Source organism: Methylocella sp., assembly GCF_044226135.1.
Classification (GTDB): domain Bacteria; phylum Pseudomonadota; class Alphaproteobacteria; order Rhizobiales; family Beijerinckiaceae; genus Methylocapsa.
Window position 1 is genome coordinate 1 of sequence record NZ_JBGAHM010000017.1, and the last position, 57170, is coordinate 57170.

Sequence of the window (57170 nt, forward strand, 5' to 3'; positions counted from 1 at the left end):
GAACGCTATCTGTCGACCGCCCTCTTCGAGGGGCTGTGACCGCGGCGCCGGACAGGCGGAACTCCGGCGTTTCAGGACGAGTTTAGACGTCAGTGCGCCGCGGCGGCCGCGGCGCGTTTCCGGAACAGGACCCGCGAATGCGCAATTTGGCCTTTCTTCTCGCCGCTCTGGTCGGGGTCAAGCTCGTGTCCAACCTCATCTACAATCATCGTTTCATGGCGCAGCCCGAGTCGGTGCGGAAGCTGACGCGCCGCTATCTGTGACATTCGGGCCACTGCCAGACGCAATCCCGGCTGACATCTGACAAAAAGAAATAAATTTTCGGGCCTCCACACATGTTTTATGTGCGGCGCGACAGGAGACAAGACGCACGCCCGCTGACGGCGTGCTGTTCGCAACCCTTTAATAGCGCAGGCGGAAACGCCTGCGCTATTTTATTGCGCGCATGACGAGCCCTTGATTTTTGCGGCGCGCCTTTTGCGGCGCAACAGCCAGAAGCGAGTCAACGCACGGAAATTCATGAGAAAATTGCTTGCGAGGCCGAACCAAGCGGCTTTATTTTTGGTTCCGTTGAAAGCGGTCGGCCGTCAGTCGTCACGAGGGGTCGCACAAGCGTGACGCAAGACGCATTTGGGATCATTGATCGTGGGGCTGGGTAAACTTGCTGTCAAAATAGGCTTTTGAATCTCGTCTATTTGAAGCAGATTGCAAGTGAAACGGGCAAAGCCAAAAACGGGCGATCAACGATAAAAAGACTCGCCGGGAGGCATCGAATGTTCAATCTGATGATGGTCGGTTTGCTGTTGGGCATGGCGCTGGGCCGCTTTTTCAGGGTTTATGTTCTCATTCCCGGTTGCGCCCTCGCGGTCGTGCTCGCCATGTCCGGCCCGCAGGCGTTCGACTCCTCCATCCTCTCGGCGCTGATCGAAGTGGCGGTCGCCGTGGCGGCGCTCCAGGCGGGCTATGTCGCCGCTCTGGTCTTCGCCCAGGTTCCGCTGGCTCTCCCCCGCCTGCGCCGGCTGTCGGCCCCTCAGGCCTGACGTCCTCCTTGGGGTTTCGCGCGTCCCGAAGACGCGACGGCCGCGCCGGCAGGCGCGGCTTTTCACATCCCGAGGCGCCGACCGGTTTCGGCCTCGACAGGGCGACGCGCGCCGCTATGATCGCGCGCCGCCTGGACCGCGCGACGCCATGATCGCGCGACGTCCGGCGAGCTCGAATTTTCGGGAGGCTATATGAAGCGGTTAATCCTGACGGCCCTCGCCTTCGGCGTGCTCTGCGCCGGGCCGGCCAGCGCCGATCCGACGGGCGAATGGCGCGTCGCCGACGGGAGCGCCACGGTGCGCATCAGGAAATGCGGCGCGGCCCTTTGCGGCTCCATCGCCTCGACCCGCGGCGCGCCCGGCAAGGACGACCGCAATCCCGATCCGGCCAAGCGCAACCGGTCGGTGCTTGGCATCGACGTTCTCCTTGGCATGCGCCCGACCGGCGCGAACGCCTGGAGCGGCACGACCTACAACGCCGAGGACGGGCTTCTCTACAACGCCACCATGACCATGCAGGGCGACCGCAGCCTCGTCATCAAGGGCTGCGGGCCGAATGGCGGCATCTGCGGCTCGGAGACCTGGAGCCGCGTGAAGTAGGAGGCGGGGCGGCCTCCGGCGCGCCCACGCGCGGCGGCGCGAAAGCCGCGTCGAAAGCGCGGCGCGGCCATTGCCACCCATAGGCGGAAGCAGTTAAACACGCGGCGTCGCGGGGAACGTCGGTCGAAGGATCGAGGCGGAATCCGATCTTTCGACGCGGTCAGCTCGTGGCTCCCGGCATGTCTTGGCCGGCGCGGACCGCGCGGCGTGCGGGGCGTTAAAAAATGAAGATCCTGGCGGGCAACTCCAACCGGCCTCTCACCGAAGCCATCGCCGCCTATCTCGGCCTGCCAATGACGAAATGCCAGGTGCGCCGCTTCGCGGACATGGAGATTTTCGTCGAGATCCAGGAAAACGTGCGCGGCGCTGACGCCTTCATCGTCCAGTCGACCTCCTATCCGACCAACGACCACATGATGGAGATGCTCATCATGACCGACGCGCTGCGGCGCGCCTCGGCGCGGCGCATCACCACGGTCATTCCCTATTTCGGCTATGCGCGGCAGGACCGCAAACCCGGCCCGCGCACGCCCATCTCGGCGAAGCTCGTCGCCAATCTCATCACCCGGGCCGGGGCGGACCGCGTGCTGACCGTCGATCTGCACGCAGGCCAGATTCAGGGCTTTTTCGACATCCCGACCGACAATCTCTTCGCCGCGCCCGTGCTGGTGCGCGACATTCAGCAGCGCCTGCCGCTCGACAATGTGATGGTGGTCTCGCCCGACGTCGGCGGCGTCGTGCGCGCCCGCGCGCTGGCGAAGCGCATCGACGCCCCCCTCGCCATCGTCGACAAGCGTCGCGAGCGCGCCGGCGAGTCCGAGGTCATGAACATCATCGGCGAAGTTTCAGGCAAGATCTGCATCCTGATCGACGACATCGTCGATTCCGGAGGCACGCTCTGCAACGCCGCCGACGCCCTGCGCGCGCAGGGCGCCAAGGACGTCTACGCCTATATCACCCATGGCGTCCTGTCCGGGGGGGCCGCGGCGCGCGTCGCCGCCTCGAGCCTCAAGGAGCTCGTCCTCACCGACACGATCCAGACCACCGAAGCCATCCGCGTTTCGAAGAACATCAGGGTCGTCTCCATCGCCCCGCTGATCGCGGAAGCGATCGCGCGCATCGCCAAGGAAGAAAGCGTTTCGAGCCTTTTTGACTGACACGCGCCGGCGTTTTTGAGCGCGCCGCCTCTTGCGGACGCGACGTCCAGCCCCGGAATTCTCAATTCTTCTTCTTATCTCGGATCGAAACGGCGGCTTTCCGGATCGAAACCGCGCCTCGCGCGTTGAAGCAAGGCTGCCGCGACGCGCGTTGGCGCACGGCCCGCGCAAGCCTGGCGTGGCAAACATGCGGCGCTCCCGGCCTGTGTGTCGTCGAGCGCGCGCCGCGACGAAAAAGCGGCCGGAAGTCCGAGCTTTGATCCGGGATAAGTCATATTGTCGCAGGCATGTTACATTCATCTTTTCTAAGCGGCGCCATGCATAGGCGACGCTGGAATGCGTCTTGCCTGAGAGTGTGGACCCGCAAGATTTTAGATATTAGTCTATAAATTTAATGGGCTATTCTCGGTCGAGCGGATGAGAAAGAAAGCCATGACCAACGCCTATGTGATCCAGATCAGCGGACGCACCGCGGGAATCGTCGCGCGGGACGGAAGCGATCGGGCTTTTAATTTCTTTGCGGCCTCGCCTCATTTCCACGCCATGGAAGGCCGCAGCTTCGCCGATCCGGCCGAAGCCGAAAAAATGGCCCGTCATCTCGCGCGCCATGGCGGGCTTCCGCGCCAGCCCGAAGGAGAGTGCGCCATCGCGCCGCGGAAAAAGCCGCTGAACGCCGCCTGAAGCGCGTCCGGCGTTCTGCGCCCAATCCGCGCCCGGGCTCCTGTCCGACGGACAAACCCGCTGGAGACGCATTGTCCGGTCTGAAGCCGGGGCGCGTTTCCAGCGCGATTCCATGTCTGGAGCCGGGCGCGTTTCCAGCGCCCCGCATGCCGCCCTCTCCAGGTCGTCGCCGCTTCCTCTCAAGCCGCCGCCTCTCAAGCCGCCGCCTCTCAAGCCGCCGCCTCTCAAGCCGCTTCCTGGGCCGTGTCGGCGGGCGCGGCGACGCGACGCTTTCGGCGTGAGGCCGGCCGGTCCCTCCGCCGCGCGGCCCGCGCGCCGACAAGCACGGCGCCCGCCCCCAGCACGAACCATGCAGGGCGGATCGAATAGGCGAAATTGAGATTGGCGGCGAGAACGAGCGAGGCCGGCGCGCCGGCCGAAAGCGCGAACCAGCCCGCCTCCGCCAGCGCCGTGGCGAACGCGCAGCCAAGCGCCAGCGCCGCCGTCCCCACAAGCGAAGGCTCGCCGTAACGCCGCGTCGCGAGCCGAAAGGCGAAGAGCAGGCCGAAAATGCCGGCCATGGCGATCGGCTCGCTGACGTCGAGCTTTTTCTGCATGAAGAAATGGACGGCCGCGAGACCCGCCGCGGGATAGACGAGCCGGTGCAGGCGCCGCCAGCGCTGCGGGCCGAGCCTTGCGGTCATTCGCGCGCCCGAGGTCGCGCCGAGGACGCAGAGCGCGAGAAAGGCCAGAAAGCCGATCGTGAGATAGGGCCGCCGCACGATCTCGGCCGCCACATGCGGCAGCCGGAAGCTTTGGTCCGCGACATAAAGCGTCACATGGGCCGCGACATAGGCGAGCGCCGCCAGCCCGAAGATGCGGCGTGCGGGAAAAAGCCGCGGATCGCGCAGGGCGATCCGCGCCGGCGTCACGGCGAGCGACAGCGCCAGCATCCGCAGGGCCCAGAGCCCCATCGCATGGATCGCGGCGCTGAGCGGGCGCGGCCCAAGGCCGCCCTGCGCCGCGATCGCCGCGAGCCAGAGCCCCGGCAGGACGGCGGCGGCATAGGCTCCGGCCTTCACGACGTCAAAGCGCGGCCCGGCCGCCCCCACGCGAAACATCCTCGTCCTCCAGCTCATGCGTCTTGACCCTATTCGCGCCGCGCGCCGCTTAGGTTTCATGCGCCGCGTCACAACTTGTTGAGTCGAGGCCGCCCGCGCCCACGCCCCGCCCACGCCCAAGCCTTGCTCGCGCCCAAGCCTTGCTCGCGCCCAAGCCTTGCTCGCGCCACGGTATGTTGCTAACTGCCGGATCGCGTCGAGCCGGAGTTTCGCCCTGAAACCGGGGCGAAGCGCGAATGTCGAAGCCATCGAGGCCGAGTGGGCATTTTGCCGATGAAATGCGCGATTCCGGCCTTGGCCTTCAGCGCCGCCCTCGCCGGATGCGCCGTCGGCCCCGACTATACGCGGCCCGACGCGCCGACGCCCGCCGCTTTCAAGGAGATGAAAGGCTGGAAGCGCGCCACTCCGCTCGACGACATGCCGCGCGGGGACTGGTGGAAGCCGTTCAGGGATCCAAAGCTCGCCTCGCTCATCGGCGAAGTCGCGGTGTCGAACCAGACCGTGATCGGGGCCGAGGCCGGCTATCGCGCCGCGACGGCGCTCGTGCGCGAGGCGCGGGCCGGGCTTCTGCCGACGGTCTCGGTCTCCTATGACGGCGGGGTCGCCCACAGCGGCGCGCGCAGCAGCGGCGCCTCGACGGGCCTTTCGCGCACGCTCTACACCTTCGACGCCGCCTCCGGCCTGGCCTGGACGCCCGACATCTGGGGCAAGGTGCGCCGCCAGGTCGAAAGCAACGTCGCCGGCGCGCAGCTTTCGGCGGCCGACCTCGCCAACGCCACGCTGTCGTCGCAGGCCCTGCTCGCGGTCGCCTATTTCGAGCTGCGCGCGGCCGACGCGCTGAAGGGGCTGCTCGAAACCACCGCGCGCGAGTATCAGCGCACGCTCGATATCACGGAGCGCCAGTACGCCGCGGGCGTCGTCTCGAAGGCCGACGTCGCGACGGCGCGCACGCAGCTGCTCAACACGCAGGCGCAGGCGATCAACGCCGGCATCGCCCGCGCGCAATATGAGCACGCCATCGCCGTGCTGATGGGCCGCCCGCCGGCCGAGCTCGACGTCAGGCCGGCGGCGTTCCCCTCCGCGCCGCCCGCAATTCCCGTCTCGCTGCCTTCGACCCTGCTCGAACGGCGCCCCGACGTCGCCGCCGCCGAGCGCGCCATGCAGCAGCAGAACGCGCTGATCGGCGTCGCCATCGGCGCCTATTTCCCGGACATCAGCCTGTCCGCGGCCTATGGCTTCGCCGGCCGCGGGCCGCTCGCGCTCTCGCTCGCCAACGAGGTCTGGAGCGCGGGCGTCACGGCGTCGCAGGTCGTGTTCGACGGCGGCCTGCGCAGCGGCGCGGTCGAGGCGGCGCGGGCCGTTTACGACCAGTCGGTCGCGGGCTACCGCCAGACCGTGCTTTCAGCCTTTCAGGACGTCGAGGACCAGCTCGTCGCGGCGCGCCTGCTCGCGCAGCAGGCCAAGGTGCAGGACGCGGCGGTGCAGGCGGCGCGGGAGCAGGTCGACGTGCTGCTCAATCAATATTCCGCGGGCACGGTCGCCTTCACGGCGGTGGTGGTCGGCCAGGCGCAGCTTTTGTCCAACCAGATTTCCGCCCTGACGGTCAGGCAGAACCGTTTTCTCGCAGCCGTGCGCCTGATCGAGGCGCTCGGCGGCGGCTGGGACGCGCGCGACCTGCCGGACGCGGCCCGGATCGACGCGCAGACCGCGCTGGCGCCGCGCCTGTGACGCGCGCCGAACGCCTCGAATTGATTCGACGCGGCGGGCGATTATGTTTTGCTGGCAGGGCGCGGCATGCGCCGCCTCGCCCGGCGGGCGGCGGAGGCGGCCTGCGGACCCCGCTTGTGGACGCCCGGCGGCCGCCGCGCCGCGACGCCGCCGGCGTCGGGCATGGACGGGCGGCGCATGGACGGGCGGCGCATGGACGGGCGGCGCATGGACGGCGACACGACGGCGGCACGCGCGAGGCCGCGTCAGGCATGGGATCCTAATGGACGACCGCACCCGACCGCCGGGCGAAGGCCCGCTCGACTCGGTCTATCTGCGCGAAGGCGGAACGCAGGCGCGCGACGCGCGCCCGGCCGACTCACGCCCCTCCGAGGCGCACGACGCCGCGGCGCCGGCGAAATCGCCGCTCAGGACCGCGATCCTCATTCTGCTCGCCGGCGCCGTCGCCTATGGGACATGGCGTTTCATGACGAGCGAGCGCGCCGCGCCGGCGGGCCCGCCCTCGGGCGTCCAGACGACGCAGGCGGTCGGCGCGGCGACCGTAACGCGCGGCGACATGCAGATCCTCGTCTCGGGGCTTGGAACGGTCACGCCGATCGCGACCGTGACGGTGAAGCCGCAGGTCTCCGGCCAGCTGATCGAGGTGGGCTTCAAGGAAGGCCAGAACGTGAAGAAGGGCGATTTTCTCGCCCAGATCGACCCGCGCCCCTTCGCCCTCGCCAAGGCGCAATATGAAGGGCAGCTCGCGCGCGACAAGGGCCTGCTCGACCAGGCCCGCAACAACATGCAGCGCTACCAGACCCTGCTGAAGCAGGACGCCATCGCGCGCCAGCAGGCCGAGGACCAGGTCTATGTCGTCAAGCAGTATGAGGGCGCGATCCGCGCCGACCAGGCGCTGATCGACGCGCAAGAACTCAACCTCACCTATGCGCGGGTGGTCTCGCCGCTCGACGGTCGCGTCGGCCTGCGCCTCGTCGATCCCGGCAATTACGTGCAGACGACCGACGCGGGGCTCGCCGTGATCACCCAGATCGACCCCATTTCGGTGATCTTCACCGTGGCCGAGGACGAGCTTCCCCGCATCCTCGACCGGCTCGGCCGCGGCGCGACGATGGAGGTTTCGATCTTCGACCGGGGCAATGCGCGCAAGCTCGCCTCCGGCATGCTGTCGACGCTCGACAACCGCATCGACGCGACGACCGGCACGGTCAAGCTGCGCGCCCTCTTTCCGAACCCGGACGGCCGCCTGTTTCCGAACCAGTTCGTCAACGCGCAGCTGCTCGTCGACACGCAGAAGGACGCGGTGCTCGCGCCGACGACGGCGATCCAGCGCGGCGCGCCCGGAACCTATGTCTATCTGATCGCCCCCGACGACAAAGTCTCGGTGCGTCCGGTGAAGCTCGGCGCGCAGGCGGACGGCCGCGTCGTCGTGTCCGAAGGGCTCGCGCCCGGGGACCGTGTCGTGGTCGACGGCGTCGACCGGCTGCGCGACGGCGCCGAGGTGGTCCTCGCCGCGATCGACGGCAAGGCGGTCGACGCGCCGGCGAAGGCGCCCCCGGGCCATGGCTCCGGCGAACGAAGAGCGCGCCAGGGCGGCGCGCCGCCGCCGTGACGGCCGCCGCCGATCCTTAAAAGCGCGCCGACGCGCTCCCGCAGGGCCCCAGCGTGAACCCATCCCGCATCTTCATCGAGAGGCCGGTCGCGACCTCTCTCCTCATGCTGGCGATCCTTATCTCCGGCGCGGTCGCCTATCGCTTCCTGCCGGTCGCCGCCCTGCCCCAGGTCGACTATCCGACGATCGAGGTGCGCACCTTCCTGCCCGGCGCGAGCCCCGAGGTGATGACCTCCGCGGTGACGGCGCCGCTCGAACGCCAGCTCGGCCAGATGCCGGGCCTCAACCAGATGACCTCGTCGAGCTCGGCCGGCGCCTCGGTCGTCACGCTCCAGTTCAACCTCGCCCTGCCGCTCGACGTCGCCGAGCAGCAGGTGCAGGCGGCGATCAACGCCGCGAACAACCTGCTGCCGGCCGACCTGCCCGCGCCGCCGATCTACGCCAAGGTCAATCCCGCCGACGCGCCGATCCTGACGCTCGCCGTCAAGTCGAAGACCCTGTCGCTGATCGACCTGCAGGACGTCGCCGAGACGCGCATCGCCCAGAAGATCTCGCAGCAGTCCGGCGTCGGACAGGTGTCGATCAGCGGCGGGCAGCGGCCGGCGATCCGCGTCCAGTTCAACCCGCACGCGCTCGCGGCCTACGGGCTCAACATCGACGATCTGCGCACCATCATCGCCAACGCCAACGTCAACACGCCGAAGGGCGGCTTCGACGGGCCGGCGCAATCCTCGACCATCATCGCCAACGACCAGATCGACACGCTCGACGATTTCCGCAGGATCGTCGTCGCCTATCGCGACGGCGCTCCCGTGCGCATGCGCGACGTCGCGACGGTCGTGCGCGGCGCGCAGAACGACAAGCTGCGCGCCTGGGCCGACGGCGAGCCTGCGATCATCGTCAACATCCGCCGCCAGCCCGGGGCGAACGTCATCGCCGTCGCCGACCGGATTCGCGCGCTCCTGCCGACTCTGCGCGCGAGCCTGCCCGCCTCGGTCGACATCGACATCCTGTCGGACCGCACGACGACGATCCGCGCCTCGGTCGCCGACGTGCAGTTCGAGCTTGCGCTCGCCGTGGCGCTCGTCGTCGCGGTGATCTTCATCTTTCTGCGCAACCTGCCGGCGACGATCATTCCGAGCCTGTCCGTGCCGCTGTCGCTCGTCGGCGCGCTCGCGGCGATGTATCTGCTCGGCTTCAGCCTCGACAATCTGTCGCTGATGGCGCTCGTCATCTCGACCGGCTTCGTCGTCGACGACGCCATCGTCATGATCGAGAACATCGCCCGTCACGTCGAGCACGGCGAGGAGCCGATGGCGGCGGCGCTCCGGGGCTCGGAGCAGATCGGCTTCACCATCATCTCGCTCACGGTCTCGCTGCTCGCCGTGCTGATCCCGCTCCTGTTCATGGGCGACGTGATCGGACGGCTGTTCCATGAATTCGCGGTCACGCTCGCCGTCACCATCGTGATCTCGGCCGTGGTCTCGCTGACGCTGGTGCCGATGATGTGCGCGCGGCTGATCCGGCGCCGGCCGGAGCGCGAGCGCGGCCGGCTCGACCGCTTCGCCGAGCGCGTCTTCGACCGGCTGGTCGAGGCCTATGGCCGTTCGCTGCGTGTGGTGCTGCGCCATCAGCCGCTGACCCTCGCCGTCGCGCTCGGCACGCTGGCGCTGACCGCCGCGCTCTATGCGGCGATCCCGAAAGGCTTCTTCCCGACGCAGGACAGCGGCGTCATCCAGGGCGTGTCGCAGGCGGGACAGGGCGTGTCCTTCGAGGCCATGTCGAAGGTCCAGAGCAAGCTCGCCGACATGATCCTCGCCGACGGGGCGGTCGAGAGCGTCAGCTCGTTCATCGGCGTCGACGGCGACAATCCGACGCTGAACAGCGGCCGCTTCCTCATCAACCTCAAGCCGCGCGAGAGCCGCACGGCGACGACGGCGCAGGTCATCGCCCGGCTGCAGGACGCGGCGCGGCGCCTGCCGGGCGTCGACCTGTTCCTGCAGCCGGTGCAGGACCTGACCGTCGACTCGACCATCGGACGCGCGCAATACAGCTTCATCCTGCAGGACGCGGACCCTGACGCGCTCGCCCAATGGCTGCCGCGGCTCGTCGAGAAGCTCAAGGACAAGCCGGCGCTCGCCGACGTCGCCAGCAACGACCAGGCGCGCGGACGCGCGCTCGACATCTTCGTCGACCGGGCGGGCGCGGCGCGCTTCGGCATCACCCTCGCGAGCGTCAACAACGTCCTTTATGATTCCTACGGCCAGCGCATCGTCTCGACGATCTACACGCAGTCGAACCAGTACCGCGTGATCCTCGAGGTCGACCCGAAGCTCCAGAAGCATGAATCCGACCTCGCGGCGCTGCGCCTGCCGTCATCGGCGGCGAGCGGCGGCCAGACGCCGCTCTCCTCGATCGCCCGCGTGACGGAGACCGAAAAGCCGCTGCTCATCACCCATCTCAACCAGTTTCCGGCCGCCTCGATCTCCTTCAACGTCGCGCCCGGCCATTCGCTCGGCCAGGCGGTCGACGCGATCGAAGCGGCGCAGGAGGAGATCGGCCTGCCGCGCAGCTTCCGCGTCGCGCCGCAGGGAGCGGCGGCGGCCTTCAGCTCCTCGTCGTCGAACGAGCTGTTCCTGATCATCGCCGCCGTCGTCACCATGTATATCGTGCTCGGCGTGCTCTATGAGAGCTTCGTCCATCCGGTCACCATCCTCTCGACGCTGCCGTCGGCCGGCGTCGGCGCGCTCGTCGCGCTGATGCTCGCGGGCTTCGACCTCGACGTGGTGGCGGTGATCGGCGTCATCCTGCTCATCGGCATCGTCAAGAAGAACGCGATCATGATGATCGACTTCGCGCTCGACGCGGAGCGGCGCGGCGGGCTCGAGCCGCAAAGCGCCATCTTCGAGGCCTGCATGCTGCGCTTCAGGCCGATCCTGATGACGACGCTCGCCGCGCTGTTTGGGGCGCTGCCGCTGATGCTCGGGACCGGAGTCGGCTCCGAGCTGCGCCAGCCGCTCGGCGTCGCGATCGTCGGCGGCCTCATCGCCAGCCAGCTCCTGACGCTCTACACGACGCCCGTCATCTACCTCTATTTCGACCGGCTCGCCGCGCGCCTGCGTCCTCGCGCCGCGCCCGACGCGCCCGCCGCGCAGACGCCGTGAACATCTCCGCGCCCTTCGTCAAAAGGCCGGTCGCGACCACGCTGCTCGCGGTCGGGATCGGGCTCGCCGGCGCGCTCGGCTTCGCCAAGCTGCCGGTCGCGCCGCTGCCGCGCGTCGATTTTCCGACCATCATGGTCTCGGCGTCCCTGCCCGGCGCGAATCCCGAAACGATGGCGTCGAGCGTCGCGAGCCCGCTCGAGCGCTCGCTCGGCAATATCGCCTCGGTCTCCGAAATGACCTCGCGCTCGTCGATCGGCCAGGCGTCGGTGACGCTTCAGTTCGGCCTCGACCGCGACATCGACGGCGCGGCGCGCGACGTGCAGGGCGCCATCGCCGCCGCCCGCGCCGACCTGCCGTCGAGCCTGCGCAGCAATCCGACCTATCGCAAGCTGAACCCGGCCGACGCGCCGATCCTGGTTCTGGGGCTCACCTCGAAAACCAGGACGCCGGGCCAGCTCTACGACGTCGCCTCCAACGTCCTGCAGCAGCGGCTGTCGCAGATCGAAGGCGTCGGACAGGTCTTCATCGCGGGCTCGGCCCTGCCCGCCGTGCGCGTCGAGATCAATCCTCAGGCCCTGTCGAAATATGGCGTCGGGCTCGAAAACGTGCGCGCGGCGCTCGCCGCGGCCAACGCCAACAGCCCCAAGGGCGCGCTCGCCGGCCAGGGGCGCACGTATCAGGTCTACACCAACGACCAGGCGAGCACGGCCGCCGAATTCAGATCCGTCATCGTCGCCTGGCGCAACGGCGCGCCGGTGCGCCTGACCGACGTCGCCGAGGTCGTCGATTCGGTCGAGGACCTGCGCAACGAAGGCTTCGTCAACGGCAAGCCCGGCATCCTGGTCCTGTTCAACGCGCAGCCGGGCGCGAACATCATCCGCACCACCGAGCTCGTGAAGGCGGAGCTGCCCTATCTGCGCGAGGCCCTGCCCTCAGACGTCGACATGATCGTCACGGCCGACCGCTCGAACACCATCCGCGCCGCCGTCGCCGACACCGGGCTCACGCTCCTTCTGTCGATCGCGCTCGTCACGCTCATCGTCTTCCTGTTCCTGCGCGACCTGCGCGCTGCGAGCGTGCCGGCGGTGGTCACGCCGCTCTCCATCGTCGGCGCCTTCGGGGCCATGTATCTCGCCGGCTTCAGCCTCAACATCCTGTCGTTGATGGCGCTGACCATCGCCACGGGCTTCGTCGTCGACGACGCCATCGTGGTGCTCGAAAACATCAAGCGCCACGTCGAGGGCGGCGCCTCGCCGCGCCAGGCGGCGCTCGAGGGCGCGCGCGAAGTCGGCTTCACCGTGATCTCGATCAGCGTGTCGCTGGTCGCGGTGTTCATCCCGATCCTGTTCATGGGCGGCATCATCGGCCGCCTGTTCCATGAATTCGCGCTGACGCTGACCTTCGCCATCGCCGTCTCGCTCGTCCTGTCGCTGACGCTGACGCCGATGATGTGCGCGCTCGTGCTCAGGCGCCGGCCCGAGCGCGCGCCGCCGCGCTTCGACCCGTTCGGCGCGCTGACCCGGGCCTATGGGCGCTCGCTCGGCTTCGCGCTTCGCCATGGCGGTTTCGTGATGCTGACGCTGTTTGCGGTCGTCTGCCTCAACGTCTCGCTGTTTGCGATCATCCCCAAGGGCTTCTTCCCGCAGGTCGACGCCGGCCGCATCATGGGCTCGATCCAGGGCGACCAGAGCATCTCGTTTCAGGCCATGCGGGTGAAGGCGAAGCAGCTGCTCGACATCGTGCGCGCGGATCCTGCGGTCGAAAGCGTCGTCGGCTTCACGGGCGGCAACGAGACCAACACGGGGCGCAGCTTCATCACCCTGAAGCCGCTGTCGGAACGCGACGTGAGCGCGCAGCAGGTGATCGACCGCCTGCGCCCGAAAATCAGCGCCGTGCCGGGCGTGACGCTGTTCATGTTCCCGGTGCAGGACCTGCGCATGGGCGGGCGGCCGACCAATTCGCTCTACCAGTACACGCTGCAGGGCGACGACGCCGAGGACATCTATGAATTCACGCCGAAGCTCGTCGCCGAGCTGCGCGGCAATCCCTTCCTCGCCGACGTCAACGCCGACCAGCAGCAGGCCGGGCTCGCGACCAAAATCGTCATCGACCGCGACGCGGCGGCGCGCTTCGGCCTCGACGTCAACGTGATCTCGCAGACCCTCTATGACGCCTTCGGCCAGCGCCAGGTGTCGACGATCTATTCGGCGGTCAACCAGTACAAGGTGGTGATGGAGGTCGCGCCGCAATACTGGCAGGACCCGGCGATCCTGAACGACCTTTACGTCACGCCCGCCGGATCGCGCGCCGGCGGCGCCGCGACGAGCAATCTGCCCTCGGGCGCCGTGCGCGCCGCGAGCGCTGGAGCCTCGGCCGCGCCGGCCGCCTCCGACGCCGCCCGCAACGCGGCGACCAACGCCATCGCCGTCGGCGGCTCGTCCTCGGCCTCGGCGGGCGCGGCGGTCGCGACCGCGAACGCGGCCATGATCCCGCTTTCGGCGATCGCCCGCTTCGAGCCGGCGAAGACCTCGCTCAACGTCAACCATCAGGGGCTGTTCGTCGCCAGCACCATCTCGTTCAACCTGCCGCCCGGCGTCTCGCTCGGCAAGGCGATCCTCGAGATCGACAAGGCGACGGCGCGCATCGGCATGCCCGCGACCATCCGCGGCCTGCCGCAGGGCACGGCGAAGGCGTTCCAGGAGTCCTTCTCCAATCAGGGGCTTTTGCTGGCGGCCGCGCTGTTCGCCGTCTATGTGACGCTCGGCGTGCTCTACGAGAGCCTGATTCATCCGGTCACCATCCTGTCGACGCTGCCGTCGGCGGGGGTCGGCGCGGTCCTCGCGCTGATGGCCTTCAGGCTCGAATTCTCGGTCATCGCCATGATCGGGGTCATTCTGCTGATCGGCATCGTCAAGAAGAACGCGATCATGATGATCGACTTCGCCCTCGCCGCCGAGCGCGAGCGCGGGCTTTCCCCGCGCGCGGCGATCCACGAGGCCTGCCTGCTGCGCTTCCGCCCCATCATGATGACGACCTTCGCCGCCATCCTCGGCGCGATTCCGCTCGCCGTCAGCTACGGCGACGGCGCGGAGCTGCGCCGCCCGCTCGGCGTCGCGATCATCGGCGGCCTCGTCGTCAGCCAGCTCCTGACCCTCTACACGACCCCCGTGCTCTATCTTTACATGGAGCGCCTGCGCCAGCGCTCGAAAGCCCGCTTCGCCCGCCTTTTCCCCCGCCTCGCCGGAGGCGGTCCGGGCCGCTCCGCGGCCTGAACGCGCAAGCGCCGGGCCGATTCTTGACTTCGCGCGACGGAATCGCCAGTTTCCGCGCTTTCCGCACCAGACACGAGCCGATGAACTTTCCCGTTCCCGCATCAGAGGCCGCCGGGCTGCGCTCGCCCGCGACGCGAAGCTATCTCGATTTCGAAAAGCCCGTCGCCGAGCTCGAAGCGAAGGTGCAGGAGCTGCGCTCGCTCGCCGTCAACGGCGACGCGGTGCAGATCAACGAGGAGCTGGCCCGCCTCGAGGGCAAGTCCGAGAAGGCGCTCGTCGATCTCTACGCCACGCTGACGCCCTGGCAGAAGACGCAGGTCGCGCGCCATCCGCAGCGGCCGCATTTCACGGATTACGTCAAGGGGCTCGTCACCGACTTCACGCCGCTGTCGGGCGACCGCCAGTTCGGCGAGGACGCGGCGCTCGTGTGCGGGCTTGGATGGTTCCGCGGCTATTCGGTCTGCGTCATGGGCCAGGAGAAGGGCGCCGACACGGCCTCGCGCATCAAGCATAATTTCGGCATGGCGCGGCCCGAGGGCTATCGCAAGGCGGTGCGCGTGATGCGCCTCGCCGACCGCTTCAACCTGCCGGTGATCTCCTTCGTCGACACGCCCGGCGCCTTTCCGGGCGTCGACGCCGAGGAGCGCGGCCAGGCCGAAGCGATCGCCCGCGCCACCGAAGCCTCGCTCGCGCTCGGCGTGCCCAACATCGCGGCCATCGTCGGCGAGGGCGGCTCGGGCGGCGCGGTGGCCATCGCCACCTGCAACCGCGTGCTCATGCTGGAGCATGCGATCTACACGGTGGCCTCCCCCGAGGCGTCGGCCTCGATCCTGTGGCGCGACGCGGCCAAGGCCGAAGACGCCGCCACCACCATGAAGATCACGGCGCAGGACCTTCTGAAGTTCGGCGTCGTCGACGCGGTGATCCCCGAGCCCGTCGGCGGCGCGCATCGCGATCCCGCCGCCGCGGTGCAGGCGGTCGGCGACGCGGTCGAAAGCGCCCTGCAAAGCCTTCTGCCGCTGTCGCATGTCGAAGTCAGGCAGGCGCGGGCGGACAAGTTTCTGGCGATCGGCCGCAGCCTCTGACCTTGTTTTGCGCAATCTGTTGCCCGCGCGCCACTGGCGCGGGCAAAGTTTGGGCTGGCCCCGCACGCCGCCTCCGCAGCGCGCGGGGCGGCAAGTCTTGCGCAAGCTCCGTCAGATAAAGATCAAGGCGAAATCAAAGCCTTTCCTCGGCGGATCCATCCTCTGGCCATGGGCGCCCGTGGCCGCTTCCGCTCCGGGCGGCGCTTTTCCACAGGCGCTTGCGCGTGGCCCGCGCCTCAATGCGGCCGCCTTGCGGGGCCAGAGTCACGCTTGGCCGGAGACAGACTCGCGCCGGCGATGTTCATGAAACCCGCCGCGTTCAACTTGCGGAGGCCCCGTCTCCGCGACGCGGAGTCTGACCTCGCACCAGGGCGTTGCTGGAAAAATTAAGAATAATTTTACCTTAACTCTTGATAAACCTGTCGATTGACTGTCTTGCCAGAAGATTACCACAGGGTTAGACTATTGAACAAGAACGGCGCCTCCCCTCCTTGGGGCCGCCCGAAGCACGAATGAGAGACGCGCCCATGAGCTTCAGCGCATCCGTCGGACGGATCGGCCTTCTCGGCCTCGCCGTCTCCGCCGCCGTCACGCTCGCCGGCTGCGGCGGCCCCGTCGGCGACGACGTCAGCGCCCGCGCCAACGCGCCCCTCTCAAGAGAGACGCTGACGCTCATGGAGGAGAAGGGCACGACCAAATCGGCGCCCGTGCTCATCCGCACCTACAAAAAGGAAGCCGAGCTCGAAGTCTGGAAGATGAAGGCGGACGGCAAATACGCGCTTCTCAAGAGCTATCCCATCTGCCGCTGGTCGGGGCAGCTCGGCCCGAAATCGCGCGAAGGCGACCGGCAGGTGCCGGAAGGCTTCTATACGGTCACGCCGGCGCAGATGAAGCCGAACTCGGCCTATTATCTCGCCTTCAACGTCGGCTATCCCAACGCCTATGACCGCGCGCTCGGGCATGACGGCGGCTCGATCATGGTGCACGGCGTGTGCTCGTCGCGCGGCTGCTTCTCCATGACCGACGAGCAGATGAAGGAAATCTACGCCGTCGTGCGCGAGAGCTTCGCCGCCGGCCAGCGCGACATGCAGCTCCAGTCCTACCCCTTCCGCATGACCGCCGAGAACATGGCGAAATATCGCGCCGATCCGAACATCGGCTTCTGGCGCCAGCTCAAGGAAGGCTCCGACAATTTCGAGGTGAGCAAGAAGGAAGTCGCCGTCAACGCCTGCGGCGGACGCTATGTCTTCAACGCCACGGCCGCCAACGGGCGCTTCGACGCCTTCAGCCCCTGCCCGCAGATTCGCCAGAACGACCAGATCCGTCCGCTCGTCCTCGCCAAAGAGGCCCAGGACGACGCCAAAATCGCGGAGCTGACGGCCTCGGGCGTCAAGCCGATCCGCACGGTCTATCTCGACGGCGGCCAGCATCCGAAATTCGCCGCCGCCGGCCTCGCCGTCAGCCGTCCCGACGCGCTCGCCGCCGGCCCGACCGATCTCGTCGTCGAGGAGAAGCGCACGAGGCTCGCGCTCGGCGACAAGACGCGCAAGGCGCCGGTCTCCCCGGTCGTCCAGCTGGCCGCGAGCGCCGCGGACCCGGCCGACAAGCCCGCGGAGATCGCCCGCGAGGCGACGAAATCGGCCGGCGATCCCGCGACCCTCGCCAACTGGTTCGGCGGCTCGAAGAGCTTCGGCGAGGCGATCTCGGTCGCCGCCAAGCAGGGCGCGCGCACGCCCTGACCCGCCCGCCGTCCCGAAATCCCTGCGGCCGGCCCCCTGGGCCGGCCGTTTCATTACATCGCCGCCCCTGAAGCGGCCGCCCGCCCTTGCCGCCGGCCGGCGCCTTTCCCATCTCCCCAGTCCATGAGCAAAGCGTTCACCCGCGAAACCGACGCGGAAGAGACCGACGACGAGATCGAGGCGCCGCCGCTGCCCTCCGGCGCGAAGAACTATGTCACGCCCGAAGGCTTTCGGCGGATGCAGGACGAGTTCGACCAGCTGCGCAGGGTCGAACGGCCAAAGATTGTGGAGACGGTCGCCTGGGCCGCCGGCAACGGCGACCGCTCGGAAAACGGCGACTATATCTACGGCAAGAAGCGCCTGCGCGAGATCGACCGGCGGCTGCGTTTCCTGCGCAAGCGCATGGAGATCGCCGAGATCGTCGACCCGAATCGGCAGGCCGGCAAGGACAGGATCTTCTTCGGCGCCACGGTCGACTATGAGACGGGCGACGGCGTCGCGAAGCGACTGCGCATCGTCGGCGTCGACGAAGCGCGCTCCGAGCTTGGCGAAGTAAGCTGGATCTCGCCCATCGCCCGCGCCCTGCTGAAGGCGGAAGAAGGCGATCTCGTCGAGGTGCGCACGCCCAAAGGCGTCGAGCGGATCGAGGTTTTGAAGATCAGCTATTGAAGGCGGCGACCCTGCGCCGCCGCGCTCCAGCTTTTGGTTTCGCGCGCTTTTGTCGTCGCGCGGCTTTCGCCGAAGGGGCGCCCCGGCTCAGCCCAGATTGAGCTCCTTGAAAAAGTCCTCGCCCTTGTCGTCGATGACGATGAAGGCCGGGAAATTCTCGACCTCGATGCGCCAGACCGCCTCCATGCCGAGCTCGGGATATTCCAGCACTTCGACCTTCCTGATGCAGTCCTGCGCCAGCCGCGCCGCCGCGCCGCCGATCGAGCCGAGGTAGAAGCCGCCATATTTGCCGCAGGCCGCGCGCACGGCCGGCGAACGGTTGCCTTTGGCCAGCATGACCATGGAGCCGCCCGCCGCCTGGAACTGCTCGACATAGGAATCCATGCGCCCGGCCGTGGTCGGGCCGAAGGAGCCCGAGGCGAAGCCTTCCGGCGTCTTGGCCGGGCCGGCGTAATAGACCGGATGGTTGCTGAAATAGTCGGGCATGCCCTCGCCGCGCTCGAGCCGCTCGCGGATCTTGGCGTGGGCGAGGTCGCGCGCGACGATCATCGGCCCGCTCAGCGACAGCCGCGTCTTGATCGGATATTTCGACAGGGTCGCCAGAATCTCCGACATCGGCCGCGTCAGGTCGATCTGCACGACCTCGCCGCCGAGCGCGGCGTCGTCGACCGGCGGCAGGAAACGGGCCGGATCATGCTCGAGCTCCTCGAGGAACACGCCGTGGCGGTTGATCTCGCCGAGCGCCTGGCGGTCGGCCGAGCAGGACACGCCAATGCCGATCGGCAGCGAGGCGCCGTGGCGCGGCAGGCGCACCACGCGCACGTCATGGCAGAAATATTTGCCGCCGAACTGCGCGCCGACGCCCGACTGCTGCGTCAGCTTCCAGATCTCGGCCTCCATCTCGAGGTCGCGGAAGGCGTGGCCGTCCGTTCCGCCCGCGGTCGGCAGATTGTCAAGATAACGGGCCGAGGCGAGCTTGACCGTCTTGAGGTTCTGCTCGGCCGAGGTCCCGCCGACGACGATCGCGAGGTGATAGGGCGGGCAGGCCGAGGTGCCGAGGGTGAGAATCTTCTCAGCGACGAAGGAGACCAGCCGGTCATGCGTCAGGAGCGAGGGCGTGCCCTGGAACAGGAAGGTCTTGTTGGCCGAACCGCCGCCCTTGGCCATGAACAGGAATTTGTAGGACTCCTCGCCCTCCGCATAGATTTCGATCTGCGCCGGCAGATTGTCGCGGGTGTTGACCTCCTCGAACATGCTGAGCGGCGCGAGCTGCGAATAGCGCAGGTTCTTCTTGGCGTAGGCGTCGCGCACGCCCTCGGCGAGCGCGCTCGCGTCCTCGCCGTCGGTGAAGACCATGCGGCCCTTCTTGCCCATGATGATGGCGGTGCCCGTGTCCTGGCACATCGGCAGCACGCCGCCCGCGGCGATGTTGGCGTTCTTCAAAAGATCATAGGCGACGAAGCGGTCGTTGGCGCTCGCCTCCGGGTCGTCGAGGATTCTGGCGAGCTGGGCGAGATGGCCCGGCCGCAGCAGATGGTTGACGTCGATCATCGCGGCCTCGGCCAGAGCGCGCATCGCCTCGCGCTCGACCACCAGAAATTCGCGTTCGCCGAATTTTTCGACCCTCGCCCCGCCGCAGTCGAGCTTGCGGAAAGGAGTCTCGTCCTTGCGCAGCGGAAAAGGCGAATGATATTGAAAAGTCATGGCGACGGCCTCGTTTCTGGACTGCGTCACATTCTAGAGCAGCGCGCGTCAAAACGCAGCGCTTTTACGAAAGCCGGCGCTACGCCTCTTTGCGGAGCGCCGGCGCGGCGCAGGCGGCGTCAGCTCTGGAACTCTCGCTCGGCCTGAGCTTTATTGACCCGTCGCGGCGCGCCCGCTCAGGCGAAAGAGGCCTTCTTGCAGTTTCCTTATCCGCTCGTTCTCTGCGACGTCGGCGGCACCAACGCCCGCTTCGCGCTCCAGGCCGCGCCCGACGCGCCGCTGTTGCCCGGCCCGCCGGTCAAGACCGCCGATCACGCGAGTTTTGAAAAGGCGCTGGCCTCGGCCTTCGTCGGCTTCGGGGTCAGGGCGCGCTCGGCGCTGGTCTGCGCGGCGGGACCCGTGCGCGGCCGGACCGTCGAGCTCACCAACGCCGGCTGGCGCATCGACGGCGCCGAGACGGCCGCCGACCTCGGCCTCGACCAGGGGCTGCTGCTCAATGATTTCGAGGCCCAGGCGCTGGCCCTGCCCGCGCTTCAGGACGTCTGGACGACGCCGATCGGCCCCGCCCGTCCGGCCGCGGGCGGAACGCGCCTCGTCATGGGCGTCGGCACGGGGCTCGGCGCGGCCGGGCTCATCGAGGTCGAGGGCCGCCATCTCGCGCTTCCGACCGAGGCCGGGCATCTCGACTTCGCGCCGGTCGGCTCGGTCGAGGCGGCGATCTGGCCGCATATCCCGATTTCGGCGCATGGCCGCATCGGCGTCGAGACCATCCTGTCCGGCGCGGGCCTCGCCCGCCTGCATCGGGCGCGCTGCGCCGCGGAGGGCCTGCCGCCGCCGCAGATCGACGAGATCGGCGTCGTCGCCGAAGCCATGAGCGCGCCCGACGGCGAGGCGGCGCGCACGCTGTCGCTGTTCTGGACGCTCGTCGCGCGCTACGCCGGCGACCTCGCGCTGGCGCTGATGGCGAAGGGCGGCGTCACGCTCGCCGGCGGCGTCCTGCCAAAGATCGCGGCGTTTCTCGATCCGGCGAAGTTTCGCGCCCGCTTCGAGGACAAGGCGCCCTTCGGCGAGTTCATGACGACGATCGCGACGCGGCTCGTCATCGCCAATGACGTCGTGCTGCCTGGCATGGCGGCGATCGCCGCCGCGCCGCGCGCCTATGTGATCGACTATGAGGCGCGCGCCTGGCGCTGAGAGGCGCCGGCGCCCTCAGGCCGCGTGCGACGCGGCCTCCTCGCTCAGCACGGCGTAGAGCGCGTCGCGGTCGCGCGCGGCGCGGAGCTTGGCTTTGACGCCCTGGTCGCGCAGCATGCGCGCGATGCGGGCGAGCGCCTTCAGATGGTCGGCGCCCGCCGTCTCGGGGGCGATCAGCACGAAGATCAGATCGACCGGGGCGTTGTCGAGCGATTCGAACTCGATCGGCTTCGCCGCCCGCGCAAACAGAGCCGTCATGCCTGTCGCGCGGGCGAGCTTGGCGTGGGGAATGGCGACGCCGTCGCCCGTGCCCGTCGAGCCGAGCCTTTCGCGATGCAGCAGCGCGTCATAGATTTCGCGCGCGGACAGCCCCGTGAGCTCGGCGGCCTTCTCGCTCAATTCCTGCAGCGCCTGCTTCTTACCGAGAGCTTTCAGGGCCGGAACGATGGCCTGGGGCGAGATCATGAATGTCAAGGCAGTCGTCCAAATGAGTTCGAGCGGCGCCTGACGGCGGCTCGAAAAATCCGTTCTCAGGCGCGCCGCTCACGAATTGCGGCGGCCTGGCGCAAGGCGGCGTCGGGTCGGTCTGAGGCCATGAACGCGCGCGATCCTGGCGGTCGGCTTCCCTAAAGTCGCCCAAACGCGACGCCCCGACGGATCAGCTTCGCGCGCCCGTAAAGACCACGGCCGCGCGGCGTCAGCCGCGAGGCGACGCGCGCAGCCTCGTCCATGAACGCTGAACACGGCGTGTGTGTGGCGATGCGGCCGGGGCCGGCCGGCGTCATATGTGGCCGCGCTGACGCCGCATGGGTCAAATCTGCCGTCATCGCCCCCCGCCGCCGGCGGATCGCCGCCGTAATTTTTGGCAGCGTTAGGCGTGTTGTCCAGTGAAGTCAAGCGTCGCCGTGATCAAGCCTAGCGTCACGCGAACTCAACATTGGGGAATGTCGCCAAAATCGAAAATTGGCCATGCGCAACCGGGGATAAGTATTTTTACGCCCGCCAGATGATATTATTTTGATTTATTCTAATAACCCCAAGCCTCGCGTCGCGCCTGTGGCGCCGGGAGCTTGCGCCTTCGCGGCGCCTTGCCCATGGCTAAGAGTCAATACATGTAAGCCTTTTCGCGGCGACGCTCGACGGAAGAGCGAATCTTCAAGCTTTCGCGATATTTCGCGACCGTGCGGCGGGCGATGTCGATGTTGATTTCCTTGAGCTTCGCGACGATGGCGTCGTCGGACAGAATGTCGTTCGGCCGCTCCTGCTCGATCATGTGGCGGATGCGGAAACGCACCGACTCCGCCGAATGGGCGTCGCCGCCATTGTTCGAGGCGATCGAGGCGGTGAAGAAATATTTGAGCTCGAACAGCCCGCGCGGCGTGGCCATATATTTGTTGGAGGTGACGCGCGAGACGGTCGACTCATGCATGCCGATCGCCTCGGCGATGGTCTTGAGGTTGAGCGGACGCAGATGCTCGACGCCATGGCGGAAGAAGCCGTCCTGCTGGCGCACGATCTCGCTCGACACCTTGAGGATCGTGCGGGCGCGCTGCTCGAGGCTCTTGGTCAGCCAGTTGGCGGTCTGCAGGCAGGACGACATGAAGCTCTTGTCGACGTCGTTCGTCTGGCCTTTCGAGACGCGCGCCGCATAGCTATTGTTGACGAGGATGCGCGGCAGCACCTCGGTGTTCAGCTCGACGTGCCAGTCGCCGCCCGGCGCCGCGCGCACGATCACGTCGGGCACGAGCGGCTGGATGGCCCCGCCGCCGAAGGCGCGTCCGGGCTTGGGGTCGAGGCGGCGGATCTCGGCGGCCATGTCGGCGAGATCCTCGTCGTCGACGCCGCAGATCTTGCGCAGGGCCGCAAAATCGCGCTTGGCCAGAAGCGGAAGATTGGCCACCAGCGCCTGCATGGCGGGGTCGAAGCGGTCTTTTTCGCGCAGCTGGATGGCGAGGCATTCGGCGAGGTCGCGCGCGCCGACGCCAGACGGTTCAAAACTCTGGATCAGCTTCAGCACGCGCTCGACCCGGTCGAGCGGGGCGTCGAGCCGCGCCGCCGCCTCCTCAAGCGCGTCGGCGTAATACCCCGCGTCGTCGATCGAATCGATCAGCGTCTGGCCGATGATCCGGTCGACCGGATCGGCGGTGGCGAGCGCGAGCTGCTCTTCGAGATGATCCTTGAGATGGACCGGGCTTGCGGCGTAGGCTTCGAGATTGGCGGCCTCGCCGTCCGCCGCGCCGCCCGAAGATCCGTTCCAGGACGTCGCCGACAGGCCGGCGGCCGAATCGGGGAATTCCGTCGCGCAGGGCGCCGAACGGTCGTCGTCGAAGGCGTTGCCAAGCTCGGTGCCGAGGCTTTGCTCGAGCGCGCCCCGGTCGACGGCGAGCGCGCTGGAGCTCCAGTCGGCCTCGCCCGCCTCGTTGAAGCTGCCGTCGAGCGCAGTCTGCTCCGGCCTGTCGCCCGGAAAAAGGTCGGGAGACGCGCCGTCGAGCGGAAAATTGGTTTCGCCCGCCAAAGGCTGCGGCTCGGGCGCCTCGTCGCCGCGCTCGAGGAGCGGATTGCGCTCAAGCTCCTCCTCGACGAAGGCGGTCAGCTCCATGTTGGAGAACTGAAGCAGCTTGATCGCCTGCAGAAGCTGCGGCGTCATCACCAGGGACTGACCCTGGCGCATCATGAGCTTCGCGCTTAGAGCCATATTCACGGACCTTTGGCGACACTTGGGGCGCAAGACGGTCGAGTGGAAGACGGCCCGTTTCTTGCTTGCAAGCAATTATTGGCGCCACGGCCTGATTGGCAAGCAGATAATTTGTTCATGAAACCGACGTCGCGCAGCCGCCCCGCCCCGCATGGCCCCAGGCGCGCAGAGGGGCCGGCGCCCGATCCCGCCCGAAAATCTGGAAAGCCTGACTGAATGTCGCGCCGAGCGGCCGGTTTCGCGCGCAAATTGCGGCGCCCGGGCCTCGCCCGCGTTGCGTCGTCACGGTTTTGTCGCGCTGCACAAAGCGAAGGCAACGCGCCTGTCTTCTAGCCGAGCGCGCGGCCTGCGGCGCAGCGCCGCAGCGAGGCGCGCAATTCGGGGGCGGCTCGGCCGGCGCGTCAGAGCGCGAAGGAATCGCCGAGATAGAACCGGCGCGCCTCGGCGTCGGCGACGATGGTCTCGGGCGTGCCCTGGGTCAGCACCTTGCCGGCGTGGATGATATAGGCGCGGTCGATCAGCCCGAGCGTCTCGCGCACGTTGTGGTCGGTGATGAGGACGCCGATGCCGCGCGTCTTGAGATGCTGCACCAGATGCTGGATGTCGGCGACGGCGATGGGGTCGATGCCGGCGAAGGGCTCGTCGAGCAGGATGAAGGCCGGGCGGCAGGCGAGCGCGCGGGCGATCTCGCAGCGCCGCCGCTCGCCGCCCGAAAGCGCGACCGAGGGCGAGCGCCGCAGGGCCTCGATGTCGAATTCGCGCAGGAGCGCGTCGAGCTCGCGCTCGCGCTGCTCCTTGTCCTTCTGGGTGATTTCGAGCACGGCGCGGATGTTGTCCTCGACCGTGAGGCCGCGGAAGATCGAGGGCTCCTGCGGCAGATAGCCGACGCCGAGCCGCGCGCGGCGGTACATCGGCAGGCGCGTGACGTCATGGCCGTCAAGCTCGATGCTGCCGGCGTCGGGCCGGATCAGCCCCGAGATCATGTAGAACAGCGTGGTCTTGCCGGCGCCGTTGGGGCCGAGCAGGCCGACCGCCTCGCCGCGGCGGACGGTCATGCTCACGTCCTCGATGATCCGCCGCATCTTGTAGGACTTGCGCAGGCGGGACACCGAAAGCACGCCGTCCTGCCGCGCGCCGGAGAGGTTTTCACGCGCGGGGCGCTCGCCGCCGCCCGCCGCCGCGCCGGCTGCAAGCGCGGTCGACAGGGCGCCGATCGCGGCGGAGCCTTCGCCCTGCGTCGTGAGCAGGGGCGCGCGCAGGAAATCGGGAATCAAACGCAGCGGCAATCGGAACGTCCTGCGGCCTCGCTTGCGGCCGCCCGCGGCAGGCCTTGGAGCCGATCGGGCGAGGGCCGCCGCTTCGCGCTGCGCCGTCCGGAGGCGTCTCCGGGGCGCGCAGGCCGGCGGACGGCGCTGGCGCGTTGTGCCACAGACGCGGGGCGAGGTCCAACGCCCCGCCCGCGCCGGCCGGTCAGCTCTTCGGCTTGGTCTTCTTGTCGTCTTTCTGCTCGGGCTGGAACAGGCTCTTCACCCGGCCGACGATGACGGCCTTCTTGGTCGAAAGGTCATAGGCGAGCTTGTCGCCCTTGGTGACGCTCGTGCCCTGCGTCACCGTGACGTTGCCGGTGAGATAGAGCTTGTCCTCGCCCTTCTCGTAGACGCCGCGGTCGCCTGTCGAGACCTGGTCCTTGGTGATCAGCGTGACGGGCCCCGTCGCCTCCATGCGGCGCAGGTCGCTCGTCGAGGAGGGCGTCGAGGGCGCGCCTTCGGGCTTGGGCGCGAGATAGAGCACGAGCACGCTCGCCTTCAGCGTGCTTTCGCCCTGCCGGGCGACGACGTCGCCCGTGTAAACGAGCTTCTGCTCCTTGTCATAATAGTCGAGCTTGGCGGCGTCGATATGGATCGGCTCTTTCGAGTCGCCGCCGGGAATGGCGCCGCCCTGCGGCTGGGCGGCCGCCGCGAAGGCGAACATGACGCCCGCGGCGAGCCCGCACAGGGCGAGGGCCGCGCGCCGCGCGGACAGGGGTCGGCGCGAAGACGTCGGAGCGGCGGTCACGGCTGCGTCTCCTTCACGCCATCGGCCGGCGCGGCGTGGACGGACCGCGCCTCTTCGGGTTCGGGCAGCGTGAGCGGCAGGTCCTTCTCCTCCTTGCTGGAGTCGAAGGTCGACCTCACGCCGCCGACGAAGGAGATCTTGCCGTCGGCGCCGATGTCCATCTCGTCGGCCGCGATCGTCCCGCCTTTCAGCAGCACGGTGACGGGCTCGTGCGAGACGAGCCCGCCGGTCTTGAAGTCCATCTGGGCGGATTTCATGAAGATCGCATAGCCGACTTCGTTCCTGATCTGCGGCGCGCCGTCGAGGAGGAGGCTGTCCTTGAGATTGTCATAGGAGCCATGGGCCGCCGTGACCTTGATGGTCGAGGAGTCGCGCATGGCGACGCGCGCGTCGATGCCGCTGAGCTCGACGAGATTGGGCGTGGTGGTGTCCTGGCGCCCCGCCTCCGCCTTGATGTCATAGGGGCGGCCGTCCTTCTGGAAGCCGCTGATCTTCGGCGTCTCGACCGTGATGCGCGTTCCGTCGAGCCGGACCTGGCCGATGGTGATGTTCGGCGGGATGCGGCGGAAGGGGTCGAACACGGCGTAGACCGTGGCCGCGCCCGCCGTGACAAGGCAGAACAGCACGATCGACCAGCGCAGCACGCGCACGCGCAGCGAATGGCGCCGCGCCGCCGTGAAGGCGCCGCGCCATGGCGTATGCGACAGTTCAAGCACGTCGCCAAGGTTCTGGCGTCCGTCGCGGCGCGAACCGTCAGGCCCCGCCGCATGATGCGCCGGCGCGGCTCCGCCGTGGGAGGCCTCGTGGGCGACGCGCCGCCAGTCGGCGGCTTCCGAGATGTCCGTCATAAAATCGCGCGTCCGGTTCAGGGCCGATCGAGAGCGGCCTGAAGACTTTCCAGACAGCAAGCGAGAGCGGCGAAGTCAAGGCGCGGCGGCGAACCCGCCAATTTCGACATTAAAACGAAAAGCGCTGTGAAAACGCTAAGCTCGTAGCGTTCTACATGGGGAAGGCCCCCAAAAGCCGCAACTCTTCGCCGAAAATCTTACTGATGGGAAAAAATATCTGAATCCGCCCATCCCATCAAATCGAGCCGCGCCCGCGTCGGCAGGAAGGCGAAACAGGCCTGCGCAAGCTCCGTCCTGCCCTCGCGCGCCAGCATGGCGTCGAGCCGCGTCCGCAGGGCGTGCAGATGCAGCACGTCGGAGGCGGCGTAGGCGAGCTGCGCGTCAGAAAGTCGCGCCGCGCCCCAGTCGGACGACTGCTGCTGCTTCGACAGGTCGACGCCAAGCAATTCCCGAACCAGATCCTTGAGGCCGTGGCGGTCGGTATAGGTGCGCACGAGCTTCGAGGCGATCTTGGTGCAATAGAGCGGGCCGGCCATGACGCCGAACGCCTTGTAGAGCACGGCGACGTCGAAGCGCGCGAAATGGAACAGCTTGACGATGTGTTCATCCGCGAGCAGCCGCTCGAGATTGGGCGCGCGCGTCTGCCCCTGCGCGATCTGGACCACGTCCGCCGAGCCGTCGCCGCGCGACAGCTGCACCACGCAGAGGCGGTCCCGCTGCGGCACGAGTCCAAGCGTCTCGGTGTCGATCGCGACCGCGTCCGCAAAGGCCGCGTCGTCGGGCAGGTCGCCCGCGTGAAGCCGGATCGTCATGTCGGCCGGCCTCGTCTGGCGCAGGGCGTATGGATCATGCCGCGCGCCTAGCATTCCCTTCGCCGCGACGCAAGCGCCGGGCCTGCGCCGGAACCGCGCGGAGGCCGCGACGTTAGTCTCTCAAATATCCGTCAAGGCACAACGGTCAAGGAGAGCGAAGATGCAGAAGAAGCTGGGCGTCGCCGTCCTCGCCGCCCTCATCGCCGCGCCGGCCGGCGCCTATGCGCAGGGCGTCGTCGGCGGCGCGCAAAGCGGCGCCGAACGCGGCATGGCGACCGGCCAGTCCATGGGCGGGCCGATCGGCGGAGTCGTCGGCGGAGCGGTCGGCGGCGCGACCGGCGCGGCCGGCGGCCTGCTCGGGCTCGACCGGGCGCCGGAGTTCCGCGCCCATGCGCTGCGCGAGCACCGATCGAGCGTGCGCACCGACCGCCCGGTGCGCGAAGGCCAGAGGCTGCCGCTCGCGGGCGTCACCTATCGCCCGGTCCCGCCCGAATATGGCGTCGACCCGCGCTATCGCTACACGGTCGTCAACGGCCAGCCGGTGATCGTCGACCCGCGCTCCCGCCGCGTGGTGCAGGTCATTGAATAGGCCCGGCTGAGAAAAGCAGCGGCCAGACGACGGCTGGGCGAAAAGTCGCGCCCGGCCGAATTTATTTGCGGCCGCGAAGGTCAGGGGTCGCAGCCTCCACCGTGTCTCCGGCGACGTCGCCGAGATGCTTGACCTGATCGTCGAAGACGCGGCGCGAACTGGGGTCGACCACGGCCAGCGGCGCGCTGACGGCGACGCCCGCGACTCCGCCGACGGTCTGGCCGACGCCCATGGCGAAGCTGCCGACGCGCTCGCCGATGGTCGTGTCAGGCCCGAGAGTCTGGCCGGCGATCAGGCGCTTGCCGAGAAGCTGCACGACTTCCGGGTTTTCGGCGAATTTCGAATGGTTGAGCGAGCCGGGCCGCGACAGGTCGGTCAGGTCGATGACGTTGACGCCGGCGGCTTCGAGCTGGCTGCGGTAGGGCTCGACCGTCGGGTCGACGAGGCCGAGGCGCTGCACGTCGCCGGCGAGGCGGCGCGAGGCCTGCAACGCCCGGTCCTCGCGCGAGGTGAAGATGGTCAGGAGCGGCCGCGGCTTGCCGATTTCGAGCCATTGCGCGGCGAAGACGTCGACGTCGAGGTCGGGCGCGGCCAGAATCGTCGCGCGGATTTTCGGCGGGACGCGCCCGTGCCGGATCGACATCTGGCGCAGCGCCTCCATCACGAGCCATGAGCCCATGGAGTGGGCCATGATGGTGACTTCGGCGACGTCCCGGTCCTGCGTGAGGCGCTGCAGCGTCGCCTCCAGCGCGTCGCGCGACGCGTTGGCGCTCTCGCGGTCATAAATATACTGGAAGATGTTGCCGCGCGACGGCCAGGTGAACAGCACCGGCGCGGCGTCCGCCCCCGAATCATGCACGATCTGCGCGAGCGAGAACACCGCGTCCTCGAAGCGCACGTTGAAGCCGTGCACGAACACGAGGACGCGGCGGTTGCGCGGCAGGTGGCGCTTGAGCCAGCCGCGCATCGGGTCCTGGCCGTCGAGCTCGGCCACGCGGGTCACCGCGAAATCTGTCGCGGGATTGGGCGGCAGGCTGCGCGGATATTGCACCTCGCCCACGCGGCGCGCGGCGTCGGGCGGGATCGAGACGGCGATGTCCGTCATCGAGACAGAGGACCGGCGCTCGCCGGTGTAGAGAATCGCCGGGTCGGACGACGGCTTGCGCGTCGTGGCGACCAGCATGTCGACGACGCTCGCGCCAGGCGCCACGCCGCTGATCGGGACCATGACGCCCTCGGGTCGGCCGCAGGCGGCGAGGGCGAGGCACAGCAGCGCCGCAGTCAGAACTCTCATTCCCCATCCCGGCTTTACGGAAAATCAGGTTCCGGTATAGCTGCGAGCCCTTAAGGATTGGATGGCCTTGGCGGATTCACGGCCTTGATTCGAGAAGAAAGCCGACGGTTGCGGCAAAACCGCCACGTCCACGCCCTGCGGAGGGCGCGCCTGTGACGCGCTGGCTCTTGATACAGGCCAGGCGCGCGGCGCTGGCGCTGGCGGTCGCGCTGGCTCTTTTCCTGGTCGTGCGCGCGATTCAGGCGCACCGAAGCGCGCCGCTCGCGCTGTGGCACATGTTCGCGCCGCATGAAATGAGCGCGAAGGAGCTCGAGCGCGCCGACTGGCGGGCCTATCTCGCCGCCGAGGACAGGCTTTTCGACGAAGTGCGTCGCAACGTCACCGAGAAGCTCGCGCCCGAGGACCAGGTTCCGGCCAACCGCTATTTCGCCGGCGCGCCGATCTATCCCGGGCGTTTCGCCCATGACTGGAACCGCTCCTACGAGCTTGCGCCCGACGGTCCGCCCAGGGGCGTCGTCGTGCTGCTGCACGGGCTGACCGATTCGCCCTACAGCCTGCGCCATGTCGGGCGCGCCTATCGCGAGCGCGGCTTTTTCGTCGTCGCGCCGCGCCTTCCGGCGCATGGAACGACGCCCGGCGCCCTCGCCAGCGTGCGCTGGGAGGACTGGATGGCGGCGACGCGGCTCGCCGTGCGCGAGGCGCGCGCGAAAGCGCCCGCGCCGGCGCCGCTCGAAATCGTCGGTTTTTCAAACGGCGGCGCGCTGGCGCTGAAATATGCGCTCGACGCGATCGAGGATGAAACGCTGGCGCGGCCCGACCGTCTGGTCCTGATCTCGCCGATGGTCGGGATCACGCGCTTCGCCCGTTTCGCCGGACTCGCCGGCCTGCCCGCCCTGCTGCCGGCCTTCGCCGGGGCCGCCTGGCTCGGCGTCGTGCCGGAGTTCAATCCGTTCAAATATAATTCATTCCCGGTCAACGGCGCGCGCCAGTCCTATGAGGTGACGCAGGCGCTGCAGACCCGGCTCGAGACGCTCGCCAGAGCGGGAAAACTCAAGGCGCTGCCGCCGATCCTGACCTTCCAGTCGGTCGTCGACTTCACCGTGTCGACGCGCGCGATCATCGTCTCGCTCTATGCGCTGCTGCCGCCGGACGGCGGGCACGAGCTGACCCTGTTCGACGTCAACCGCAACGCCGCCTTCGGCCAGATGCTGCGGCTCGCCGCGGACACGGCGCTGAACCGGCTGCTGCCGCCGCCGCCGCGCAATTTCGCCGTTTCGGTCCTGACCAACGCCAGCCCGGGCGTCGACCAGATCGTCGAGCGCCGCACGCCCGCGGGATCGCTCGCCGAGGACGAGCGTCCGCTGGCGCTCGCCTTTCCGCCCGGCGTGTTCTCGCTGTCGCACGTCGCCCTGCCCTTTCCGCTGAGCGACTCCCTTTACGGGCTCGATCCCGACGCCAGCGAGAACTTCGGCGCCCATCTCGGCGCGATCACGCCGCGCGGCGAGCGCGGCGCGCTGATCGTCAGCCTCGATTCGCTGCTGCGCATGTCCTCGAACCCGTTCTTTCCCTATATGCTCGCGCGCATCGTCGACGGCGCGGGGCAGACCGAAAAAACGCCCTGAAGCGGCTTCAGGGCGTTTTCGGAGTCTGAAGTTTTTGCGGCCCGAAAGGACTATGTCGGGCCGAAGAGGCTTACGCGCCCGCGGGCGGAACCGGGGCCGGCGCCTCGGCCGCCGCATGGCTCGTGAGCGCGTTGCGCAGGGCCTGCTCCTTGGTTTCGTCGAGCGAGGTCTTGAGCACCACGCCGCCGTAATCCTTGATGGCCGCGAGCACCTTGTCGGAGGTCATGCTCTCGATCAGCACGAACAGCGCGGCGCTGCCGGGCTGGATGCTCTCGGACAGGTCCTTCATGAACTGGTCGTTGACGCCGACGTCGGTCAGCGCGCCGCCGATCGCGCCGCTCGCCGCGCCGATGGCCGCGCCGAGCAGCGGATTGAGGAACAGCACGCCGACGAGCAGCCCCCAGAAGCTGCCGGAGATGGCGCCGGCGGCGGTCGTGTTGACGACCTGGTGCAGCTTGATCTGCCCGTCCGGCGATTTGGTCGCGATGACCGCGTCGCCGAGCTTGATCAGATATTCCTTCTGCAGTCCGAAGAGAAGGGTTCTGACCTCCTCGGCTTTTTGTTCCGTCGGGTAGACAATGACGACGAGATCGGACATGGACAAGTTCCCGGTTGTTCTTGCGCCGGTGAGGCGGCGCACAATGCGACGCGGCGCCGCCCTTTTCAAGCCGCCCGCCCGTCCGCCGCACGACGCGCGGCGCAGTCTCATGCCGCAAGTCGCAAGACGCGCAGGATCCCTCACCGCCGCGGCGGCGCCGTCGTCAAGGCGTCGTCTCCGCCGTGTCATTCGAACGAGGCCGGCCGCGAGGACGCGCCGTCACGCAGGAGTTCGACGCAAGCCATGGACAGCGCCGTCACGCGCATCGCCTCCGGGATGATCATCGCCTTTCTGACGCTCGGCGCCGCCTATGTCGCGGCGGGCGTCATCGAGCCGATCGCCTTCGCCCTGTTCGCCATCGCCATCGTCTGGCCGCTGCAGAAAGCGCTGGAGACGAAGCTGCCGGCGGGGCTCGCGCTGATCGTCACCGTGGCCGTGACGCTCGTCGTCGTCGTCAAGCTGACCTCGATGGTGGCGTGGGGCGGCAGCCAGGTCGGCCAGTGGCTGACGCAGAATTTCGACCGCTTCCAGACGCTCTATCTCTCCTGGGCGCGCTGGCTCGAGTCAAAAGACCTCTACATCGCCGGCACCATCGCCGACCGCTTCAACGTGGTCTGGATGCTGCGCGTGTTCCAGACGGTCGCCGTCAGGCTCAACGGCGTCATCGGCTTCTCCCTGCTGATCTTCATCTTTCTGGCGATGGGCCTGCTCGAGGCCGAGGTCTTCGCCCGCAACCTGCGCCGCGTCGGGGGCGAGACCGGAGAACGGCTCATCGCGGCGGCGGTCGACACCGCGCGCAAGTTCCGGCGCTACATGCTGGTGCGCACCGCCGCGAGCGTCCTGACCGGGCTCATCGTATGGGCGTTCTGCGCCTTGATGAAGCTCGACCTCGCCGACGCCTGGGGGGTGATCGCCTTCGCGCTCAATTACATCCCCTTTATCGGCCCGCTGATCGCCACCGTGCTGCCGGCGCTGTTCGGCTTCGCCCAGACGGGCTCCCCCGAAGTCGCGCTGGTCGTGCTTCTGGCCCTGACCTTCGTGCAGTTCATGATCGGCAGCTATTTCGAGCCGCTGTTCACCGCCAAGACCCTGTCGATCTCTCCCTTCGTCGTGATTTTCGCGGTGTTTTTGTGGGGGTTCCTGTGGGGCCTGCCCGGAACCTTCATCGGGGTGCCGATCCTGATCGCCGCCCTGACCGTCTGCGAGCGCTTTCCCGCGAGCCGATGGGTGGCGACGCTGCTGTCGGGCAAGGAGCCCGACGCGCCCGACGCGACGCAAAAGGCCGCGCAGGGCTGAGCCGTCGCGCCGCCGCAATGTGATTTCGCACGCGCGAAAAGACCGGATAATGACGCTGCGCCACAGCAAACGGAGCGGGACCCGATGGAAAATGCGACAGGCCTGATCGACCGCGCGCCGATCCTGGTCGACCTCGCCCTGCAGGGCGGCGGCGCCCATGGCGCCTTCACCTGGGGCGTGCTCGACCGCCTGCTCGAAGAGCCGTGGCTTGAAATCGACGGCGTTTCCGGCACCTCGGCCGGCGCGATGAACGCCGCCGTGATGGCCGACGGCTACACGAAGGGCGGCGCGAAGGGCGCGCGCGCGGCGCTTGAGGCCTTCTGGCGCGCCGTGTCCGACGCCGGACGCTTCAGCCCGCTGCGGCGCGGGCCGCTCGACCGGCTGCTCGGGCGCTGGACGCTCGACTCCTCGCCCATGTTCATCGCCATGGACATGATGTCGCGGCTGTTCTCGCCCTATGACGTCAATCCGCGCGGCGTCAATCCGCTGCGCGACATCCTCGAGGCGCAGATCGACTTCAGGCGGCTGCAGGACTCCTCGATGCGGCTGTTCATCACCGCGACCAATGTCCATACCGGGCGCGGCCACATCTTCCGCAACGCCGAGATCACCGCCGACGTTCTGCTCGCCTCGGCCTGCCTGCCGACCATGTTCCAGGCGATCGAGATCGACGGCGAGCCCTATTGGGACGGCGGCTACTCCGGCAATCCGACGATCACGCCGCTGGTGCGCGAGTGCCGCTCCGAGGACACGATTCTCGTCCAGATCAATCCGGTCGAGCGCAAGACGACGCCGCGCTCGGCCGCCGAGATCCTGAACCGGCTGAACGAGATCGCCTTCAACGCGGTTCTGCTCAAGGAGCTGCGGATGGGCGCGCTGCTGCGGCGCATGGCCGACGCCAAGGACGAGGAAGGGCGCCTCTGGGCGGCGATGCGCATCCACCGCGTCGCCAGCGACGTGATGAACGAGCTCGGCGCGTCCTCGAAGCTCAACGCGGAATGGGCGTTCTTCGAGATGCTCTACAAGGAAGGCCGCAAGAGCGCCGAAGCCTTTCTGCAAGCGCATGCGCATGATCTCGGCGTGCGCTCGACCCTCGAAATGGACCCGCTGCTGGAGGCGAAGATCTGATGGGACTGTTTGGCATACTTGCGGCCCTCGGCCTCCTCATCTTTCTCGCCTATCGCGGCTGGAGCATCCTGATCATCGCGCCCGTCGCGGCGATGGTCGCCGCCGCCTTCTCGGCGCAGCCGCTGCTCGCGCATCTGACCCAGACCTTCATGGGCAGCGCGGCGCAGTTCGTGATGCAGTTCTTCCCGATCTTTCTGCTCGGCGCCCTGTTCGGCAAGCTGATGGAGGATTCGGGCTCGGTCGCCTCGATCGCCGACTACATGACGAAGACGCTCGGGCCGCAGCGGGCGATCCTCGCGGTGGTGCTCGCCGGCGCGCTCGTGACCTATGGCGGCGTCAGCCTGTTCGTCGCCTTCTTCGTGCTCGCGCCGATGGCCCATGCCCTGTTCAAGGCGGCGGGCATTCCGAAGCGGCTGATGCCGGCGGCGATCGCGCTCGGCACCTCGACCTTCACCATGTCGGCCCTGCCCGGCACGCCGGCGATCCAGAACGCCATCCCCATGCCCTTCTTCGGCACGACGCCCTTCGCCGCGCCGGGCCTCGGGATCATCGCCTCGGCGATCATGTTCGGCTTCGGCATGTGGTGGCTGACGCGGCGCGCGAAAAGCGCCCAGCTCGCCGGCGAGGGCTATGGCGCGCCGTCGATCGCGGAGGAGGCGCCGCCGGTCGCCGCCGCCGAGGACAAGCTCGTGCGCGAGCGGGCGACGACCTCGGGCTCGTTCGACCCGGCCGAAATCAGGAAGAGCGAGGAACGGCCCGGCCTGCCGCCGATCGCGATCGCCGTCCTGCCGCTCGCCGTGGTCATCATCGTCAATCTGCTCATGTCCTTCGTCGTCCTGCCGCGCATGGACGCCTCCTACCTCGCGCAGCCGGAATGGGGCTCGACCTCGCTCGCCGCGGTCGGCGGCGTATGGGCGGTGATCACGGCGCTGGTCGCGGCCATCGTCGTGCTGGTCGCCCTGAATTTCCCCGGCGTGCCGTCGCTGCGCGAGACCTTCGGCGCGGGCTGCAACGCCTCCGCCCTGCCCGTGCTCAGCGTCGCGAGCCTCGTCGGCTTCGGCTCGGTGGTCGCCGCCCTGCCCGCCTTCGCCGCGGTGCGCGACTGGGTGCTGTCGATCGAGGGCGGCCCGCTCGTCTCGCTCGCGGTCGCGACCAACATTCTCGCCTCGCTGACGGGCTCGGCCTCGGGCGGCCTGACCATCGCCCTCGACGCGCTCGGCGACACCTATATGAAGCTCGCCGCCGAGACCGGGCTCAATCCCGAGTTGATGCATCGCGTCGCGGTGATCGGCGCCGGCACGCTCGACAGCCTGCCGCACAACGGCGCGGTGGTGACGCTGCTCGCCGTCTGCGGCTGCGTCCACAAGGAGAGCTATCTTGACATCGTCATGGCGGCGATCGTCGGCGCGCTCCTCGCCCTCGTCGCGGTCGTCGGGCTCGGCAGCGCCTTCGGCTCCTTCTGACGCAGGCGAGACATTTTCGCGCGGAAAACTGAATTCGTCGCCGTCATCGCCTGGTTCTGGGGCAGGCGCGGAGCGATCCGCGCAAGACAAGAGCGCCGGAGGGGGTTCGCCTCCGGCGCTCTTTAATTCTTTGTCCGGTCCTTTTTTGCCGATTGAAAAGCGCGGGCGGCCTCAATAGCCGTCAGCCCGAGGCGGCCTCCGGCTCCTTCGGGCTCTCCCTGCCGCGGTAGAGCGTCAGATAGAACACCGGCAGCACCAGCAGCGTCAGAAGGGTGGCGACGAACAGGCCGCCCATGATGGCGAAGGCCATCGGCCCCCAGAACACGGTCGGCGCGATCGGGATCATGCCGAGCACGGTCGAAATCGCCGTCAGCATGATCGGCCTGAAGCGCGACATCGACGCCTCGACGACCGCCGTCCAGACGTCGGCGCCGGCGGACCGCTTGGTCTCGATCTCGTCGATCAGGATCACCGCGTTGCGCGCGATCATGCCGACGAGGGCGAGAATGCCGAGAATGGCGACGAAGCCCAGCGGCCGGCCGGCGAGCAGCAGCGCGAACACGACGCCGATGAGCCCGAACGGCACGATGGCGACGACGAGGAACACCCGCCCAAAACTCTGGAGCTGCGCCATCAGGAAGAACAGCATCAGCACGAGCGCCAGCGGCACCATGGCGAAGACCGAGGCCTGCGAGGCGGCGCTTTCCTCGACCGAGCCGCCGACGTCGATGCGGTAGCGGTCCGGCAGCTCCTTGCGCAGGGCCTCGACGGCGGGAGCGAGCGCCTGCGCCGCCGTCTCGGGCATGAAGCCCGCGGCCGTCTCGGCGCGCACGGTGAGGGTCGGCGCCCGGTCGCGCCGCCACAGGATCGGCTGCTCCTGCTCGAAGTCGAACGTCGCGAGCTGGCTCAGCGGCACGGTGCGCCCGTCGGCGACAGGAAGCTGGAGGCCGCGCAGGGTCGAGAGCGAGACGCGCTGCTCGTCCTGCGCGCGGGCCACCACATTGACGAGATAGATGTCGTCGCGCACCTGCGTGATCGGCAGACCCGTCATCACCGCGTTGAGCGCGGTCGCGAGCGCCTGCGTGCTGAGGCCGAGCAGGCGGGCCTGGTCCTGGTCGATCTTGATGCGGACCTGGCGCGCCGGCTCCATCCAGTCGAAGTTCACGTCGCGCACGGACGGATTCGCGCCTATGGCGGCGGCGAGCCGCAGGGAGATGTCGCGCACCTTGTCGACGTCGGGGCCAGAGACCCGATATTGCACGGGCCAGCCGACCGGCGGCCCGAGCTCGAGCGGCGAGATGCGCGCGACGACCGAGGGGACGTCGTTCTTGAGATAGGCCTCGATCTTCTTGTGCAGCCGCTCGCGCGCGGGAACGTCCTTCGCCACCACCACCGCCTGCGAGAAGAAGTCGTTCGCGAGCTGCACGTCGAGCGGCAGGTAGAAGCGGATCGCGCCGCGCCCGACATAGGTGCTCCAGCGCGCGACGTCGGGATCGCCCGTGAGCAGCCTGTCGAGGCCGGAGGCGACGTTTTCGCTGGCGAAGATCGAGGCGTTCTGCGGCAGCGCCATGTCGACGACGAGCTCGGGCCGGTCGGACGACGGGAAGAACTGCCGCGGCACGTAAGGCGAGGCGAACGCCGCGAGCGCGAGGCAGGCGAACGCGCCGGCGATCGAGACCCAGCGCCAGCGCATCATGGCGACGAGGCAGGCGCGGAAGGCGCGCAGCACGACGTTCGGCGGCTTCGCCTCGGCCGTCGTCTCGGGCTTCTTCAGGAGCCAGACGCCGAGCAGCGGCGCGAACAGCACCGCCACGAACCAGGAGGCGATCAGCGCGATCGCCACCACGGCGAAGATCGAGAAGGTGTATTCGCCCGCCGCGCTGCGCGCGAAGCCGATCGGCACGAAGCTCGCGATGGTGACGAAGGTGCCGGTCAGCATCGGCACGGCGAGCGTCCTGTAGGCGAAGCTCGCCGCGGCCTCCTTCGTGTCGCCATGGGCGATGCGCGTGGTCATGGCGTCGATCGAGGTCATCGCGCTGTCGACGAGCAGGCTCAGCGAGATGATGAGCGCGCCGAGCGAGATGCGCTGCAGATCGATGTCGAGGATCTGCATGACCGGAAAGACGATGGCGATGGTGAGCGGAATGGTCAGGGCGACCACCGCGCCGGGGCGCAGGCCGAGGCTGATGACGCTGACCGCCATGATGATGGCGATCGCCTGCCACAGCGACTCCATGAACTCGCCGATGGCGTGGTCGACGACCTGCGGCTGGTCCGAGACGAGCTCGACGCCGACGCCGATCGGCAGGTCGTCCTTGGCCTTCTCGACCGCGGCCGCGATGTTGCGCCCGAGCGCCAGCACGTCGCCGCCGTCGCGCATCGAGATCGCGAGGCCGATCGCCTCCTTGCCGTCGACGCGGAAGATGGGGCGCGGCGGATCGGAGTAGCCGCGCCTGACCTCGGCGACGTCGCGCAGGCGGATGAGGCGCCCGTTCGACAGGAAATTGACGTCGAGGATGTCCTGCTCCGAGCCGAACGCGCCTGAGGCGCGCAGCAAAATCGTCTCGTCGCCGGTCTGGATCTCGCCGGCCGGCGTCACCGCGTTCTGGGCCCTGAGCGCGGCGAGGAGCGCCGCGCGGTCGATGCCGAGGCCGGCGAGCTTCTGGGTCGAGAATTCGACGAAGATCTGCTCGTTCTGCTCCCCGAGCAGCTCGATCTTCGAGACGTCGGGCACGGCCAGGAGGCGCGAGCGCACCTCCTCGACGTAGTCGCGCAGTTCACGGTGCGTGAAGCCGTCGGCGGTGAAGCCGTAGATCACGCCGAAGGTGTCGCCGAAATCGTCGTTGAAGAACGGCCCGGCGACGCCCTGCGGCAGGGTGTGGCGGATGTCGCCCACGCTCTCGCGCACGCGCCGCCAGATGTTGGGCACGTCCTTGGCCGGCGTGTCGCCGCGCAGGTTGACGAAGATCGTCGCGAGCCCGGGCTTCGTGTAGCTGCGCAGATAGTCGAGGCCCTGCGTCTCCTGGAGCTTGCGCTCGATGCGCTCGGTGACCTGCTTGATGGTCTCGTCGAGCGTCGCGCCGGGCCAGGCCGCCTGCACCACCATGGCGCGGAAGGTGAAGGGCGGGTCCTCGTTGCGGCCGAGCTTGTGGAAGGCGAGCAGCCCCGCGACGACGAAGGCCAGCATCAGGAAGATGATGAAGGAGCGGCTCTTCAGCGCCCAGTCGGAGAGATTCGGGCCCATCTCAGGACCGGGATCCCGAGAGACGGACCTTCTGGCCCGGATGCAGCGCCTGCACGCCGGCCGTGACCACGACGTCGCCGTCGGCGACGCCTTCGCTCGCCAGCACCGCGGCCGGGTCGAAACGCGCGACGACGATATGGCGCAGCGAGACGGTCGAAGTCTGCGGATCGACGATCCACACCGCCGGCTGGCCGTCGACGCTGGTCAGCGCGCTCGCCGGCAGCAGGACGCCATGGCCCCCGTCGAGCTGGAGCCGCCCGACCACCGTCGCGCCGAGGCGCATCGCCTCGGGGCTGTCGACGAGGCCGACGCGGACGCGGAAGGTGCGGGTCACGGGGTCGGCCTGCGGGTCGACGACGCGCACCCGGCCCTCGGCCGTCACCGACGGGTCGTCGGTGAGGCTCACATTCACCACGGAATTCGCCGGCGCGTTGCGCAGCATGGCCGCGGGAATGTCGAACACCGCGTCGCGCCCGTCGTCGCGGGCGATCTGGAACACGACCTGGCCCGGCTGCACCACCTCGCCCGCCTCGGCGAGGCGCCGCGTGACGGCGCCCGTGACCGACGCCCGCAGCTCCGTATAGCTCAAACGGTCCTNNGCGGGTGGTGAAGCCGCGCTGCAGCAGCTGGCTCTGCCGGTCGTAGGCGTTGCGGGCCTGAACGAAGCGGGCTTCCGCCGCCGAGAGCGCCGCCCGCGCCGAGCGCAGCGCGTTCTGCTCGTCCTGCGGGTCGAGCCGCGCGAGGAGCTTGTCGGGCGTGACCCTGTCGCCGACGCCGACGAATCGCTCGAGGATGCGCCCGCCGATGCGGAACCCGACCCCGACCTCCTTCTCGGCCATGATCTGCCCGGTCAGCGTCACGGTCTCGCCGTCGGCCTGCTCCTGCGCCGTCACGGTGCGCACCAGACGCGGAGCGCGCTCCTGCGGGGGCTCGGCCTCGCGGCAGCCGGCCATGAGGAGAGCGAGCGAGAATGCCGCGAAAGGCGCCAGCGCGGCGCGCGACGTCTCCCATCGGTTCGGCCTCGGGGCCCCAGCGTGGGTCAAGGTTGCGTCTCCGACATGTCGTCCGCCGCGGCGCCCCGGTCCCGCGCGCCGCCTTGGCCTGTGCTTAGAGAGTTGCGCCGCGTCGCGCAACCGGCCGCCGCAAGGGCGCGGCCGATCGGCCGCAAGTTGCGCCGCGCCGGAATTTCGGCTTCGATGCCGCGCCCGGGGCGGCCGGTCCCCGTCCGGAGAGCGCGCCGGGAGACGCGCCGGGCGCGCCAAAAAAACCCGCAAGAAAAACCCGCAAGAAAAACCCGTCGAGAGAAACAAGAGCGCTCATGAAGTTGATCGAAGTCTCCGGCCTCCTGACCTTCACCCTCGCGATCTTGGTGTTTTTTCTGGGCGCCGGCGTGAACGACCTCGTTCCGGCGCTGCGACGCTGGAACATTCCCAAGGCCGTGACGGGCGGCCTCATCGCCGCGCTCGCGACCTTCGCCGCCTATTCGCTGTTTGGCGTCGAAATCGTCTTCACGCTCGGCGCGCGCGACCTGCTCCTCCTTTATTTCTTCACCGGCATCGGCCTCAACGCCAGGCTCTCCGACCTCGTGGCGGGCGGGCGGCCGCTGCTGATCCTGCTTGGCGTGACGCTGGTCTATCTCGTGCTTCAAAATCTGATCGCGGCGGGCGCCGTGGCGGCGCTCGGCCTGCCGAAAGGGGTCACGGCCCTCGTCGGCTCGGCCTCGCTCATCGGCGGCCATGGCACGACCATCGCCTGGGCGCCGATCATCAACGCGCGCTTCGGCCTCGACAATGCGATGGAGATCGGCGTCGCCGCCGCGACGCTCGGCCTCGTCATCGCGAGCCTCATCGGCGGCCCGGTCGCCGGCGTGCTGATCAAGCGTTACGGGCTCGCCGGATCGACGGAGGCCGCGCCGGTCGTCGGCCTGCCCGACGAGGACAAGAGCGAGGACATCAGCCACGTCAGCTTCCTGCGCGCGCTGCTCGTGCTCAACGTCGTGATCCTGATCGGCTCGCTCGGGCATGAGGCTCTGGCCGAGGCCGGCGTGCGCATGCCGCGATTCGTCGTCTGCCTGCTGGTCGCGATCCTGTTCACCAACATCGTTCCGGCGCTGCTCCCGCGGCTCGAATGGCCGTCCCGCGGCCGTTCGCTCGCGCTCATCTCCGACATTTCGCTGAACGTGTTCCTGGTGATGTCGCTGATGAGCATGCAGCTCTGGACGCTCGGCGGCCTCGGCCCGGCGCTCGCGGCGGCGCTCGCCGTGCAGACGCTCGTGGCGGTTCTCTACATGCTGTTCGTCGTGTTCCCGGCGATGGGCCGCACCTACGAGGCGGCGGTGATCGCCGCCGGCTTCGGCGGGATCAGCCTCGGCGCGACGCCGACCGCGATCGCCAACATGACCGCGGTCGCCGCGGTCCATGGCGCGGCGCCGATCGCCTTCATCATCCTGCCGCTGGTCTCGGCCTTCTTCATCGACATCGCCAACGCCGGCGCCATCGGCTTTCTCGTGCGCTGACGCCGCGCCGGGATGCGAAAGCGGCGCTATTGCGGCGGCTCTCCGGATCAATTATCGACGAAGACGCAAGCGAAGCGTCATGGCCGCCCGAAAAACGGCGGCCCTGCGAAGGAGGGGCGACATGGGATTCAAGGTGGGTGCGGCGCTCGCCGCGGCGGCAGTTTCAGGCGTGGTCTTTTCGTCGCCCGCGCGCGCCCTCAGCGAATCCCAGGAGGCCGCCGCCTGCCAGGGCGATGCGATCAAGCTGTGCTCGCCCTACATCCCCGACCGCGCCAAGATCCGCAACTGCCTCGTCAGCTACAGGGATTATCTGTCGCCCGCGTGCCGCGCCATCGTCGCGCCCGGCAAGAAGAAGCGGAGCTGACGGCCATGGGCCTCTCGCGTTCACGGCGCCGGACGATCGTCCGGCGCGGCGCGTCCTTCGGCATGGCCGCCGCGGCCGCGCTCCTCGCCGCCGCGACGCTGGCGCCTTCGCCGGCGCTGGCCCGCCATGCCTGTCACGACGACGCGTTCAAATTCTGCCGCAACGTCATTCCCGACCGCCGGCTGATCCAGCACTGTCTGGAGCGCAACATGTCGCATCTGACGCGCGCCTGCCAGGCCGAGTTCCGCCGCTAGAGCGCGTTCGGACTTCATCAAGTCGCGAACGCGCGCTAACATTTTGTTCTTCCGCATTTTCTTAACGTAAAAGTCTGCAACTTTTACTGAAAATGCTCTTAGGGCGCGTTCGGACTTCATCGAGTCGCGAACGCGCGCTAACATTTTGTTCTTCCGCATTTTCTTAACGTAAAAGTCTGCAACTTTTACTGAAAATGCTCCAAAGCCCCGCGCCGCGTCAGGCGGCGCGCGCCGAATGGCCGACGGCGTCGCAGATCTCGTCGACGATCTGCTCGATCTTGTCGCGGTCGCCGCCCTCCCCCATGACGCGGATCACGGGCTCGGTGCCCGACGCGCGGATCACCAGCCGGCCGGAGCCCGCGAGCTCGGCCCGCGCGAGTTCGATCGCCCGGGCGACGTTCGGCTCGTCGAGCGGATTGCCGCCGGCGACGCGCACGCTCTTCAAAACCTGCGGATAGGGTTCGAAACGGCGGCAGACCTGGCTCACCGGCCGGCCCTGGTCCTTGACCACGGCGAGGACCTGCAGCGCGGCGACGAGCCCGTCTCCGGTCGTGGCGAAATCCGACAGGATGATATGGCCCGACTGCTCGCCGCCGAGATTGTAGCCATGCGCGCGCATGTGTTCGAGCACGTAGCGGTCGCCGACCGCCGTGCGCGCGAGCGTCAGGCCGACGCTTTCGAGATAGCGCTCGAGGCCGAGGTTGGACATCACGGTGGCGACCACGCCGGGCCGTGCGAGGCGCCCTTCGCGCTTCCAGCTTTCGGCGATCACGGCCATCAGCTGGTCGCCGTCGACGACCCGGCCGGTCTCGTCGACGAGCAGCACGCGGTCGGCGTCGCCGTCGAGCGCGACGCCGACGTCGGCGCGCACCTCGCGCACCTTCTTGATCAGGGCTTCGGGCGAAGTCGAGCCGACGCCGCGGTTGATGTTGAAGCCGTCGGGCTCGACGCCGATGCGGATCACCTCGGCGCCAAGCTCCCACAGCGCTTCGGGCGCGACCTTGTAGGCCGCGCCGTTGGCGCAGTCGACGACGATGCGCAACCCTTCGAGCGAGACGGCGCGGCCGAGCGTGCGCTTCGCCGCCTCGACATAGCGGGCGCGCTCGCCCTCGACGCGCATGGCGCGGCCAAGGTCGGTCGGCTTCGACAGCTTCACGGCGAAATCGGCGTGAAGCATGGCCTCGATCCTGAGCTCGACCTCGTCGGAAAGCTTGAAGCCGTCCGGGCCGAACAGCTTGATGCCGTTGTCTTCAAAGGAATTATGCGAGGCCGAGATCATCACGCCGACGTCGGCGCGCATGGAATGGGTCAGCATGGCGACGGCCGGCGTCGGCATCGGCCCGAGCAGCAGCGTGTCGACGCCGACCGAGGAAAACCCGGCGACCATGGCGTATTCGATCATGTAGCCCGAGAGCCGCGTGTCCTTGCCGATCACGGCGCGATGGCGGTGGTCGCCGCGCTGGAACAGGACGCCGGTCGCCTGCGCGACCTTCATCGCGAGCTCCGGCGTGATCGCCTTGTTGGCCTGCCCCCTGATCCCGTCCGTGCCGAAATATTTGCGAACCATGCCCGGCCCATCCTCGAGAGCGCCGCCCGCCCGCGCCGCGGCTTCACGTCTGCGGCGGCGTTTTGCGCGCGGCCTCCGGCGCAAATTCTTACACAAGCGCCGCCGCGCGGACAAACTGCGCGTGACCGGCGCTCAAGCGTCTTGCCGGCGCCGCGATCTGACGATACCTCCACGCAAAGCTTTAATTTGATCTAAGCGACGGCGATTTTATGGGAATGTCCGATCTCAGGCTTTCGCGGCGCCGCCCCCTGCGCGCGCCCTTCATGGCGTCCTCCGCGGCGTCCCTTGCGGGTCTCGTCGCGAGGCCCCTTGCGGCGGCCGCGGGCGCGGCCGCCGTGCTCGCCCTGCTCGCGACGCCGCTGGCGAGGCCCGCCGCGGCGCAGGGCTATTATCCGCCGGGCAGCGTGCGCGACGACGGCGGCTACGGCCAGCCCGCGGCCGGCCCGCAGGCCGACGCCGAGCAGGCCGTGCGCATCGACCGGCTCGAATCCCAGGTGCGCCAGCTCAACGGCCAGATCGAGCAGCTCCAGCACCAGAACCGCCAGCTCGTCGACCAGCTGCGCAAGTTCCAGGAGGACGTCGACTTCCGCTTTCAGGACCAGGGCCGCGGCGCCCCGGCGGCGCCGGCGCAGAAGCCGCAGAAGCGCTCCGACGCGATCGAGGATCTGCTGACCGACGACCCCGCCGAGGCCGCCGCGAACGCCGCCCCGCCCGGCCCCGCGACCGGACGCGCGGCGGCGCGCCGCGCCCTCTCGGAAGCGCGGACTCGGCGTCTTCGCAGCGCACCCGCGCCGCCGAGGCCGCCGCGCCCGACGGCCCGCTCGACCTCGCCGGCGCGCGCTGGCGGCGCGAAGCCCCGCCCGAGCCGGCGAGCGAAACGGCGCTTGCCGCGCCAGCCCCCGCCGCGCCGTCCAATCCGGTCAAGGAGGAGTTCGACCTCGCTTATGGCTATTTCCGGCAGAAGCAGTTCGAGGCCGCCGAAAAGGGCTTCGCCAGCTTCATCCAGAAGAATCCCAAGAGCCGCTACGCCGCCGACGCCGCTTATTATCTTGGCGAAAGCTATTACCAGCGCAGCCGCCCGCGCGAGGCGGCGGAGCAATATCTGAAGATCACGACGCAATATCCGAACTCGTCGCGCGCGCCGGAGGCGATGCTGCGCCTCGGCCAGTCGCTGAACGCGCTCGGCGCCAGGGAGCAGGCCTGCGCCGCCTTCGCCGAACTCTCGCGCAAATATCCGAACGCTTCGGCCGGCGTGAAGGCCGGCGCCGAGCGGGAGATCAAGCGCGTCCAATGCTGACGCGGCCGTCAGGCAAGCGCGACGCGTCCGCCCTCGGGCCCGACCTTCGCGACCCTGAAGCCGTCGCGACGCTGTTCGCCGCGCTCCGCGACGCCGACAAGATCCTGCTCGCGGTCTCGGGCGGCCCCGATTCGACCGCGCTCATGCTGCTCGCGCACGCATGGCGCGCCGGTCTCGTCGCGCAGGGCGCGCAGGCGCCGCAGCTCGCCGTCGCCACGGTCGATCACGGCCTGCGGCCGGAGTCGCGGGCCGAGGCCGAAGCGGCGGCGCGCGCCGCGGCCGAGGCCGGCTTCGCCCATGAAATCCTCGTCTGGGAGGGCGAAAAGCCGAAAGCCCGCCTGCAGGAGCGCGCGCGCGAGGCGCGCTATCTTCTGCTCGCCGCCCATGCGCGGCGCGTCGGCGCGGGCGTCGTCGCCACCGCCCATCACGCCGAAGACCAGGCCGAGACCATCCTGTTCCGGCTGCTGCGCGGCAGCGGCCTCGCCGGCCTTCGCGGCATGACGCAGGCGAGCGGACTCCACGGCCTCGTCCACGCCCGTCCGCTGCTCGGCTGCGCCAAGGCCGACCTTGTCGCCCTGTGCGAGGCGCAAGGCCGGGCCTTCGTTCGCGACCCGTCCAACGCCGATCCGCGCTTCGCCCGGGCGCGGCTGCGCGCCATGGCCCCCACGCTCGAGGCGATGGGCCTTGGCCGCGACGCCCTGCTGCGTCTTGGCCGGCGCGCGGCCCGCGCCGAGGCGGCGCTCGCGCGTCAGGCGCAGGAGCTCGCGGCGCAGGCCCGCCGCGCCGACGGAACGCTCGACCTCGCCCTGGTCGCGCGCCATCCGGGCGCCCATGAAGAAGCCCTGCTGCGGCTCGTCGGCGACGAAATCCGCCGCGCGACGGGGGGCGAGCGCGTCAGGCTCGACCGGCTGGAGGCGCTGGGGCTGCGCCTGCTCGACGCCCTCGCGCGGCAAGAGCCGCTCGCCGCGACGCTCGCCGGCGCCGCGCTGCGGCTCGACGCGAACGCCGTGCTGGCGGTCTCGCCGGCGCCGCCGCGCCGAGCCGAAGCCTGAGCTTTGCCCCAAGGCGGCGCGCGCCGCGCAGGGCGAAGCTCCCGAAGCTTGCGCCGGCATGGCGCTTTGGGCCCGCGCCGCGCGCCGCGCCCTTGGCAATGCCGCGGCCGACGCCTACATTGACCAGGATCGCCAGGCGAAACTTCAAATTCAGGTCCGTTATTTCCGGGCCTTCCGCAAGCGAAAGACTTCACGGCCGGTCGGGCCGGAGCGCCTGGAGCAGGACGACAGCATGAATCCGAATTTTCGAAATTTCGCGCTCTGGGTCATCATCATTCTGCTGGTCGTGGCGCTCGTCATGCTGTTCCAGAATCCGGGGCAGCGCGCCAATGCGCAGGACATCACCTTCAGCCAGCTCCTGACCGAGGTCGACCAGGGCCGCGTGCGCGAGGTGACCATCGCCGGCAACGAGATCAGCGGCCATTTCACCGACAACCGCGCCTTCTCGACCTATGCGCCGAACGATCCCTCTCTGGTGCAGACGCTCTATAAAAAGAACGTCTCGATCGCCGCGCGCCCGCCGTCCGACGGCAACAACTGGCTCTTGACGCTGCTCGTCAACGGCCTGCCGCTGATCGCCATCTTCGGCGTCTGGATCTTCCTGTCGCGCCAGATGCAGGGGGCCGGCGGGAAAGCCATGGGCTTCGGCAAGTCGAAGGCGAAGCTCCTGACCGAGGCGCATGGGCGCGTCACCTTTGAGGACGTCGCCGGCGTCGACGAGGCCAAGGAAGATCTGCAGGAGATCGTCGAATTTCTCCGCGATCCCCAGAGGTTCCAGAGATTGGGCGGCCGAATTCCGCGCGGCGTGCTGCTGATCGGCCCGCCCGGCACCGGCAAGACGCTTCTGGCGCGCGCCATCGCCGGCGAGGCCAACGTGCCCTTCTTCACCATCTCGGGCTCGGACTTCGTCGAGATGTTCGTCGGCGTCGGCGCAAGCCGCGTGCGCGACATGTTCGAGCAGGCCAAGAAGAACGCGCCCTGCATCATCTTCATCGACGAGATCGACGCGGTCGGCCGCCATCGCGGCGCGGGCCTTGGCGGCGGCAATGACGAGCGCGAGCAGACGCTGAACCAGCTGCTCGTCGAGATGGACGGCTTCGAGGCGAACGAGAGCATCATCCTCATCGCCGCGACCAACCGTCCCGACGTGCTCGATCCGGCGTTGCTGCGGCCGGGCCGCTTCGACCGCCAGATCGTGGTGCCAAACCCCGACGTGATCGGCCGCGAGCGCATCCTGAAGGTTCATGTGCGCAAGGTTCCGCTCGCCCCCGACGTCGAGCTCAAGACGGTCGCGCGCGGCACGCCTGGCTTCTCGGGCGCCGACCTCATGAACCTCGTCAACGAGGCGGCGCTTCTGGCGGCGCGGCGCGGCAAGCGCGTCGTCACCATGGCCGAGTTCGAGGACTCCAAGGACAAGATCATGATGGGCGCGGAGCGCCGCACCATGGTCATGACCGAACAGGAAAAGATGCTGACCGCCTATCACGAGGGCGGCCACGCCATCGTCGCGCTCAACGTGCCGGCGACCGACCCGGTGCACAAGGCGACGATCATCCCGCGCGGCCGTGCGCTCGGCATGGTCATGCAGCTGCCCGAGCGTGACAAGCTCTCGACGAACTATGTGCAGATGACCTCGCGCCTCGCCGTGTGCATGGGCGGCCGCGTGGCCGAGGAGATCATCTTCGGCAAGGACCAGATCACCTCCGGCGCGCAGTCCGACATCGAGCAGGCGACGAAGCTCGCGCGCGCCATGGTCACGCGCTGGGGCTTCTCCGACGAGCTCGGCACCGTCATGTACGGCGAGAACCAGGAGGAGGTGTTCCTCGGCTACTCCATGGGCAAGCAGCAGACCATCTCCGAGGAGACCGCGCGCAAGATCGACTCCGAGGTGCGCCGGCTCGTCGAGCTTGGCCTGTCGGAGGCGACCCGCATCCTGACCGAGAAGCGCGCCGACCTCGAGACGCTGGCGAGAGGCCTGCTCGAATATGAGACGCTCTCGGGCGAGGAGATCTCCGGGCTCCTGCAGGGCAAGAAGCCCGTGCGCGAGGATCCCAATGATTCCGCGCCGTTGCGCGGCTCGCCGGTGCCGACCATCGGCGCAGGCACGCGGCCGAAGCCCGGCCCCGAGCCCGGCGGGCTCGAACCCCAGCCCCAGGCCTGAACGCGGATTTGCGCAAACAACGACGGGACGGCTTCGGCCGTCCCTTTTTTCTGGCCAGTCGGCCAATTTTACGGCCAGCAGGCGAAGCGCCGCGCCATGGCCTGCGCGTTTCGCCCCTGCGACGGCGCCGCGATGGACTGCTCCTTCCTCATGCCCTCCCTCTTCATGAAACGCGTGCGCGCCGGCTCTCGCCGCCGCGTCGCGGGCCGCCGTCTCGCAGGCGTCGCCATCGGCGCGGCCTTGAGCCTCGCCTTCCCGGCCTCCGCGCAGGCGCAGGACGCAGGGGCGCTGAAAAGCTTCAAGGACTGGGTCGTCGGCTGCGACAATCTCCGCGCCTGCGTCGCGCTCGGCCTCGGCCCTGAGGCCGGCGTCGGCGACGCCTATGTCCGCGTGCGCCGCGGCGCGGACGCCGGGGCGCGGCCGGAGCTCACGATCACACTCGCGGCCGACGGCGGCGGCGTGGCGCCGGCGCTCTCCCTGTCCCTCGACGGGGCGCCGGCCGTCCCGCCGAAAGCGACGGCGCGGCGCGACGGCGATTTTCTGTCGGCGACGCTCGGGGCGGCGCAGGCGGCGCCCTTTCTCGCCGCGCTGCGCGAAGGAAAGACGCTCGCCGTGGCGCTGAAGGGGGCGGAAAAGGCAAAAATTTCGCTCACGGGCGCGGCGGCGGCGCTGCTCTACATGGACGCCGCGCAAAACCGCGCTGGAACCGCCTCCGCGCTGGTCGACCGGGGCGACGCGCCGTTTCCGGCGATCACGGCGCCCATCGAGCCCGTCGTCGCGGCGGCGCGCATGCGCCTTGTCCGGCCGCCGCCTTCGCCCCCAAAAGCGCTCGCGTCCTCAGGCGACGATAGTTGCAGGGGCTACGAGCCGATCGCCGTCGCGCTGTCTGCGACCGAGACCCTCTGGGGCCTGTGCGACCTCGCGGCGGCCTATAATTTCGCCTATCGCTTCTGGATCGTCGGACCGGATGGGGCGCGGCCTGCGGCCTTTCCCGGCGCCGACCAGGACGGCCCGGTCCTGACCAATCCCGGCCTCGTTCGGGACGGGCTGGCGCTCGCGATGTTCGAGAAAGGGCGCGGCGCCGGCGATTGCGGGCGGAGCGCGCAATGGGCCTATGACGGCGCGGGCTTCAGGCTGGTCCTGCTGTCGCAGATGGATGAATGCCGCGGCGTGGCGCCCGGCGACTGGCCCGTTCTCTATCGCGCCGCGCTGCGGCCGCTTTGAGCTTCATGCGAGGCGGGCGCGGGCCGCGCCCGCCCGCTCAGGACTGCGAGCCGGCAAGCACGGTGACGGCGCGGCGGTTCTGCGACCAGCACGAAATGTCGTTGCAGACGGCGACCGGCCGTTCCTTGCCGTAGCTGATGGTGTGGATGCCGGAGGCTGGCACGCCACGGGCGACGAGATAGTTCTTGGCGGCTTCGGCGCGGCGGGCGCCGAGCGCGAAGTTATATTCGCGCGTGCCGCGCTCGTCGGCGTGGCCCTCGATGGTGAAGGTCAACTTGCCATATTGGCGCAGCCAGCGCGCCTGCTTGTCGAGCGTGGCCTGGGCGTTGGCGCTGAGTTCGCTCGAGTCGCTCTCGAAGAACACGCGGTCGCCGACGTTCTGGGCGAAGTCCTGGGGGCTGCCTGGAACGGCGGGGCCGCGCCCGCCCGCCCCATAGCCGCCGGCGCCGGCGCCGGCGGCTGCGAGCGCGCTCGGGTCTTCGGCGGGATTCTTGGCGCAGGCGCCAAATGCGAGGGCGGCGCCCAATACGGCGGCGATCTTCCATGCGCGCCGTTCGAGAAAGCTCATCCTCAACTCCTTCAACTGATCGCTGTCGACCCACCGGTAGGCTTCGTCAGTTAAGACAAGGTTCCGTCAACCTTGATCGAAGCTAATGAATCGACGTTGCATTTGAGTAATCAAGCCCAATGGTTAACGAGTGGTTAACGGCCAGATTGCGCCGTTAGGCCGCGTGCGAGCTTGACGCGAAATCTCAATCAATCCTTCACCAGAACATGCGTCAGCCTTCGGTTATCTCAGCCTTGGCGGCTAAATCAACCGAATAAATCAATTTTCTCTGGATTGACCCCGCGCCGATCGTCGCGCCGGCCGGCCCGCTCAATGCGCGAGCCGCTCCAGAAGATCACGCACATGCACCTGATCGGCCTTGTAGTTTCCGGTCAGCGCATACATCACGAGATTGACGCCGCCGCGCAGCGCGAGCTCATGCTGGCGCGCGCCCCCGGGCGTCAGCGCATAGAGGCTTTCGCCGCGCCCGTCGCTGGCCCAGCCGGCGGCGAGGTCGTTCGAGGTGATGACGATGGGCGACACGCCGTCGCCCGAGCGCGCCGGACGCGCCGAGCCGTCGGCCGGCGCCGGAGGCAGCGCCTCGATCCAGGTGACGCCGCCGGCGTAGCGCCCGATGAAGCCGTCGATCAGGTAGAAGGTCTTGGTCGCGACATGGTCCGCCGGGACCGGCGCAAGCTCCGGCACGTCGACGCCGGCGAGAAGCTGGCGCAGCCACAGCGTTTCGGGCGAGGGCGCGCCGTCGGGACGCGCGGTCAGCGCGTCGCGCGTGTCGAAAATGACGGTGCCGCCCTGCTTCATGAAGGCGCTGATCCGCGCCGCCGTCTCCTGCGGCGGCTGCGGTCGCCCGGCGACGATCGGCCAGTAGAGCAGCGGATAGAAGCTCAGCTCGTCGCGCGCGGGGTCGACGGCCGCGGGCTCTCCCGGCGTCAGCGAGGTGCGTCGCGCAAGCGCGTGCGACAGGCTCGTCAGGCCCTGGCGGCTCGCTTCGTCGGCCTTGGCGTCGCCCGTGACGACATAGGCGAGCCGCGTCGACAGCGCCGACTCGACGTCGCGCGCCGCGACCGGCGGCGTCCCCTGAACCGTCCCGGCCCGCCGCGCGGCTGGCGCCGGCTCGCAGAAGGCCGAGCGCGGCGCAAAAAGGGCCGCAAGAGCCATGGCCGCGACGAGCGACGCCGCGAGCGCGCCCGCTTTGCCGGCGCGGCGCAGGCGCGCGCCGCCCGAAAGCGAGAGCGACGCCAGCCAGTCGAGGCAGAACAGGAGGAAGGCCGCGGCGAGCAGGAACGGCTGGAGATCGACCGGTTCGGCGGCGCGCAGAACCCCCGGCGTGACGCCGGCGCCGGCGAGATTTGCGGCCGCGAGCGTTTCGCCCTGCGTCATGGCGTTGACCGCCGAGGGCGCGCTGGCGAGGCCATAAAAGCCTGGCGGATGGTCGGCGTCGGGCGGCCCCTCGAAGCCGGCCGGAACCGGCCTGGCGCTCGCCGGCGGCGCGCCGAGGACGCCGAAGCCGTCGAGCGTGCGCAGCGGCGCGAGGCTTTTCGGTTCTTCGCCCGCGGCGCTTTTCATCTCGTCTCCCGCGGCGCCCTTTTGTTCTCCGCCCGCGGCGCGCTGCGTCTCGTCGCCCGCGCCCTTCGCGCCGTTTCCTGAAAGATCGACGATCCTGCGCAGCATGTCGACGAAAAGCCCCGAGAGCGGCAGGTTCGACCAGGCCGTGTCCGCCGTGACGTGAAACAGCACGATCATGCCTTCCCCCATGCGGGAGGCGGTGACGAGCGGCGTGCCGTCGGACAGCTGCGCCCAGGTCTTGCCGGGCAGGCCCGGGTCGGGCTCGGCGAGCACCTGGCGCGAGACCGTGACCTCGTCCGGCGCCGCAAGCCCGAAGAATGGGCTCGACCGGTCGAAGGGCGCAAGATGCTTCGGCGCGTCCCATGACATCGAGCCGCCGAGCACGCGCCCGCCGCGCCGCAGCCGCACGGGAATGAGGTCGTCGGTGCCGGCCGCGAGCCGCGTGCCGGCGAAGCGCAGCAGCACGCCGCCCGCCTCGACGAAGCGGCGCAGCGCGTCATGCGCCTGCCCCGACAGCGAGCCGACGTCGGCGAGGATCAGGATCGACACGCCGTCCCGGAGCAGGCTCTCCACCGGATCGACCGTGCCGGGGCGCGGCTCGCGCAGGTCGGCGAAGGGCGCGAGCGCCTTGCGCAGGTAATAATTGGCGGCGAGCAGCGGCTGCGAGCGGTCCGCGCCCTCGCCGCTGACGAGGCCGCCGCTGCGCCGGCTCCCGCGTTCGTAGAGCAGGGCGACCGCGCCGGCCGAGCGCGCGCCCTCGATCTCGATGCGCGAGATCTCGTTGCGCAGCTCCGCCGGAAGGTCGAACGTCGCCCGCGTCTCGGTCTTGCCGGCGAAGTCGAAGGGCGCTTCGCCGAGCGCCGCGCCCCTGGCGTCGAGGGCGCGCGCGACGCCCTGCCCCGGGCCGCCGAGCGCCGAACGCAGCACGCGCGCCTCGAGCCCGGCCGCGAGATTCTGGGCCCCGGCGATGGCGCGCGCGGGCGCGGAGCCGGTCACGATTTCGAGAGGACGGCCGAGGGCCGCAAGGCCCGCGGCGAAGGCCGAAGCCGACCCGCGCTCGACGCCGTCGGCGATCCACACGATCGAGGCGTCGGGCCGCTCCGCGACGAACGTCTTCAGGGCGCCGGCGAGCGCCAGGCGGTCGGGCGTGTAGGGCAGCGGCTTCAGCGCGCGCAGCCGGTCGCGCGCGGCGCCGGCCTCGCTCGTCGCGATGGCCCGGCCCCCGTCGGACGGGACCGCGACGGCGGCCGGCCGCCCGGCCCGCGCCGCGGCTTCGAGCCGCTGCGCCGCCGCCTCGACGCGACGCTCCCAGTCGGGCGCGGCCGGCCAGCCGTCGTCGACGACGACGACGAGCGGGCCGGCGCCGGCCGCGATCGGCGCGGGATTTAGCACCGGCCCGGCCATCGCCAGAATGACGCAGGCGGCGATCAGAAGGCGCAAAAGCAGGATCGGCCAAGGGGTTCGGTTCGGCGTCTGGCGCTCGGGGATCAGGTCAAGGACGAGCTTCAGCGGCGGAAAGGGAATTTCCTGCGGCCGCGGCGGCGTCACCCGCAGCAGATAATAAAGCAGCGGCAGGCCGGCGAGCGCGGCGAGGACGGCCGGAGCGGCGAAGGCGAGCGGAAGGCCGAGCATGGTCAGGCGCCTCCCGCCTCGAGCTGCGCCCTGAGCGCGAGCAGCGCCTGCGAGGCCGGCTGGTCGGTGCGGTGCAGGGCGAGCGTCCAGCCGCGCCGGCGCGCCGCCGCGCGCAGCGCGTCGCGATGGGCCGCGAGCCGGCCGAGATAGGCGGCGCGGAAGCTGTTCGCGTCGCCGACGCGCAGCCGCGCCGGCGAATCGACGTCGACGAATTCGGCGTGGCCCGAGAAGGGAAAAGTCTCCTCGACCGGATCGACGATCATTACGAGATGGCCGCGCGCGCCGCGCGCCGCGAGCGCCTCGACGCGCCCCGCGACCTCGGCCGCGGGCGTGAGGAAATCCGAGATCAGCAGCGCGCGGGCGTCGCGCGGCAGGGGCATGGCGGGCGGCAGCTCCGCCGATTCGCGCCCCGCGCGGATGTCGGCGCGCAGATCGTTCAGGAGCGACATGCCGAAGCGCTCGACGATGTCGCGCGCGGCGAGCGGGCGGGTCAGCCCCATCAGCGCCACGCGTTCGCCGCCTTCGACCAGGAGATCGGCGGCGGCGAGGCCGAGCACCACGGCGCGGTCGACCTTGGGCGCGCCGGCGAGCTTCGACATGAAGCGCATGGAGGGCGAGCGGTCGATCCACAGGGCGACGGCGTGGGCGCCCTCCCATTCGCGCTCGCGCACATAGAGCCGGTCGTCGCGCGCCGAACGCCGCCAGTCGATGCCGGCGCGCGATTCATTGGCCGAGAACGGCCGGAACTGCCAGAAATTCTCGCCAAGCCCGGCGCGGCGGCGCCCGTGCACGCCATGCATCACGCCGGCGGCGATCTCGCGCGCGGCGGCGGTCAGGCTCGAAAAGCGCTGCGCCAGCGCCAGCGCCTCCTCCTGCCGGCCGAGGCCGACGCTCGTTTCGTCGCGTTCGAGAAGCCGCGCCAGCGCCATCTCAGGCGAGCTTTTCCGCAAGCCTGGCGATGAGGCCCGAAACGGTCTCGCCCTCCGCGCGGGCGGCGAAGGTCAGCGCCATGCGGTGCTTCAGGATCGGCTCGGCGAGCGCGGCGACGTCGGCGACCGAGGGCGCGAGCCGCCCGTCGAGCAGGGCGCGGGCGCGGGTCGCGAGCATCATCGCCTGCGCCGCGCGCGGCCCGGGGCCCCAGGCGACATGCTGCGTGACCGCGGCGTCGCCCTCGCCCGGGCGCGCGCCGCGCACGAGGTCCAAAATGGCCTCGACGACGCTTTCGCCGACCGGCAGGCGGCGCACCAAGCGCTGGATCTGGGCGAGATCGTCGGCGGTCATGGCCGGGCGCGGCTGCGGCTTTTCGGCGCCCGTCGTCTCGATCAGGATGCGCCGTTCGGCGTCGCGGTCGGGATAATGCACGTCGATCTGCATCAGGAAGCGGTCGAGCTGGGCCTCGGGCAGCGGATAGGTGCCCTCCTGTTCGAGCGGGTTCTGCGTCGCGAGCACATGGAAGGGCGCCGGCAGCTCATGGCGCTCGCCGGCGATCGACACATGATATTCCTGCATCGCCTGCAGCAGCGCCGACTGGGTGCGCGGGCTCGCGCGGTTGATCTCGTCGGCCATCAGCAGCTGGGCGAAGATCGGCCCCTTGATGAAGCGGAAGCTGCGCCGGCGGTCGGCCGATTCCTCAAGAACCTCGGAGCCCAGAATGTCGGCCGGCATCAGGTCGGGCGTGAACTGCACGCGGCGCGCGTCGAGGCCGAGCACGGTCCCGAGCGTCTCGACGAGCCGCGTCTTGGCGAGGCCCGGCACGCCGACGAGAAGCCCGTGGCCGCCCGACAGCAGGGTCGCCAGCGCCTCATCGACGACGCGGTCCTGGCCGAAAATGACGGCGCCGATGGCGGCGCGCGCGGCGGCGACGCGTTCGAGCGCGGCCTCGGCGCTGCGCTCGACGGAGGCTTCGAGGGAGGAGGCTGCTTCGGCCATGCAGATCCTTTACGGTGTGGAGCGGCGGACGCCATGGGCCAGCCTTTGGCGCGCGGCCTTCTAATTTGCGACGCGCTCGCTTAACTGTCCATTCCGGCCGCAAACGTCGACCGGCGCATCGATCACTTTCGACGCGATTGGCTCTTTTTGATGGCCCCATGGGGCCCGCCGGGAGGGCGCGGGGATGGCGCAACAGGACGACGCCCTCGCCAGGCTTCAGCAGGAGGCCGGCGCGCTTTCCGGGGAGGGCGCCGCCGCGCCGCCCGCCAGGCCGCGGCCGCCGCCGCCGGTCGAGAGCTGGAATCCGCCCTATTGCGGCGACGTCGGCTTCGCGATTTCGCGCGACGGCCGCTGGAGCTACGGGGGCTCGCCGATCACGCGCCCGGCGCTCGCGCGGCTGTTCTCGACCATTTTGCGCAAGGACCCCGACCGCTACCTGCTCGTGACCCCTGCCGAAAGCGTGCTGGTCACGGTCGAGGACGCGCCCTTCTTCGCCGGCGAGATGCGCGTGCTCGACGAGGACGGCGGACGGACGCTCGAATTCACGACGACGATGGGCGACCGCGTGAAGGCCGGCCCCGACCGGCCGATTCGCTTCGAGACCGGGGACGACGGCGGCCTCAAGCCCTATGTGCTCACGCGCGGCGCGCTGTGGGCGCTCGTCTCGCGCGCGCTCGTGCCCGATCTCGTCGCGCTGTGCGAACGGCGCGCGCATGACGGCGAGGACTGGCTCGGCCTCGCGTCGGGCGGCGCCTTCTTTCCGCTCGCGCGCGCGGCCGAGGTCGACGCGCTCGGCGCCGAACCGTCCGGAGCCGGCGATTGACGCCGCAGGACAAGCGCTTCTCGCCCGAATGCGTCTTCGCCCGGGCCAAGGCGAAGCTCGACTTCACGATTCCCGACCCGGAGTCGAAGCTGTTCGTCACCGATCCCGTCGTCGACGGCGAGGACCCTGCGCTGTTCGCGCTGGACAGACCGGCGCTGGCGGCGGCCGTGCTGATCGGCCTCGTCGACCATGGCGAGGAGGTGCGCGTGCTGCTCACCCAGCGCGCCGCGACCCTGCGCGTGCATGCCGGCCAGATCGCCTTTCCGGGCGGCAAGATCGAGCCGCAGGACGACGGGCCGACCGGGGCCGCGCTGCGCGAGGCGCGCGAGGAGATCGGCCTCCTGAGCCGCGACGTGGAGCCGCTCGGCTTTCTCGCGCCCTATGTCACCGCGACCGGCTTCAGGGTCACGCCCGTCGTCGCGCGGATCGCGCCGCCGCTCGACCTGCGGCTCAACCCGCAGGAGGTCGAGGAGGCGTTCGAGGCGCCCTTCGCGTTTCTGATGGACGAAGCCAACCACGCCTTCGATTCGCGCGAGCTCGACGGGCGGCTGCGGCGTTTCTACGCCATGGCCTATGGCGAACGCTACATATGGGGCGTGACCGCGGGCATCCTGCGCAATCTCTATGAAAGGCTTTATCGCTAGATGTGGCGCGCCGTCCTCCAAACCGCGCTTCTGTTCCTTGCGCCCTTCGCGGCCTACGCCGGCTTTCTGGCGCTGCGGCGCCGCTATCCGTTCGAGATCGACCACTGGACGAAGAGCGCGGTCTCGACGCTGGTTCTGATCGGCCTCGCCGTCGCGGTCGCCGGAACGCTGCTCCTCGGCGTCTTCGCCGAGCGCCGCCAGGGCGCCTATGTTCCGGCCCATGTCGAGGACGGGCGGCTGGTGCCGGGCCGCCTGCAGTGAACGGGCGCCCGCGCCTTTCGCCAGGCCAGGGCCTGGCGCTCGACGCCCTTTTGCGCCGGGAGGCCGTGCAAAAGATCTTCGCCGCGCTCGATCATCCGGGCGAGGAGACCCGCGTCGTCGGCGGCGCCGTCCGCGACGCCCTCTATGGGCGGGCCGTCAGGGAGATCGACCTTGCGGCCACGGCGCCGCCGCGGGCGACGCTCGAACGCGCCGCGGCCGCCGGGCTGCGCGCCCTGCCGACCGGCTTCGCGCATGGCACCGTCACGATCCTCGTCGACGGCGAGAGCTTCGAGGTCACCACGCTGCGCGAGGACGTCGAGACCGACGGACGGCGGGCGAGGGTGCGGTTTGGCCGCGATTTCGCGGCCGACGCGGCGCGCCGCGACTTCACCATCAACGCGCTTTCGCTCTCCCGCGACGGCGCGCTGCATGATTATGTCGGCGGCCTTGACGACGCCGCGGCGCGGCGGGTGCGCTTCATCGGCGATCCGGACCGGCGCATCGCCGAGGATTTTCTGCGCATCCTGCGCTTCTTCCGTTTTTCGGCCGACTATGCGGACACGATCGACGCGGCCGGGTTCTGGGCCTGCGCGCGCCAGCGCGCCGGCGTCGAACGGCTCTCGCGCGAGCGCCTGCGCGCGGAGCTGATGAAGACGCTTCATTCACGCCGCGCGGCTCCTGCGCTGGCGGCGATGGGCGAGACGGGCGCGCTTGGCGCGATCCTTGGCGGCGTCGTCAATCCGGCGCGGCTCGCCCGGCTGATCGAAAGCGCGCCCGACGCCTGCGCCCTGCTGCGGCTCGCGGCGCTGGCGCTCGACGCGCAGGAGGACGCGGCGCGGCTCGCGGCGCGGCTGCGGCTGTCGACCGCCGAGCGCGACCGGCGCGCCCGGGCGGGCGCCGCGCTCGCGGTCTTTCATGCAAGGCGCG

Annotated in this window: 46 protein-coding genes and 1 pseudogene; 30 read left to right on the forward strand and 17 right to left on the reverse strand. The window is 69.3% G+C overall.

The genetic code is table 11. From position 1 onward, the window contains the following. Positions 1-137: 137 nt before the first annotated feature. The 5 genes from ACILRB_RS09245 to ACILRB_RS09265 all read left to right on the forward strand — a co-directional run bounded on the left by ACILRB_RS09245 (position 138) and on the right by ACILRB_RS09265 (position 3478). Positions 138-263, forward strand: a complete 126-nt coding sequence (locus ACILRB_RS09245; protein ID WP_395666003.1) for a hypothetical protein — start codon at positions 138-140, stop codon at positions 261-263. 510 nt (positions 264-773) lie between these two features. Then, the gene (locus ACILRB_RS09250; RefSeq protein ID WP_395666004.1) at positions 774-1040 is read left to right on the forward strand and encodes a hypothetical protein; all 267 of its coding nucleotides are present in this window, start codon (positions 774-776) and stop codon (positions 1038-1040) included. A gap of 192 nt (positions 1041-1232) precedes the next feature. Next, the gene (locus tag ACILRB_RS09255; protein ID WP_395666005.1) at positions 1233-1640 is read left to right on the forward strand and encodes a DUF2147 domain-containing protein; all 408 of its coding nucleotides are present in this window, start codon (positions 1233-1235) and stop codon (positions 1638-1640) included. A gap of 224 nt (positions 1641-1864) precedes the next feature. Beyond that, on the forward strand, positions 1865-2797 hold the full coding sequence (locus ACILRB_RS09260; protein WP_395666006.1) for a ribose-phosphate pyrophosphokinase: 933 nt from the start codon (positions 1865-1867) through the stop codon (positions 2795-2797). Between the two features lie 432 nt (positions 2798-3229). Next, complete coding sequence (locus ACILRB_RS09265; RefSeq protein WP_395666007.1) at positions 3230-3478, forward strand: hypothetical protein; 249 nt, start codon at positions 3230-3232, stop codon at positions 3476-3478. Positions 3479-3702: 224 nt separating this feature from the next. Here ACILRB_RS09265 and ACILRB_RS09270 read toward each other — a convergent pair whose 3' ends face one another. Next, entirely contained in the window at positions 3703-4578 is an 876-nt protein-coding gene (locus tag ACILRB_RS09270) for a sulfite oxidase heme-binding subunit YedZ (protein WP_395666008.1), read from the reverse strand. 294 nt (positions 4579-4872) lie between these two features. Here ACILRB_RS09270 and ACILRB_RS09275 point away from each other — a divergent pair, with 294 nt between their 5' ends. From ACILRB_RS09275 to greB, 7 genes are all read left to right on the forward strand, one after another. After that, on the forward strand, positions 4873-6306 hold the full coding sequence (locus ACILRB_RS09275; RefSeq protein ID WP_395666009.1) for an efflux transporter outer membrane subunit: 1434 nt from the start codon (positions 4873-4875) through the stop codon (positions 6304-6306). Between the two features lie 262 nt (positions 6307-6568). After that, positions 6569-7918, forward strand: coding sequence for an efflux RND transporter periplasmic adaptor subunit (locus ACILRB_RS09280; protein ID WP_395666010.1), 1350 nt, complete (start codon positions 6569-6571; stop codon positions 7916-7918). A 53-nt stretch (positions 7919-7971) separates the two neighbouring features. After that, complete coding sequence (locus ACILRB_RS09285; protein WP_395666011.1) at positions 7972-11082, forward strand: multidrug efflux RND transporter permease subunit; 3111 nt, start codon at positions 7972-7974, stop codon at positions 11080-11082. After that, positions 11079-14354, forward strand: a complete 3276-nt coding sequence (locus ACILRB_RS09290) for an efflux RND transporter permease subunit (protein WP_395666012.1) — start codon at positions 11079-11081, stop codon at positions 14352-14354. The genes ACILRB_RS09285 and ACILRB_RS09290 overlap by 4 nt, the downstream gene beginning before the upstream one ends. A gap of 80 nt (positions 14355-14434) precedes the next feature. Further along, positions 14435-15439, forward strand: a complete 1005-nt coding sequence (locus ACILRB_RS09295) for an acetyl-CoA carboxylase carboxyltransferase subunit alpha (protein ID WP_395666013.1) — start codon at positions 14435-14437, stop codon at positions 15437-15439. A gap of 527 nt (positions 15440-15966) precedes the next feature. Further along, positions 15967-17178, forward strand: a complete 1212-nt coding sequence (locus ACILRB_RS09300; RefSeq protein ID WP_395666014.1) for a L,D-transpeptidase family protein — start codon at positions 15967-15969, stop codon at positions 17176-17178. 123 nt (positions 17179-17301) lie between these two features. After that, complete coding sequence (gene greB, locus ACILRB_RS09305; RefSeq protein ID WP_395666015.1) at positions 17302-17847, forward strand: transcription elongation factor GreB; 546 nt, start codon at positions 17302-17304, stop codon at positions 17845-17847. Positions 17848-17934: 87 nt separating this feature from the next. Here greB and ACILRB_RS09310 read toward each other — a convergent pair whose 3' ends face one another. Further along, a complete protein-coding gene (locus ACILRB_RS09310) occupies positions 17935-19551 on the reverse strand; it encodes a fumarate hydratase (protein WP_395666016.1) in 1617 nt (538 codons plus the stop codon). 195 nt (positions 19552-19746) lie between these two features. Between ACILRB_RS09310 and ACILRB_RS09315 the strand changes: the two genes are divergently transcribed. Then, positions 19747-20745: a glucokinase gene (locus ACILRB_RS09315; RefSeq protein WP_395666017.1), complete on the forward strand. Its 999-nt coding sequence runs from the start codon at positions 19747-19749 to the stop codon at positions 20743-20745. Between the two features lie 15 nt (positions 20746-20760). Here the strand turns inward: ACILRB_RS09315 and ACILRB_RS09320 are convergent, their stop codons facing one another. The 6 genes from ACILRB_RS09320 to ACILRB_RS09345 all read right to left on the reverse strand — a co-directional run bounded on the left by ACILRB_RS09320 (position 20761) and on the right by ACILRB_RS09345 (position 27155). Beyond that, the gene (locus tag ACILRB_RS09320; RefSeq protein WP_395666046.1) at positions 20761-21210 is read right to left on the reverse strand and encodes a PTS sugar transporter subunit IIA; all 450 of its coding nucleotides are present in this window, start codon (positions 21208-21210) and stop codon (positions 20761-20763) included. A gap of 640 nt (positions 21211-21850) precedes the next feature. After that, positions 21851-23440, reverse strand: coding sequence for an RNA polymerase factor sigma-54 (gene rpoN / locus ACILRB_RS09325; RefSeq protein WP_395666018.1), 1590 nt, complete (start codon positions 23438-23440; stop codon positions 21851-21853). 401 nt (positions 23441-23841) lie between these two features. Next, positions 23842-24726, reverse strand: coding sequence for an LPS export ABC transporter ATP-binding protein (gene lptB / locus ACILRB_RS09330; protein WP_395666019.1), 885 nt, complete (start codon positions 24724-24726; stop codon positions 23842-23844). Positions 24727-24910: 184 nt separating this feature from the next. Then, on the reverse strand, positions 24911-25495 hold the full coding sequence (locus tag ACILRB_RS09335; protein WP_395666020.1) for an LptA/OstA family protein: 585 nt from the start codon (positions 25493-25495) through the stop codon (positions 24911-24913). Then, entirely contained in the window at positions 25492-26343 is an 852-nt protein-coding gene (locus tag ACILRB_RS09340) for a hypothetical protein (protein ID WP_395666021.1), read from the reverse strand. Before ACILRB_RS09340 ends, ACILRB_RS09335 begins: the two co-directional genes overlap by 4 nt. 197 nt (positions 26344-26540) lie before the next feature. Beyond that, positions 26541-27155, reverse strand: coding sequence for a ribonuclease D (locus ACILRB_RS09345; RefSeq protein ID WP_395666047.1), 615 nt, complete (start codon positions 27153-27155; stop codon positions 26541-26543). Positions 27156-27315: 160 nt separating this feature from the next. Between ACILRB_RS09345 and ACILRB_RS09350 the strand changes: the two genes are divergently transcribed. Continuing rightward, positions 27316-27744 (forward strand): DUF1236 domain-containing protein, encoded by a 429-nt coding sequence (locus ACILRB_RS09350; RefSeq protein ID WP_395666022.1) that lies wholly within the window; start codon positions 27316-27318, stop codon positions 27742-27744. Positions 27745-27805: 61 nt separating this feature from the next. Here the strand turns inward: ACILRB_RS09350 and ACILRB_RS09355 are convergent, their stop codons facing one another. Beyond that, positions 27806-29038 (reverse strand): alpha/beta hydrolase, encoded by a 1233-nt coding sequence (locus tag ACILRB_RS09355; RefSeq protein ID WP_395666023.1) that lies wholly within the window; start codon positions 29036-29038, stop codon positions 27806-27808. Between the two features lie 167 nt (positions 29039-29205). Between ACILRB_RS09355 and ACILRB_RS09360 the strand changes: the two genes are divergently transcribed. Then, positions 29206-30660 (forward strand): alpha/beta hydrolase, encoded by a 1455-nt coding sequence (locus ACILRB_RS09360; protein WP_395666024.1) that lies wholly within the window; start codon positions 29206-29208, stop codon positions 30658-30660. A gap of 70 nt (positions 30661-30730) precedes the next feature. Here the strand turns inward: ACILRB_RS09360 and ACILRB_RS09365 are convergent, their stop codons facing one another. Further along, complete coding sequence (locus tag ACILRB_RS09365; protein WP_395666025.1) at positions 30731-31258, reverse strand: DUF1269 domain-containing protein; 528 nt, start codon at positions 31256-31258, stop codon at positions 30731-30733. Between the two features lie 243 nt (positions 31259-31501). Between ACILRB_RS09365 and ACILRB_RS09370 the strand changes: the two genes are divergently transcribed. The 3 genes from ACILRB_RS09370 to ACILRB_RS09380 all read left to right on the forward strand — a co-directional run bounded on the left by ACILRB_RS09370 (position 31502) and on the right by ACILRB_RS09380 (position 35145). Then, a complete protein-coding gene (locus ACILRB_RS09370) occupies positions 31502-32554 on the forward strand; it encodes an AI-2E family transporter (protein ID WP_395666026.1) in 1053 nt (350 codons plus the stop codon). A gap of 84 nt (positions 32555-32638) precedes the next feature. After that, the gene (locus tag ACILRB_RS09375; RefSeq protein ID WP_395666027.1) at positions 32639-33682 is read left to right on the forward strand and encodes a patatin-like phospholipase family protein; all 1044 of its coding nucleotides are present in this window, start codon (positions 32639-32641) and stop codon (positions 33680-33682) included. After that, positions 33682-35145, forward strand: a complete 1464-nt coding sequence (locus ACILRB_RS09380) for a GntP family permease (RefSeq protein WP_395666028.1) — start codon at positions 33682-33684, stop codon at positions 35143-35145. Before ACILRB_RS09375 ends, ACILRB_RS09380 begins: the two co-directional genes overlap by 1 nt. Before the next feature lie 181 nt (positions 35146-35326). Here ACILRB_RS09380 and ACILRB_RS09385 read toward each other — a convergent pair whose 3' ends face one another. Together ACILRB_RS09385 and ACILRB_RS09390 are read right to left on the reverse strand one after the other, a co-directional pair. After that, the gene (locus tag ACILRB_RS09385; RefSeq protein ID WP_395666029.1) at positions 35327-38389 is read right to left on the reverse strand and encodes an efflux RND transporter permease subunit; all 3063 of its coding nucleotides are present in this window, start codon (positions 38387-38389) and stop codon (positions 35327-35329) included. A gap of 1 nt (position 38390) precedes the next feature. Further along, positions 38391-38978, reverse strand: a complete 588-nt coding sequence (locus ACILRB_RS09390; RefSeq protein ID WP_395666030.1) for an efflux RND transporter periplasmic adaptor subunit — start codon at positions 38976-38978, stop codon at positions 38391-38393. A gap of 729 nt (positions 38979-39707) precedes the next feature. On the opposite strand from ACILRB_RS09390, the gene gltS reads away from it, so the two are divergent. The 3 genes from gltS to ACILRB_RS09405 all read left to right on the forward strand — a co-directional run bounded on the left by gltS (position 39708) and on the right by ACILRB_RS09405 (position 41522). Beyond that, positions 39708-40904 (forward strand): sodium/glutamate symporter, encoded by a 1197-nt coding sequence (gene gltS / locus ACILRB_RS09395; protein WP_395666031.1) that lies wholly within the window; start codon positions 39708-39710, stop codon positions 40902-40904. 121 nt (positions 40905-41025) lie between these two features. Further along, on the forward strand, positions 41026-41268 hold the full coding sequence (locus ACILRB_RS09400; protein WP_395666032.1) for a hypothetical protein: 243 nt from the start codon (positions 41026-41028) through the stop codon (positions 41266-41268). 5 nt (positions 41269-41273) lie between these two features. After that, entirely contained in the window at positions 41274-41522 is a 249-nt protein-coding gene (locus ACILRB_RS09405; RefSeq protein ID WP_395666033.1) for a hypothetical protein, read from the forward strand. 217 nt (positions 41523-41739) lie between these two features. Here ACILRB_RS09405 and glmM read toward each other — a convergent pair whose 3' ends face one another. After that, on the reverse strand, positions 41740-43089 hold the full coding sequence (gene glmM, locus ACILRB_RS09410; RefSeq protein ID WP_395666034.1) for a phosphoglucosamine mutase: 1350 nt from the start codon (positions 43087-43089) through the stop codon (positions 41740-41742). Positions 43090-43352: 263 nt separating this feature from the next. Here glmM and ACILRB_RS09415 point away from each other — a divergent pair. The 5 genes and pseudogenes from ACILRB_RS09415 to ACILRB_RS09435 all read left to right on the forward strand — a co-directional run. After that, a pseudogene (locus ACILRB_RS09415) lies at positions 43353-43646 on the forward strand (hypothetical protein); the annotation flags it as partial. Beyond that, complete coding sequence (gene ybgF / locus ACILRB_RS09420) at positions 43577-44386, forward strand: tol-pal system protein YbgF (protein WP_395666048.1); 810 nt, start codon at positions 43577-43579, stop codon at positions 44384-44386. The pseudogene ACILRB_RS09415 and the gene ybgF, both read left to right, overlap by 70 nt. Then, positions 44380-45438, forward strand: coding sequence for a tRNA lysidine(34) synthetase TilS (tilS, locus tag ACILRB_RS09425; RefSeq protein ID WP_395666035.1), 1059 nt, complete (start codon positions 44380-44382; stop codon positions 45436-45438). The genes ybgF and tilS overlap by 7 nt, the downstream gene beginning before the upstream one ends. Positions 45439-45670: 232 nt before the next feature. Beyond that, positions 45671-47599, forward strand: a complete 1929-nt coding sequence (gene ftsH, locus ACILRB_RS09430; RefSeq protein ID WP_395666036.1) for an ATP-dependent zinc metalloprotease FtsH — start codon at positions 45671-45673, stop codon at positions 47597-47599. A 96-nt stretch (positions 47600-47695) separates the two neighbouring features. Beyond that, a complete protein-coding gene (locus tag ACILRB_RS09435; RefSeq protein WP_395666037.1) occupies positions 47696-48823 on the forward strand; it encodes a DUF1176 domain-containing protein in 1128 nt (375 codons plus the stop codon). Positions 48824-48860: 37 nt separating this feature from the next. Here ACILRB_RS09435 and pal read toward each other — a convergent pair whose 3' ends face one another. The 4 genes from pal to ACILRB_RS09455 all read right to left on the reverse strand — a co-directional run bounded on the left by pal (position 48861) and on the right by ACILRB_RS09455 (position 54515). After that, positions 48861-49391, reverse strand: coding sequence for a peptidoglycan-associated lipoprotein Pal (gene pal, locus ACILRB_RS09440; protein WP_395666038.1), 531 nt, complete (start codon positions 49389-49391; stop codon positions 48861-48863). Positions 49392-49700: 309 nt separating this feature from the next. Further along, entirely contained in the window at positions 49701-52586 is a 2886-nt protein-coding gene (locus ACILRB_RS09445) for a DUF4159 domain-containing protein (protein ID WP_395666039.1), read from the reverse strand. 2 nt (positions 52587-52588) lie between these two features. Continuing rightward, positions 52589-53515: a DUF58 domain-containing protein gene (locus ACILRB_RS09450; protein ID WP_395666040.1), complete on the reverse strand. Its 927-nt coding sequence runs from the start codon at positions 53513-53515 to the stop codon at positions 52589-52591. A gap of 1 nt (position 53516) precedes the next feature. Beyond that, entirely contained in the window at positions 53517-54515 is a 999-nt protein-coding gene (locus ACILRB_RS09455; RefSeq protein WP_395666041.1) for an AAA family ATPase, read from the reverse strand. 184 nt (positions 54516-54699) lie between these two features. On the opposite strand from ACILRB_RS09455, the gene ACILRB_RS09460 reads away from it, so the two are divergent. From ACILRB_RS09460 to ACILRB_RS09475, 4 genes are all read left to right on the forward strand, one after another. Further along, positions 54700-55338 (forward strand): DUF1285 domain-containing protein, encoded by a 639-nt coding sequence (locus ACILRB_RS09460; RefSeq protein WP_395666042.1) that lies wholly within the window; start codon positions 54700-54702, stop codon positions 55336-55338. Then, positions 55335-55982, forward strand: a complete 648-nt coding sequence (locus ACILRB_RS09465) for a CoA pyrophosphatase (protein ID WP_395666043.1) — start codon at positions 55335-55337, stop codon at positions 55980-55982. The genes ACILRB_RS09460 and ACILRB_RS09465 overlap by 4 nt, the downstream gene beginning before the upstream one ends. Next, complete coding sequence (locus ACILRB_RS09470; protein WP_395666044.1) at positions 55983-56243, forward strand: DUF6111 family protein; 261 nt, start codon at positions 55983-55985, stop codon at positions 56241-56243. A 65-nt stretch (positions 56244-56308) separates the two neighbouring features. Next, positions 56309-57170: CCA tRNA nucleotidyltransferase (locus ACILRB_RS09475; protein ID WP_395666045.1), on the forward strand; the 862-nt coding region annotated here is incomplete at its 3' end.

Bases quoted from the DNA above. Each gene is read 5' to 3' on its own strand.
- ACILRB_RS09370 (WP_395666026.1), top strand. From the start codon at position 31,502: ATGGACAGCGCCGTCACGCGCATCGCCTCCGGGATGATCATCGCCTTT.
- ACILRB_RS09250 (WP_395666004.1), top strand. From the start codon at position 774: ATGTTCAATCTGATGATGGTCGGTTTGCTGTTGGGCATGGCGCTGGGC.
- ACILRB_RS09280 (WP_395666010.1), top strand. From the start codon at position 6,569: ATGGACGACCGCACCCGACCGCCGGGCGAAGGCCCGCTCGACTCGGTC.
- ACILRB_RS09345 (WP_395666047.1), bottom strand. From the start codon at position 27,155: ATGACGATCCGGCTTCACGCGGGCGACCTGCCCGACGACGCGGCCTTT.
- rpoN (WP_395666018.1), bottom strand. From the start codon at position 23,440: ATGGCTCTAAGCGCGAAGCTCATGATGCGCCAGGGTCAGTCCCTGGTG.
- ftsH (WP_395666036.1), top strand. From the start codon at position 45,671: ATGAATCCGAATTTTCGAAATTTCGCGCTCTGGGTCATCATCATTCTG.
- ACILRB_RS09375 (WP_395666027.1), top strand. From the start codon at position 32,639: ATGGAAAATGCGACAGGCCTGATCGACCGCGCGCCGATCCTGGTCGAC.
- ACILRB_RS09365 (WP_395666025.1), bottom strand. From the start codon at position 31,258: ATGTCCGATCTCGTCGTCATTGTCTACCCGACGGAACAAAAAGCCGAG.
- pal (WP_395666038.1), bottom strand. From the start codon at position 49,391: ATGAGCTTTCTCGAACGGCGCGCATGGAAGATCGCCGCCGTATTGGGC.
- ACILRB_RS09380 (WP_395666028.1), top strand. From the start codon at position 33,682: ATGGGACTGTTTGGCATACTTGCGGCCCTCGGCCTCCTCATCTTTCTC.
- ACILRB_RS09460 (WP_395666042.1), top strand. From the start codon at position 54,700: ATGGCGCAACAGGACGACGCCCTCGCCAGGCTTCAGCAGGAGGCCGGC.
- ACILRB_RS09435 (WP_395666037.1), top strand. From the start codon at position 47,696: ATGGCCTGCGCGTTTCGCCCCTGCGACGGCGCCGCGATGGACTGCTCC.
- ACILRB_RS09320 (WP_395666046.1), bottom strand. From the start codon at position 21,210: ATGATCTCGCCCCAGGCCATCGTTCCGGCCCTGAAAGCTCTCGGTAAG.
- ACILRB_RS09340 (WP_395666021.1), bottom strand. From the start codon at position 26,343: ATGACGGACATCTCGGAAGCCGCCGACTGGCGGCGCGTCGCCCACGAG.
- ACILRB_RS09445 (WP_395666039.1), bottom strand. From the start codon at position 52,586: ATGCTCGGCCTTCCGCTCGCCTTCGCCGCTCCGGCCGTCCTCGCCGCG.
- ACILRB_RS09385 (WP_395666029.1), bottom strand. From the start codon at position 38,389: ATGGGCCCGAATCTCTCCGACTGGGCGCTGAAGAGCCGCTCCTTCATC.
- greB (WP_395666015.1), top strand. From the start codon at position 17,302: ATGAGCAAAGCGTTCACCCGCGAAACCGACGCGGAAGAGACCGACGAC.
- ACILRB_RS09450 (WP_395666040.1), bottom strand. From the start codon at position 53,515: ATGGCGCTGGCGCGGCTTCTCGAACGCGACGAAACGAGCGTCGGCCTC.
- ACILRB_RS09295 (WP_395666013.1), top strand. From the start codon at position 14,435: ATGAACTTTCCCGTTCCCGCATCAGAGGCCGCCGGGCTGCGCTCGCCC.
- ACILRB_RS09260 (WP_395666006.1), top strand. From the start codon at position 1,865: ATGAAGATCCTGGCGGGCAACTCCAACCGGCCTCTCACCGAAGCCATC.
- ACILRB_RS09270 (WP_395666008.1), bottom strand. From the start codon at position 4,578: ATGTTTCGCGTGGGGGCGGCCGGGCCGCGCTTTGACGTCGTGAAGGCC.
- ACILRB_RS09255 (WP_395666005.1), top strand. From the start codon at position 1,233: ATGAAGCGGTTAATCCTGACGGCCCTCGCCTTCGGCGTGCTCTGCGCC.
- ACILRB_RS09400 (WP_395666032.1), top strand. From the start codon at position 41,026: ATGGGATTCAAGGTGGGTGCGGCGCTCGCCGCGGCGGCAGTTTCAGGC.
- ACILRB_RS09355 (WP_395666023.1), bottom strand. From the start codon at position 29,038: ATGAGAGTTCTGACTGCGGCGCTGCTGTGCCTCGCCCTCGCCGCCTGC.
- tilS (WP_395666035.1), top strand. From the start codon at position 44,380: ATGCTGACGCGGCCGTCAGGCAAGCGCGACGCGTCCGCCCTCGGGCCC.
- ACILRB_RS09245 (WP_395666003.1), top strand. From the start codon at position 138: ATGCGCAATTTGGCCTTTCTTCTCGCCGCTCTGGTCGGGGTCAAGCTC.
- ACILRB_RS09300 (WP_395666014.1), top strand. From the start codon at position 15,967: ATGAGCTTCAGCGCATCCGTCGGACGGATCGGCCTTCTCGGCCTCGCC.
- ACILRB_RS09470 (WP_395666044.1), top strand. From the start codon at position 55,983: ATGTGGCGCGCCGTCCTCCAAACCGCGCTTCTGTTCCTTGCGCCCTTC.
- ACILRB_RS09310 (WP_395666016.1), bottom strand. From the start codon at position 19,551: ATGACTTTTCAATATCATTCGCCTTTTCCGCTGCGCAAGGACGAGACT.
- ACILRB_RS09405 (WP_395666033.1), top strand. From the start codon at position 41,274: ATGGGCCTCTCGCGTTCACGGCGCCGGACGATCGTCCGGCGCGGCGCG.
- ACILRB_RS09265 (WP_395666007.1), top strand. From the start codon at position 3,230: ATGACCAACGCCTATGTGATCCAGATCAGCGGACGCACCGCGGGAATC.
- gltS (WP_395666031.1), top strand. From the start codon at position 39,708: ATGAAGTTGATCGAAGTCTCCGGCCTCCTGACCTTCACCCTCGCGATC.
- glmM (WP_395666034.1), bottom strand. From the start codon at position 43,089: ATGGTTCGCAAATATTTCGGCACGGACGGGATCAGGGGGCAGGCCAAC.
- ACILRB_RS09350 (WP_395666022.1), top strand. From the start codon at position 27,316: ATGCAGAAGAAGCTGGGCGTCGCCGTCCTCGCCGCCCTCATCGCCGCG.
- ACILRB_RS09455 (WP_395666041.1), bottom strand. From the start codon at position 54,515: ATGGCCGAAGCAGCCTCCTCCCTCGAAGCCTCCGTCGAGCGCAGCGCC.